This window comes from Micromonospora sp. DT46 (assembly GCF_049841735.1).
GTDB classification, from domain to species: domain Bacteria; phylum Actinomycetota; class Actinomycetes; order Mycobacteriales; family Micromonosporaceae; genus Micromonospora; species Micromonospora reichwaldensis.
Window position 1 is genome coordinate 169,860 of sequence record NZ_JBNCKW010000008.1, and the last position, 53,745, is coordinate 223,604.

Genomic DNA, 53,745 nt, shown 5'->3' on the forward strand with positions numbered 1-53,745 from the left:
GGCGCCAGCCCCGGGGCCCGGCAGAACGGGCAGCCGGCGGGCCGCTCGTAGCCGCCCTCGGGCCGGTCCTCCCCGGAGATGTAGGTCATCCGGTGCGGAGTCCAGAGCCGCTCCAGGCCGTCGGCCATGCCGCTGTCCATGTGCCGTTCCACCCCAGTCACGCCACCGATCCTACGTTCCCGGCGACGGTCGCTCCGGACGCCGTACGCCGGTCCGCGCCCGACCCCGACGCCCCCCTGGGGCCCGGATCGCGTTCAGGGGGACGGATAGGGGGTGAAGGTTCTTGACGAACTGATGAACATGAATGAAGAATCCATCCACACACATCATCCCTTGTCGATGGGAGCCCATCGTGAGAACCGCATTCCGCCGCTTTGGCCGGGCGCTCGCCGCCTGCGCGCTCGCCGCCTCCACCGCCCTCGTGGGCGTGGTGGCGACCAGCAGCCCCGCGCAGGCGGACGGCTGCTACACCTGGGGACGCACCCTGGCGCAGGGGGCGTCCGGCGAGGACGTCCGGCAGCTGCAGATCCGGCTCTCCGGCTACCCCGGCTACAACGCGGTGCTCGGCCTCGACGGGGCGTTCGGCCCGGCCACCCGGTCCGCCGTGATCCGCTTCCAGCAGGCGTACGGCCTGAGCGCCGACGGCGTCGCCGGCCCGCAGACCTTCAACACGCTCTACGCGTTGCAGGACGACGACTGCACCCCGGTCAACTTCACCTACGCGGAGCTGAACCGGTGCAACAGCACCTGGTCCGGTGGCGCGGTCGCCGCGAGCACCGCCCGGTTCAACGCGCTGGTGTCGATGTGGAAGCTCCAGGCCATGCGGAAGGCCCTCGGCAGCGTGTCGATCAACATCAGCAGCGGCTTCCGCAGCTACTCGTGCAACAGCGCGGTCGGCGGCGCCTCCAACAGCCGGCACCTCTACGGCGACGGCGTCGACCTGGTCGGGTCGCCCTCGTTCTGCCGGCTCGCCCAGCAGGCCCGCTACCACGGCTTCGGCAACATCCTCGGCCCCGGCTACCCGGGTCACAACGACCACACCCACGTCGGGGCGGTCGGCGGCTGGTCCGCGCCGAGCTGCGGGATCTGACACCTGACGACCCCGTGACGAAGGCCCCCCGCGCTGCGGGGGGCCTTCGGTGCGTCGCGGGTCAGGCGGCGGACGGGCCGACGTTGGTCCGGGAGCCGACCACGTCGAGCACGTGGGCCACGGCGTCGGCGACCGGCACCCCGTTGCGCTGCGAGCCGTCCCGGTAGCGGAACGAGACGGTGCCGGCGGCCACGTCGTCGTCGCCGGCGATCACCATGAACGGGACCTTCTGCTGCTGGGCGGTGCGGATCTTCTTCTGCATCCGGTCGTCGCCCGCGTCGACCTGGGCGCGGACGCCCTCGGCGCGCAGCGCGGCGACGAAGCCGTGCAGGTAGTCGGTGTGGTCCTCGCGGATCGGGATGCCGACCACCTGCACCGGGGCCAGCCACGCCGGGAACGCGCCCGCGTAGTGCTCGGTGAGCACCCCGAAGAAGCGCTCGATCGAGCCGAAGAGCGCCCGGTGGATCATCACCGGCCGCTGCCGGGTGCCGTCGGCGGCCTGGTACTCCAGGCCGAAGCGCTCCGGCAGGTTGAAGTCGACCTGGATGGTGGACATCTGCCAGGTCCGGCCGATGGCGTCCTTGGCCTGCACCGAGATCTTCGGGCCGTAGAAGGCCGCGCCACCCGGGTCGGGCACCAGGTCCAGCCCGGACTCCTCGGCGGCGGAGCGCAGGGCCTCGGTGGCCCGCTCCCAGTTCTCGTCGGTGCCGACCGACTTCTCCGGGTTGCGGGTGGACAGCTCCAGGTAGAAGTCGTCCAGGCCGTAGTCACGCAGCAGTTCGAGCACGAAGACGAGCAGCGACTTCAGCTCGCCCGCCATCTGCTCCTCGGTGCAGAAGATGTGCGCGTCGTCCTGGGTCATGCCGCGCACCCGGGTCAGGCCGTGCACCACGCCGGACTTCTCGTAGCGGTAGACCGTGCCGAACTCGAACATCCGCAGCGGCAGCTCGCGGTAGGACCGCCCCCGGGACCGGAAGATCAGGTCGTGCATCGGGCAGTTCATCGGCTTGAGGTAGTAGCTCGCGCCCTCGACCTCCATGGGCGGGAACATTCCGTCGGCATACCAGTCCAGGTGCCCGGAGACCTCGTACAGGTGGCCCTTGGTGATGTGCGGGGTGTTGACGAAGGCGTAGCCGGCCTGCTCGTGCTTGATGCGCGAGTAGTTCTCCATCTCCCGGCGGATGATGCCGCCCTTCGGGTGGAAGACCGCCAGGCCCGAACCCAGCTCGTCGGGGAAGCTGAACAGGTCCAGGTCCACGCCCAGCTTGCGGTGGTCGCGCCGCGCGGCCTCCTCCAGCAGCTTCAGGTACGCCTTCAGCTCGTCCCGGGTCGGCCAGGCGGTGCCGTAGACCCGCTGGAGCTGCGGGTTCTTCTCCGACCCGCGCCAGTACGCGGCGGCCGAGCGCATCAGCTTGAACGCGCCGATCAGCCGGGTGTTCGGCAGGTGCGGGCCCCGGCACAGGTCCGACCAGCAGACCTTGTCCTCCTTGGCGGCGAGGTTGTCGTAGATGGTCAGCTCGCCGCCGCCCACCTCCATCACCTCGGAGGTGTCCAGCCCTTCGCCCTTGACGTCGATGAGCTCCAGCTTGAACGGCTCGGCGGCCAGCTCGGCCTTCGCCTCGTCGAGGCTGCCGAAGCGCCGGCGGCGAAACCGCTGGCCGGACTTGACGATCTCCTGCATCCGCTTCTCGAGCTTGCCGAGGTCGTCCGGCTGGAACGGCTTGTCGACGGCGAAGTCGTAGTAGAAGCCGTTCTCGATGGGCGGGCCGATGCCGAGCTTGGCCTCCGGGAAGACGTCCTGCACGGCCTGGGCGAGCACGTGCGCGCAGGAATGCCGCAGCACGTCGAGCCCGTCGGGCGAGTCGAGGCTGACCGGCTCGACCTCGGTGTCGGCCTGCGGGGCCCAGTCCAGGTCGCGCAGCTGGCCCTGCGGGTCGCGGACCACCACGATCGCCTTCGGGCCGGACGCGGGCAGACCGGCCGCGGCCACCGCGTCGGCCGCCGTGGTCCCGGCGGCGACGACGACGGGGTCGGCCACGGCGGGGGTACGGGGTGCGGACACGGTGACTCCTCCAGCAGACGGCACGGATGACGCCGAACGTTCGGCTCCTGCGATGCTATCGGTCGCCCCCGCCGGCACGGTCGCCGACGCCACCGCCCCCGGGGTCCGTGGGACGGGCGCCGCCCCGCCGGTACCCCGGGACGGGCCGGGCGCGCCGGGTCCGGCCGGCGTCCTGGGTCCTGCGTTGAACCTTTGCGTCCCCGCATCCGAACTACCGGATGTGGCCGGAACCGGTGCCGGCCCGTGGAGACGGATGGGACCGACGATGGCGACGATGCACGGTGTGCGGCCCGAGCCCCGGCCCCGGCGCCGGGCCGCGACGGTGGCCGTCCTGGCGGCGGCCGGGGTGCTGACCTGGCCCGCCCCGGCGTACGCGGCCGACGTGACGACCAGCCCGACGCAGGCGCAACAGGGCGGTTCGGTGAAGCTGGAGTTCGTGGTGCCCGACGAACTGCCGGGCGCCCGCGCCGAGCGGATCGAGATCCGGCTGCCGGCCGACGCCCCGATCGCCGAGGTCTATCCGATGTCGGTGCCCGGCTGGGCGCCCCGGATCACCTCCCGCAGGCTCGACCAGCCGGTCGCCGGCATCCACTCGTCCCGGGTCGACGAGGTGACCAGCGCGGTGACCTGGGTCCGGATGCCCGGCACGGCTCCCGGCCCGGCCCGACTCACCCTGTCCATGGGGCCGTTGCCGCAGACCGACCGGCTCACCTTCGAGGTGCTGCGCACGTACGCCGACGGCACGGTGGTGCGCTGGGCCGGGCCGACCGGGGCTCGCCGGGCGCCGGCGCTCACCCTGCTGCCGGCGGCCCCCGGCGCGGCGGCCGGGCACGGCGGGCACGGCGCCGCCCCGGCGGCCGGCGGGGCCGGCGACGTCCCGGTCGCGGGGGCCCGGGCGGCCGAAGGGCCGGCGGCCGGCGACGCCCCGGGCGAGGGCGGGAACGCGGACGGGATGCTGGCCGCCGGGCTGCTCGCCGGCCTCGGCGGGGGCGCGGCGATCGGCTGGCTGGTCAGCCGCTGGCGTCGCCGCGAGCCGGCCGAGCCGGTCGACCTGTCGGCGCTGCGGGAGGACCCGACGAACCGAACCGAACCGGACGGGCCCGGACCGGCCGCCGCCGGGGCGGAGTCGCCGGGCAGGCCGGTCGCCGCCCGCTGAGCACGGCGCGCGGGACGGGCCAGGCGCGGCGGGACGGGCCAGGCGCAGCGGGACGGGCCAGGCGCAGCGGGACGGGGCCAGGCGCAGCGGGACGGGCGTCAGGCCGTGGACCGGGGCGGCGGTCAGCCGGCCCAGTCCGGCAGGGGCTCGCGGGCGGCCAGCCAGTCGGTCGGCACCCCGCCCGGCGTGCCGACGCCGGTGTGCGCGGCCACCACCGCCCCGACGATGGCGGCGGTGGTGTCGACGTCCCCGCCGGCCTCGACGCACGCGCGGACCGCCGCCGGGTAGTCGTCCAGGTGCACGGCGGCCACCCAACAGGTGAAGGCGACGGTGTCCTGGGCGGTGACCCGGGAGCCGTTGCCGAGCACGTCGGCGGCCTCGGCGACCGGGCGGTCGAGCAGGCCGGCGGCCCGGCGTACGCCCCGGTGCACCTCCGTGGCCGGGTCCAGCGCGGCGGTGACGCCGGCCAGCAGCCGCTCAGGGGCGGGCCGGTGGCCGTCGAGGCGGGCGCGGGCGGCCAGCGACGCGGCCACCGCCACCGCCACCGCGCCGGCAACGCCCTCCGGGTGCGCGTGGGTCACCTCCGCCGACGCCCGGGCCTGCGCCGCCGCCCGCGCGGTGGAGTCGGCGTACCACGCGCCCAGCGGGCCGACCCGCATCGCCGCGCCGTTGCCGCAGGAGCCCTGGCCGTCGAAGGCCGAGGCGGCCGCCACCGGCCACGGCGTACCGGTGCGGATCAGCCGCAGGATGGTCACCGCGCCCGGCCCGTACCCCCGGTAGGGCTCGCAGCGCTCGGCGAAGGCGGCGGCGAGCGCGTCCCGGTCGATCCGCCCGGTCTCGGCGAGGGCGGCGACCACCGAGCAGGCCATCTCGGTGTCGTCGGTCCACTGCCACGGCGGCGGGGGCAGCTTCCCGGCGGCCAGGTCGGCCGGGTGCCGGCCGGGAACGAAGAACTGTGAGCCGAGCGCGTCGCCGACCGACAGGCCGGCGAGCGAGTCCCGGGCGAGCGCGAGACGAGTGTCGGGAAAGAGCGTGAAGGACATCGTTGTACCAGCTTGCCCTGTTGCCTCATGCGCCGCAAACGCGATCGACTTGCCACCGCGGGTACGGTCTTGCTGTGGCCACCGTGCTCCTGGTCGAAGACGATCACGTCGTACGCGGCGCGATGCTGCGATCCCTCGCCGACCGGGGGCACGCCGTGCACGCCGTCGGCACGGCACTGGACGCGCTGCGCCGGGTGGCGGCCGAGACCCCCGACCTCGTGGTGCTCGACCTCGGGCTGCCCGACCTCGACGGCTCGGACGCGCTGCGGATGCTGCGCGGCATCACCGACGTGCCGATCATCATCGCCACCGCCCGCGACGACGAGCAGTCCGTGGTGCGGCTGCTGCGCGCCGGGGCCGACGACTACATGGTCAAGCCGTTCACCGGCGCGCACCTCGACGCGCGGATCACCACCGTGCTGCGCCGGGCCGGGCGGGCCAGCCGGACGGTGCAGCCGGCCGTGCACAGCGTCGGCGGGCTACGGGTGGACGTCGGCGAACGCAGCGCCCACCTCGACGGCGAGCCGCTGGCGCTGACCCGCAAGGAATTCGACCTGCTGGCCTATCTCGCCGCGCGGCCGGGCCGGGTAGTGTCCCGCCGGGAACTTCTGGAGGAGGTATGGCGGCAGCCATCGGTCGGCGAGGACCAGACCATCGACGTTCACCTGTACTGGCTGCGCCGCAAAATGGGCGAGTCCGCGGCGAAGCCGCGCTACCTGCGCACCGTGCGGGGGGTCGGCTTCCGGCTGGTGGCGCCGGACTGAGGCCGTCGCTGGCCCTGCTCACGGCCGGCATGTGCGCCCTGGTGGCGCTCGCGTTCCTCGTCCCGCTCGCCCTCGGTCTCGCCGACCGGGCGCGCGAGGAGGCCATCGCGGACGCCGCCCGGCGCAGCGCGCTGGTGACCGGCGCGCTCGCCGTCAGCACCGACCCCGCCGTGGTGCAGCGCGTCGTGGCGGCCAGCGGCGACGACCCGGCCACCCGGCCGGTCGTGCACGGGCTCGGGGTGGACGAGTCGGCGGGCCGGGCCGACGCCGGGAGCCTCGAGCGCGCGCGGGCCGAGCGGCGTTCCGTGGTCGTCGATGTCGAGGGCGGCGTGCTCCGGCTGGACCCGGTCGTGCTCGGCGACACGACGGCCGTGGTCGAGGTCTTCGTGCCCGAGTCGGAGCTGACCGGCAACAGTCGGTGGCTGCTGCTGCTCGGGGTGGCCGCCGCCCTGGTGGGCGCGGCGGTGCTGGTGGTGGACCGGGTCGCCGCCCGCGCGGTCGACTCGGCCCGGGGCCTGGTCCGCGCGGCGCTCGCGATCGGCGACGGCGACCAGGGCGTACGCGTCGACCCGAGCGGCCCACGTGAGCTGGCCGAGGCCGGGCACGCCTTCAACCGGATGGCCGACCGGCTCGACGCCGCCCGCACCGACGAGCGGGAGCTGGTCGCCGACCTGTCACACCGACTGCGCACCCCGCTGACGGTGCTGCGGCTCGACGCGGAGGCGCTGGAGTCCGACGACACCAGCGTGGGCTCGTTCAGCGAGGCGGAACTGGACCGGCGGCGCGGCATCCGCCGGATCCGGCAGGCGATCGTCACCCTCGAGGGCGAGATCGACGTGCTGATCAAGACCACCCGCAAGGCGGTCGCACACGAGGCCGGGCCGGCGATGTGCGACGTCAGCGAGGTGGTGCGGGACCGGATGGTGTTCTGGGCCGCCCTGGCCGGCGACCAGAACCGGCCGCACCGGGTCAGCGGCGCCCAGCTGCGCATCCCGGCCCCGGTTCCCCGGGCCGAGCTGGCCGCCGCGCTGGACGCGGTGATCGGCAACGTCTTCCGGTACACCCCGCAGGGCACCGCGTTCGAGGTGGCGGTCTCGCGCCGCGACGGGTACGTGGCCATCCGGATCGACGACGCCGGGCCGGGGATCGCCAACCCGGACCGGGCGCTGCGCCGGGGCACCAGCGACCAGGGCTCGACCGGGCTGGGGCTGGACATCGCCAAGCGGGTGGCGTTGCAGGCGAACGGCTCGGTCAGCATCGACCGGGCCCGGCTGGGCGGGGCGAGCGTGGTGATGCTGCTCGCCGACCCGGAGGCGACGCCCCGGCAGGTCAGCCGGTTCGGCCTGGTCGGCCGGATGGCCCGGGAGCAGAAGACCGGCAGCCGCCGCTGGCCCCGCCAGCGGCCCACCGACGACTGAGCCGTAGCCCGGCCGGGCGGCCCCGGTCCGGCGGCCGGTTGTGGGGCGGCGCAAGTCTTCCTTAGATCGCGGTTAACCGTGGTGCCGGAGCGGGCCGGCGCTGACAGGATCGAATCCGAACCCATCAGTTCCACCGGTCAATGCCTCGGGGCACCCCACCGGCCGGTGGAGCCGGGCGCGCGGCGGGAGACTCGGTCCCCCCACACCTCCTCCCGCCGCGCGCCGCCCCCTCTCCGCGTTCAGCCGGTGGCGGCGGCCAGGTGGGCGTCGATCTCGGCGGTGATCCGCCGCTTGCCGGCCGGGTCCAGGAACGAGGCGGTCACCGCGTCGCGGGCCAGCGCCGCCAGCCCCTCCGGGCCCACGTCGAGCAGCCGGGCCGCGACGGCGTACTCCTCGTCGAGGGTGGTGCCGAACATCGGCGGGTCGTCGGAGTTGATGGTGACCAGCAGGCCGGCCTCGACCAACTGCCGCAGCGGGTGCTCCTCGATGCTGGCGACCGCGCGGGTACGCACGTTGGACGTCGGGCAGACCTCCATGCCGATGCGGTGCTCGGCGAGATAGGCCAGCAGCTCCGGGTCCCGCGCGGCGGAGATGCCGTGCCCGATCCGCTCCGCGCCGAGGTCGCGCAGCGCGTCCCAGACCGTCTGCGGGCCGGTGGTCTCGCCGGCGTGCGGCACCGAGCGCAGCCCGGCCGCCCGGGCCCGGTCGAAGTACGGCTTGAACTGCGGCCGGGGCACCCCGATCTCGGGGCCGCCGAGGCCGAAGCTGATCAGCCCGTCCGGGCGCTCCTCCAGCGAGATGCGCAGCGTCTCCTCGGCTGCCGCCAGGCCGGCCTCGCCGGGGATGTCGAAGCACCAGCGCAGCTCGATGCCGAAGTCCGCCTCGGCCCGCTTGCGGGCGTCCTCGATCGCCTCGCAGAAGGCGGGCGCGGGGATCCCCCGGTGCACGTGCGAGTAGGGCGTGACGGTCAGCTCGGCGTAGCGGACCTGCTGGCGGGCCAGCTCGCGGGCGACCTCGTGGGTGAGCAGCCAGACGTCCTCGGGGTCGCGGATGAGGTCCACGACGCTCAGGTAGACCTCGATGAAGTGCGCGAAGTCGCGGAAGGCGAAGTAGTCGGCGAGCGCGGCCGGGTCGGCGGGCACGGGGCTGCGGCCCTCGTGGCGGGCGGCCAGCTCGGCGACGATCCGGGGCGAGGCGGAGCCGACGTGGTGCACGTGCAGCTCCACCTTGGGCAGTCCGGCGATGAAGGTTTGCAGGTCGATCACTGGTTCTCCTCTGCGCGGGCGCCGGTGCGGGCGACGAAGAAGACGCGGCGGAACGGGAAGTGCACCTGAGCGTGCCGCACGGGGTACGCCTCGGCGAGTCGGACGCCCAGCTCGGCCCGGAAGTCGGCCCAGCCGACGGCGTCCAGGGCCGCGCGGACCGGCCGGAGCGCGGTCCCCTCCAGCCAGCTCAGCACGGGGTGGTCCGCGTCGACGCGGGCCGGCAGCAGGTGCACGTAGGTAGTCTCCCAGGCGTCCACCGCGCAGCCGGCAGCGGTCAGCAGCTCGGCGTAGCCGACGGCGCTGTCGTCGGCCGGGGGCCGGCGCAGCAGCGGGGCGACGTCGGCACGCCACGCCGGCCGGTCGGCGACCTCGCGCAGCGCCCGGTGCGAGGGCGCGTCGAAGTTGCCCGGCACCTGCACGGCCAGCCAGGCGCCGACGGGCAGTTCCCGGGCCCAGCGGGTGAGCAGCTCCCGGTGGCCGGGCACCCACTGGAGCACGGCGTTGCTGACCACGACGTCCACGTCGGGTTCCGGGTGCCAGTGCCGGACGTCGCCGACGGCGAAGGAGACTCCGGCGGTGGCGGCAGCGGTGGCGGCGGCCTCCGCGATCATCTCCGGTGAGGAGTCGAGGCCGGCGACCCGGCTGTCCGGCCACCGCGCGGCGAGGGTGGCGGTCAGGTTGCCCGGGCCGCAGCCGAGGTCGACCACCGCGCGCGGGCGCTCGGCGGGGACCCGGGCGAGCAGGTCGTGGAAGGGCCGGGAGCGCTCGTCGCCGTAGCGCAGGTACGTCGTCGGATCCCACATCGCTGCCTCCCAAACCGTACGTCCGTCTTGTTAACCGTACGGCCCGCCGCGCGACCGGACAAGCCCATCACTAGGCTCAGTCCCATGGAGCAGCGCACCTTCCCCCGGCTGGGGCGGCGCGTCGGGGTGATCGGGCTGGGCGCCTGGCAGCTCGGCGCGGACTGGGGCACGGTCAGCGAGGCCGACGCCACCGCCGTGCTGACCGCCGCCGTCGAGTCGGGGGTCACCTTCCTCGACACGGCCGACGTCTACGGCGACGGGCGCAGCGAGCAGCTCATCGGGCGGTTCCTGCGCAGCCGGCCCGACGCCGGGCTGACCGTGGCCACGAAGATGGGCCGCCGCGTCGCGCAGACGCCCGAGGCGTACACCCTGGCGCACTTCCGCGAGTGGACCGACCGGTCCCGGCGCAACCTCGGCACGGACACCCTCGACCTGGTGCAGCTGCACTGCCCGCCCACCGCCGTCTTCGCCGACGACGCCGTCTTCGACGCGCTGGACACCCTGGTCGCCGAGGAACGCGTCGCCGGCTACGGGGTGAGCGTGGAGACCTGCGAGCAGGCGCTGACCGCCATCGCCCGGCCGGGGGTGGCCAGCGTCCAGATCATCCTCAACGCGCTGCGGCACAAGCCCCTCGACCGGGTGCTCCCGGCCGCTGCCGCCGCCGGGGTCGGCGTCGTCGCCCGCGTCCCGCTGGCCAGCGGGCTGCTCTCCGGCCGGTACGACGAACACACCACCTTCGCCGCCGACGACCACCGCACCTACAACCGGCACGGCGAGGCGTTCGACGTGGGCGAGACCTTCTCCGGTGTCGACTTCGCGCTGGGCCTGGCCGCCGTGCGCCGGCTGGCGCCGCTGGTCGGCGACGGGCGCACGATGGCCCAGTTCGCGCTGCGCTGGGTCGTCGACCAGCCCGGCGTCACCGTGGTCATCCCCGGCGCCCGCGACGCCACCCAGGCCCGGGGCAACGCCGCCGTGGCCGGCCAGGCCCCGCTCTCCGGACGGGAGCTGGCGGCGGTGGCGGAGGTCTACGACGAACTGGTCCGTCCGCGGGTGCACGACCGGTGGTGAGCCGGGCGGCCCGGACAGGGATCGACGGAGGGAAATCGCGATGAAGGGCTGGCTGCCGCTCACCCTCGGCCTGCTCGCCGTGGTCGGCGGTGCGGTGTGGACGGTGCAGGGCCTCGGCTACGTCGAGGGCAGCGTGATGACCGACCAGCGGATCTGGGCCGTGCTGGGGCCCGTCGTCGTCCTGGCCGGGCTGGTCGCGCTCTGGTTCGGGCTGCACGCCCGCAAACGACGCTGAGGCCGTCCGCCGCTCGCCGCCGTCTCGGCTCCCCCTCCCGGTGGGCGGCCAGGTTGGCGAGCGACAGGCCGGGCGCGGACAGCTCGCGTACCGGCCGCGGTGGCGGGCCCCGTGAACGCGGAAAGCCCCGCATCCCGGGCGGGATACGGGGCTTCGCTGTGCTCCGGGCGCCGGATCACAGCATTGGCCGGCGGCTGCCGACCGGCACTGCTCAGATGGGGCGGACCTGCTCGGCCTGCGGACCCTTCTGACCCTGGGCGATCTCGAACTCCACCCGCTGGTTCTCCTCCAGCGTGCGGTAGCCGCTGGTCTGGATGGCCGAGAAGTGGACGAACACGTCAGCACCCCCGCCGTCGACGGTGATGAAGCCGAAGCCCTTGTCTGCGTTGAACCACTTCACGGTTCCCTGCGCCATGTGTATCTCCTTCTAAAACTGGCGGCCGAGCACGCCGTGCGGCCGATTGGCCGTTTTCGAGCAGCGGTGCCTGAGGCGGCCCCCACGAAGGAGACTTCGCTCAACCCACGCCATCTCTCAACAGCGTGGAACAGCAAACCACGTAGCGAAAACTCTGCACAGAGTACCGGACGAAATTCTTCGACATGTGACCTGACGGGTGCCGAAGATCCGCTGGGTGGGCCCTTGCACCCGCGCGAAAAGACCCCCGCACCAGCGCGCCGGTACGGGGGTCCTTTTCGTCGTCGTCGGGTCAGTCCGGCCAGCTTCCGGTGAACCGGCGTACGCCCACCGCGCCACCCCGGTCGACGGCGGCCCGGACGACCGCGAAGATCGCTCCCTGCAACGCCGCCGCCGCCAGGATCTCGCCCCAGCCGCGGTCCTCGTCGGTGGCGCTGGGCGCCTCGCCGTCGCCCGCCGTCATCTTCCACACCTGCCGGAAGATCGCGCCAGCGACCGTACCGGCGGCGATGCCCATCAATACGCCGACCGGCTTGTACGCGGCCTTTCCGATACCCCTGCTCACCGCTGCCTCCCCCGTACGATCACCAACACGATCAAGGCCGCCACCGCGCCCGCCGCGAGGGCGACGAACGGCGTCGGGTTACGCCGTACGACGGCACCCTTCTCCTGCGCCTGCTCCCGGGCGAGCTGCGCCTTCTGCGCCGCCTGCCCGCGCACCCGGGCCACGGTCTGCGCCGTCTGGTCCCGCATCCGCTCCTTCGCCTGGTCGGCGGAGGACCTCAGCCGCGCCTTGACGTCGGCCTTGGCCGCCAACGCCTCCATCGTCTCCCCCAGCTCGACCCGGGTCCGCCGGATCTCCTCCCGCAGCGCCTCGGTGTCGCCGGTGCCCCGGCCGTTGCCCGTCGTCATGCCCGTCCCCTGTCCTTCACGGCGGCGGCGACCGTGTCCACGTCCGCCCGGACGCTACGGACCGCGGCCTGCGGCACCGGCGGGACCGCCTGGCTGACCTGCTTCTTGCCCACCAGGGCCAGGACCCCGGCCATCGCGAAGAGCACCACCGCGACGATCAGGGCCGCCGCCCAGGCCGGAAGCACCAGGTCGAGCAGCAGGATCGCGGTGGCGACCAGGGCACCCAGGCCGTAGAGCGCCAGCGCCCCGCCGCCGCCGAAGAGACCGATGCCGATACCGGCGTGCTTGCCCTTCTGGGTCAGCTCCGCCCGGGCCAGGGCCAGTTCGTCCCGGACCAGGCGGGAGACCTGCTCCGTGGCCCGCTGCACCAGCTCGGCGGTGGACGGCTCGCTCCCGGTACGGGATGTGCGGGCGTTCGCCACGTCAGCCATGCTGTCCTCCTTTCATCATCACCGCGCTGTATGCCCGGAGTCGCCGCCCGTCAATCCTTCGCTCGGCAGCCGTTGAGCCCGGACCGCCGCGTCCCCGAGCCGCCGCCCGGCGCGGAAGAAGGTGCAGAAGCGTCGCGCAGCAGGTCCCCGCCAAACGCCCGGTCAAACTTCCCGAGCCAGCGCACTCCGCCCGGCCGCCCCACGAGGCACAACCCCGCCCACACCTCCAACGCCCCGGCCCCCCACAGGTCACGACCCACCCACCCTGGCCCCGTGCCCCGCCCTACCCCGTGGCCCCCGCCCCGCCCACCGCTGGGGTCGATCATGCAGTTGTGGTGGGCTTTATCCGAACGATGCCCCTTTTGCGGGGGACCACAACTGCATGATCGACGCCGCGCCTTGGGGCGGGGCGCGTGCGCCTTGCTTTGGGGCAGGGCGCGTGCGCCCTGGGGTGGGTGGGACCGGATGCGGGTGCGGGTGCGGGTGCGGGAGGGTGGGTGGTCAGCGGCGGGCTTCGGCGGGCTCGTCGGGGCCGACGAAGGCCTCGCTGCGGGCGTCGCCGTCGTCGCTGCCGCCGAAGACCCGCGCGTCGTCGGGTACCTCGGCGTCGTTGAGCCGGCGCACCGGCCGGCGGGGGCGTACCCACTGCCACGCCAGGTTGCTCTCCGCGTCCCCGATCTCGGTACGCATCCGGGGCATGGCGGTCGGCCGGTGGTCCCGGATCCAGGCGACCAGGTGCTCGCGGACCAGGCAGCGCAGGTCCCAGAGGCTGCCGGCGTCGGCGGCGCTCACGAGGGCACGCACCTTGATCGTCCCGCCGGTCGCGTCGGTCACCTGGAGTACGCAGACCCGGCCGTCCCACAGCTCGGTGCCCTCGACGAGGCGGCGCAGCTCCTCCCGCATGGCCTGCACCGGCACCGCCCAGTCGACGTCGAACTCGGCGGTGCCCAGCACCGCCGCCTCGGTGCGGGTCCAGTTCTGGAACGGCTTGCTGGTGAAGTACGAGGTGGGCAGGATCAGCCGCCGGTCGTCCCAGATCTGCACGACCACGTAGCTGAGCGTCAGCTCCTCGATGCGGCCCCACTCCCCCTCGACCACCACGACGTCGTCGAGGCGGACCGCGTCGCTGAAGGCGAGCTGGAGCCCGGCGAAGACGTTGCCCAGCAGGCTCTGCGCGGCCAGCGCGGCGACCACACCGACCACACCGGCGCTGGTCAGCACGCCGGCGCCGATGCCGCGTACGGCCGGGAAGGTCATCAGCATCACGCCCACCGCCAGCACGACGATCACCGCGATCGTCAACCGGCGCAGCATGACCACCTGGGTCCGCACCCGCCGCGCGTGCCGGTTGTCCGGCACGTCCACCCGGAACCGGGCCAGTGCGGTGTCCTCCGCCACGACGAGCAGCGAGGCGACCAGCCAGGCGACGCTGGCGATCACGCCGAGCACCAGCAGGTGCAGCAGCACCTGGCGCCACTGGTCGCCGACCGCGTAGCCGGTGCTGAACCGCACGGCGAACTGGACGGCGACGACGGTGGCGGCGACCTGGATGGACCGGTGCGCGTGGTCGGTGAGCTCGGTCAGCAGCAGCGAGCGCCGACCGACCCGCCGGATCACGCGGTGCGCGACCTCGACCGCGAACAAGGCGATCGCCGCCGCGGCGAGCGCGGCGACGATCGTCCCGAGGTAGCTCTGCACAGGTTCCTTCCTCCTCCTGACGCCGGGCACGTGCTTCGGGCAAAGGCCCAATAGTGCCCGGCGACGCCGGAATCGACCAGGTTCAGACCTTGCGATACCGGGACTGCAGGAAGCAGAAGACGCCGAAGGCGGCGATGCCGAGCGCCACCAGGGTGAGCAGGATCTGGCCGTACGCCTGGTCGCGCAGCGTGCGCAGTGCCGCGTCCAGACCGCGGGCCTTCTCGGGGTCGTAGTTGACGGCGGCCAGGATGATCAGCAGGCCGGAGATGCCGTACGCGACGCCCTTGGCGATGTAGCCGGCCATGCCCAGCCGGCGGGTGAGCTGGCGCGTCCTGGCATTCATCTCACCGGTCTTGAGGTGCTTCTCGAAACGCTTGATCAGCCCGTAGATCACCAGGCCGACGCCGATCGCGGCGAGGCCGAGCCCGGCCAGGCCGACCAGCCAGCGGCCACCGGAGGACTCCATGAGCTTGCCGGTCAGCGCCTCCTGCTGGTCGGCGCTGTTGGAGCCGGCGTCCTTGAAGACCTTGAAGGCCGTCCAGGCGAAGTAGAGGTAGACGACGGTGCGTCCCGCCGAGGCGATCCGCTCCCAGACGCGCTCCTTGCCGCGCTCGGCGCGGTGCCCGACGGCCGCCTCCAGCGCCTGCCAGATCGCCATGGCGAGCAGGCCGACCGCGATGGCGATGACGAGGAACTTGCCCATCGGCTGCTGGGCGAGGGTGCGCAGCGCGCCGGACTGGTCGCCGTCGTCGCCGGCCTTGCCGAACGCGATCTGCAACGCCAGCCAGGCGAACAGGAGGTGCACGATGCCGTAGCCGATGAAACCGACTCTGGCCAACAACTCGAGCCACCTGCTGTTCGCCGTACGGGAGGCGGTGGCTTCGGCATTCCGGGTGAGTGACATGGCGCCTCAATCACCGAATACGAAGATTTCCAAACGTCGGCCACCGCCGCCCCGGTCGGGTCAGTTGCCCGGGTTCCTCGACACCCGGATCTTGACCTCCTGGTCGGTGACGCTGTCGAGCGTCACCGCGAAGCCGCCGACCTCGGTGGCCTGCTGGCCGGTCGTCAGCGACAGCTGCTCGCCGGCGACCTCGACGGTGACCTGGTCGCCCTGCGCGCCGATCAGCTTCGCCTCCACCCCGAGGATGGTGGCGCTGGCGTCCACGCCCCGGTCGAAGGTGACGGTGCAGGCGTCCAGACCGCAGTCGGTGCTGGCGCCCTCGGAGCTGCAGCCGGCGAGCACGGCGGCGCCGAGCGCCAGGCCGGCCAACAGGCCGGCGGCCCGGCGGGTGGGGGTCAGCGGGAAGGCAACACGTCGGTTCGTCACCCCGCCAAGGGTACGAGACGCGGACCACTCCGGCAGGGCGTGATCATCCGCGCAGGTGGGGCGCCCGGGGCGGGGCGTTAGGGTCCCGGGCATGCCGTTCGACATCGCCCGCACCCGGGCCGCCTACCCCGCCCTCGCCGAGGGCTTCGTCCATCTCGACGGCGCCGGGGGCACCCAGACCGCCGCCGGAGTCGTCGACGCGGTCGCCGCCGCCATGCGCGCGGCGGTGGGCAACCGCAGCGCCGCCTTCGCGCCCGGCCGGCGCTCGCTGGAGATGGTGGCCGCCGCCCGCTCGGCCGTGGCCGACCTGCTCGGCGCCGAACCCGACGGAGTGGTGCTGGGGCCGAGCGCCACGGCGCTGACGTACACCCTGGCCCGGACCCTGGGTGCCGGCTGGCGGCCCGGCGACGAGGTCGTGGTCTCCCGGCTCGACCACGACGCGAACGTTCGACCCTGGGTGCAGGCGGCCGAGGCGGCCGGCGCGACGGTGCGCTGGGCCGAGTTCGACCGGGACACCGCGGAGCTGCCGGCGGCCCGCTACGCGGAACTGGTCGGCGAGCGGACCCGGCTGGTCGCGGTGACCGCGGGAAGCAACGCGACCGGCACCGTCCCGGACGTGGCGGCGATCGCCGCGACCGCGCACGCCGCCGGCGCGCTGGTCTGCGTCGACGGGGTGCACTCGGTGCCGCACGGGCCCACCGACGTCGCCGCGCTGGGCGCCGACTTCCTGGTCACCAGCGCCTACAAGTGGTCGGGGCCGCACCTGGCCGCGATGGTGGCCGCCCCGGCGACGTGGGAGCGGCTGCGCCCGGCGAAGCTGCTGCCCTCCTCCGACGCGGTGCCGGACCGCTTCGAGTACGGCACCCCGAGCTTCCCCCTGCTGGCCGGCGTGGCCGCCGCCGTGGACCACCTGGCCGGGCTGGACCCGGCGGCCACCGGGAGCCGCCGCGAGCGGCTGGTCGCCGGGCTGAGCGCCGCGCGGGCGTACGAGGAGTCGCTGCTGGACCGGCTGCTCGCCGGGCTGGCCGCGCTGCCCGGCGTCACGGTGCTCGGCTCCCCCGCCCGGCGCTGCCCGACGGTGTCCTTCCGGCTGGCCGGGCTCTCCCCGCAGCGGACCCAGGAGGAGCTGGGCGCGGCCGGCTTCTGCCTCTCCGCCGGCGACTACTACGCGTACGAGTACTTCCAGGCGATGGGGCTGCGCGACAGCGGCGGGGCGGTGCGCGCCAGCCTCTACCACTACAACACCGCCGACGAGGTGGACGGGTTGCTGGGGGAACTGGACCGGCTCGCCGGTCGCGGGGGCAGAATGGCCGGGTGAGCACCCTGGTCGAGGACAATCCCGCCAAGCACCGGTTCGAGATCCTGGTCGACGACGCGCTGGCCGGGTTCACCGCGTACCTGCCGCGCGGCGAGGTGCTGGTCTTCACCCACACTGAGGTCGACCCGAGGTTCCAGAACATGGGCGTCGGCGCGGCCCTGGTCCGGGGCACCCTCGACCAGCTCCGCGAGCGCGGCACGACGGTGGTGCCGCGCTGCCCGTTCATGGCGGCCTTCATCGGCCGCCATGCCGAGTACGCCGACCTGGTCACCCCCGAGCCGTAGCCCGGGGGCACCGGTCGGGGGTGCGGGGGCGGTCAGCGGCCCGTCAGCAGCGCGACGGCGGCGTGGGCGGCGGCCCGGGTGGCGCCGTGGGTGGCGACGTGGACCGCGCCGGTGACCAGCTCGGGCACGCCCAGCTCGACCACGACCGCGTCCGGGCGGGCGGCCAGCGCACGGCTCACCGAAGCCCGCATCCAGTCGTGCCGGTGCAGGTCGCGCACCACCAGCACCACGCACCGGCCGGCCGCCCCGGCGGTCGGGTCGGCGGGCACGTCGGCCTCGGCGTAGCGGACGGTGGTGGTGCCGGCGAGCAGGTCGGCCAGCGGGGCGGCGAGCCCCCACGGGGTCTCCGGACCGATCGCGATGTTGCGTGGCGGCTCGAACTCGACCACGTGGGCGGGGCCGGTCAGCGGCAGCGCGCCGACGCCGGTGGGCGCGGTGGTGACCCGCAGCGCCCGGCGGGCGGCGGCCAGCCCGACGGCCGAACCGGCGGCGCTCGGGCGGGACCGGGACGGCCGCTCGGCCCGGGCGGCCACCGTCCAGGCGGCGAGCTGTCCGACCCGCTTGGCCGCCTCGGCGAGGCGTTCCTCGGGCAGGTCGCCGGCGACGACCGCGGCGACGATGGCGTCCCGCAGCAGTCGGGCCGTCCCCTCGTCGGCGCGCTCCCCGCCGATGCAGATCGCGTCGGCGCCGGCGGCGAGGGCGCGCACGGCCGTGGCCGCGAAGCCGTACCGGTCGGCGACCGCCCGCATCTCCACCGCGTCGGTGACCACGACGCCGGAGAAGCCCAGCTCGTCGCGGAGCAGCCCGCCCAGGATCCGGTTGCTGAGGGTGGCGGGCAGCTCCGGGTCCAGCGCCGGCACCAGCAGGTGGCCGGTCATCACGGCCTGCACCCCGGCGGCCACGGCGGCCCGGAACGGGGCCAGCTCCACGGCGTCGAGGCGGGCCCGGTCGGCGCCGATCCGGGGCAGATCGTGGTGCGAGTCGACCTGGGTGTCGCCGTGTCCCGGGAAGTGCTTGGCGCAGGCGGCTACCCCGCCCGACTGGAGGCCGCGCACCCAGGCGGCGGTGTGCCGGGCGACCAGCGTCGGCTCGGCGCCGAAGGCGCGTACGCCGATGACCGGGTTGGCCGGGTTGGAGTTGACGTCGGCGTCGGGGGCGTAGTCGAGGGTGATCCCCAGCGCGGCGAGGTCGGCGCCCAGGTCGCGGGCGACCTCCTCGGTCAGCGCCGGGTCGTCCACCGCGCCGAGGGCGAAGTTGCCGGGCCGGGAGCTGCCCCGGGCGGACTCGATCCGGGTGACGTCGCCGGCCTCCTCGTCGATGGCGACGACGACGTCGGGGCGCTCGGCGCGCAGGGTGGCGGTGAGGGCGGCCACCTGCTCGGGGTCGACCACGTTGCGGGCGAAGAGCACCACGGAGCCGAGGCCCTCGCCGAGCCAGCGGCAGATCCAGGGTGGCGGCGTGGTGCCGACGAAGCCCGGCTGGAGGACGGCGGCGGCCAGGGCCGTCAGGCTCCCGTCGCGCCCGCTCACGCCGGCCCGCCGGTGTGGTGGCTGATGTGTCGCTCGCTCATGCGGTCGTCGTACCCCCGTCTTCTCCGCGCCCGGCGGCCCGCCACCGGCGGCGGTGCTGACATGGTCACACCGCGCGAGTAAATAGTCAATAAACCTTACAGTTGCCGTCGGGCGCGGAGCTGGGGACAGTTCGGGGATGGATCCCCTGCTGCTGGCCGACGCGACGAGCTCGGCCGACATCCCCGGCGTACGCCTGCTCGGCCTGGTCGTCGGCGGCCTGTTGCTGCTCGCCGCGATCCGCGCGATGTTCCGGCGCTGAGGCGCCGCCCGGCGCCGGCACCACGGTTCGACGGCGGCCGTCGGGGTACCGCCTGCCTCGTTGGACCGGTACGACACGGCGAGGGGGAACGATGAGGATCGGCTACTTTCTGTCCACCGAGGAGTACACGCCGGCCGAGCTGCTGGAGCAGGCGCGCGGCGCGGAGCGGGCCGGCTTCGAGGCGCTCTGGATCTCCGACCACTACCACCCGTGGACGGACGCGCAGGGGCAGAGCCCCTTCGTCTGGTCGGTGATCGGCGCGCTCAGCCAGGTCTGCCAGCTCCCGGTCACCACCGCCGTGACCTGCCCGACCGTGCGCATCCACCCGGCCGTCCTGGCGCAGGCGGCGGCCACCAGCGCGGTCCTGCACTCCGGGCGGTTCGTGCTCGGGGTGGGCAGCGGCGAGGCGCTCAACGAGCACATCCTCGGCGACGCCTGGCCGCAGGCCGACGTCCGGCTGGAGATGCTGGAGGAGGCCGTCGAGGTGATGCGCGAGCTGTGGCGGGGCGGCTTCGTCAACCACCACGGCAAGCACTACACCGTCGAGCACGCCCGGATCTACACGCTGCCGGACACTCCCCCGCCGGTCTACGTCTCGGGCTTCGGCCCCAAGGCCGTCGACCTCGCCGCCCGCATCGGCGACGGCTTCGTCAACACCTCGCCCGACGCCGAACTCGTCCGGCGGTTCCGGGAGAACGGCGGCGGCGACAAGCCGTGCCAGGCCGGCTTCAAGGCGGCGTACGCGCAGACCGAGGAAGAGGGCGTGCGGATCGCGTACGAGCGCTGGCCGAACGCCGGGGTGCCCGGTGAGCTGTCCCAGGTGCTGCCGTCGCCGCGGCACTTCGAGCAGGCCGGCCAGCTGGTCCGGCCGGAGGCGATGAAGGAGGCCTTCGTCTGCGGGCGGGACACCGACGCGCACCTGGCGAAGATCGACCAGTACGCCAAGGCCGGCTTCGACGAGGTCTACGTGGCCAACACCGGCCCGAACTGGCAGGGCCTGCTCGACCTCTACCAGCGCGAGGTGTTCCCCCGCGTACGCTGACCGCCCCGCTCGCCGGGGCGCCCGGAGGACGGCCGGGCGCCCGCGGCGGGCGCGTTCGGCGGGCCGCCTCTGCGGCGGCGACACGGCGGCGACGGGATCACGTCAGCCGCCGGTTTCGCCGCTGATCGCCGGGGGTACCTCCGGCCCTCGATGAAACTGTCCACGCACTCCACGACACTGCGCCGCGCGGCCAAGAGCCTCTTCGGCTGGACCGCACTGCGGCCCCACCAGTTGGCCGCCATGCGGGCGGTCATGAAGCGCCGTGACGCCCTGGTGGTGCTGCCCACCGGCGCCGGCAAGTCGGCGATCTACCAGATCCCGGCCAGCCTGATCCCCGGCCCGACCGTGGTGATCTCCCCGCTGCTCGCCCTCCAGCAGGACCAGATCGCGGCGCTCAACGAGCGGCAGCGGCCGGAGCTGCGTGCGGTGCGGATCAGCTCGAACGAGTCGGCCGCCCAGCAGGCGCAGGCGATCACCGAGATCCGCGAGGGGCGGGCCGAGTTCCTCTTCATCACCCCGGAGCAGCTCGCCAACCCGGACCGGATGGCCGAGGTGAAGTCGCTGAAGCCGGCGCTGGTGGCGATCGACGAGGCGCACTGCATCTCCGCCTGGGGGCACGACTTCCGCCCCGACTACCTGGCGCTGGGCCACCTCATCGACGGCATCGGCCGACCCCCGGTGGTGGCGCTGACCGCCACCGCCTCCCCGCCCGTACGCGACGACATCATCGCCCGGCTGCGGCTGACCGAGCCCGAGGTGGTGGTCTCCGGGCTGGACCGGCCGAACCTGTTCCTCGAGGTGGCGCACTGCCCCACCGAGGACTACCGGTGGCGGCGGCTGCTCGCCCTGCTGAGCGACGACACCCGGCCCGGCATCATCTACGTGCCCACCCGGCGCTCCGCCGAGGAGCTGGCGGCCCGGCTCACCGACGCCGGTTACCCGGCCCAGTACTACCACGGCGGAATGGCGGCCGGGCCACGCGCCGAACTGCACGAGGCGTTCCTCGCCGACCAGGTGCCGATCATGGTCGCCACCTCGGCCTTCGGCATGGGCATCGACAAGCCGAACATCGCCTGGGTCGTCCACATGGCACTGCCGGACTCGCCGGACAGCTACTTCCAGGAGATCGGGCGGGCCGGCCGCGACGGCGCCCCGGCCCGGGTGCTGCTGTTGTGGCAGGGCGAGGACGTCGGGCTGCAACGCTTCTTCAGCGGCGGCCTGCCGAACGCCGACGAGCTGCGCGACCTGTCCGCGCTGCTGCGCAAGAAGGCACGGAACAAGAAGGAGCTGCGCGAGCTCACCGGGCTCGGCCCGCGCAAGCTCGGCCAGTACCTCGCCCTGCTGGAGCAGGTCGGCGCGGCCGAGCCGAGGGCGAAGCAGCGCATCGGCGTCCCCCGCTACTCCCCCGCGCCCGTGGACGCCGCCGCGGCGGCCCTGGCGGAGGCCGAGCGGCAGCAGACCGTGACCCGGTCGCGTACCGACATGATGCGGGCCTTCGCCGAGACCACCGCCTGCCGGGGGCAGACGCTGCTGGCCTACTTCGGTGAGCAGATGACCGAGGTCTGCGGGCACTGCGACAACTGCCACGCCGGCACCAGCACCCCCGACGACGGCGCGGTCGGGCCCTTCCCCGTGCACAGCCAGGTCCGGCACCCGGAGTGGGGGCACGGCCTGGTGCTGAGCTACGAGGAGGACCGGATGACGGTTCTCTTCGACGAGGTGGGGTACAAGACGCTGTCCGTCAGCGTGGTGTCCGAACAGGGCCTGCTGACCCTCGACTAGCCTGAGCCGGGCACCGCTGGCCGGGGCCGTGGACGACGAGCGACATCAGTGCGGAAAGGGGCTTTGCCGTGATCGAGCAGCCGGCGTACACCGGATTCGGTTTCTCCGACGAGGAGTGGGGGCTGTTGGTCGGCCTGCCGCAGTCGGTGCTGACCGCGGCGAGCGCCGCCGAGTCCGACGGCACCCGACGCACCATGGCCGAGAACGCGGCCGGGCTGGAGACCATCGCCGCCGGCCGGGAGTCGGCCAGCCCGCTGGTCGCGGCCGTGGCCGGCGAGATCGTCACCCGGGTGGGCGACCCGGAGGCCGGCGAGGAGATGCCGGTCATCGCGCCGTCCGACCCGCGCGCCTACCTGGAGGACGTGCTGGGCCGGGCCAGGGAGGCGGCGGTGCTGCTGGCCGCCCGGACGGACGAGGGCGAGGCCGGCGCCTACAAGCACTGGCTGGTGGAGATCGCCGAGCAGGTGGTGGGCGCGGCCTCCAGCGGCGGCATCCTGGGCCTCGGCGGTGACGTTGTCAGCGACTCCGAGCGGCGCTTCCGCGACCGGCTCTCCCAGGTGCTCAACGACTGACGCGCAGACGACGACGGCGGCACCGGACGAGGTCCGGTGCCGCCGTCGCGTACCCCCGAGGTGGTGGCGGTCAGGCCACGCGGCGGCGGAACAGCACGGCGGTCAGGGGCACCGAGACGGCCAGGACGCCGAGGCACCAGGCCACCGCCAGGGCCGGGGCGGTGCCCGTCGGGGTGCCCAGCAGCAGGGCGCGCAGCGTCTCGATGACGGGCGTGACGGGCTGGTGGTCGGCGAAGCCGCGGATCCAGCCCGGCATCGTCTCCACCGGCACGAAGGCGCTGCTCGGGTACGGCAGGAACATCGCCAGGAAGGTGAAGCCGCTGGCGGCCTCCGGGGTGCGGGCCAGCAGGCCGAACGCGGCCGACAGCCAGGACACGGCGAGCAGGAAGAGCAGCAGCACCCCGAACGCGGCCAGCCAGCGCAGCGGGTCCACAGCCGGGCGGAAGCCGATGGCGACGGCGAGGGCCAGCACCAGCACGGTGGAGACGGTGTTGCGGGCGATGCTGGCGGCGACGTGCCCACCGAGGATCGCGGTGGCGCTGACGTCCATCGTGCGGAACCGCTCGATGATCCCGTTGGTCAGGTCGGTGGTCACGCTGACGGCGGTGGTCGCCGCGCCGAAGCTGGCGCAGAGCAGCAGGACGCCGGGCACGACGTAGGTGACGTAGCGGGTGCCGGTGTCGATCGCGCCCCCGAACAGGTAGACGAAGAGCAGCATCAGCAGCACCGGCAGCAGCAGCGAGGTCAGCAGCGCGTCGACGTTGCGCCGGGACAGCCGTACGCAGCGCGCCATCATGACGAGGGCCTCGCCGGCACGGGTCGGTCGCAGGGTCAGCTCAGACACCGGCCGCCTCCCGTCGGGCGGGCACCGGGTCGCCGGTGAGGGTGAGGAAGACGTCGTCCAGGGTCGCCTCGCGGACGGCGAACCGGGCGAGCCCCTGCCGGTCGGGATCGACCTCGTCGAGCAGCTGGCGGATCTCCGGCGCGCCGCCGTCGGTGGCGACCGCCAGCTCCAGCCGGGCCGGGTCGCGGTGCGTCACGCGCCCGCCGAGGCGGTGCGTCGCCTCGGCGAAGCTCCGCGCGTCACGCAGCGTCAGCTCCAGCCGGTGGGCGCCGAACCGGCGCTTGAGGTCGCCCGCGCTGCCCTCGGCGGCCAGCCGGCCACCGTGCAGCACGGCGATCCGGTCGGCGAGGCGGTCGGCCTCCTCCAGGTACTGCGTGGTGAGCAGCACGGTCACCCCGGCGCCGGCCAGCTCGGCGACCACCTCCCACAGCCCCTGCCGGCTGCGCGGGTCGAGGCCGGTGGTCGGCTCGTCGAGGAAGATCACGGACGGCTGGCCGACCAGGCTGGCCGCGAGGTCGAGCCGGCGGCGCATCCCGCCGGAGTAGGTCACCACCCGCCGGCCGCCGGCGGCGACCAGGTCGAAGCGCTCCAACAGGTCCGTGGCGCGCCGCCGGGCGGCGGCCGGGGCCAGCCCGGCCAGCCGGGCCATCATGTGCAGGTTCTCCGCGCCCGTCTGCTGGTCGTCGAGCGCCGCGTGCTGGCCGGCGAGGCTGATCGCCCGCCGGACCCGGCTCCGGTCGCGGACCACGTCGTGGCCGTCCACGCGGGCCACGCCCCCGTCCGGCGTGGTGAGCGTGGCCAGGATCCGGACGGTCGTGGTCTTGCCCGCCCCGTTCGGGCCGAGCAGGGCGTGCACGCTGCCCCGGGCGACCCGCATGCTCAGGCCGTCGAGCACCGCCACCCCGCCGTACGACCTGCGTAGGTCGACGGTCTCCACCGCCGCGTCTGTCACTCCCATCGCCCCTCACTCTCCGCTTTCTGCGTACGTCATACGCTGTTCTGCGTGCACCATACGCAGAAGCTAGGATGACGGTCAACACCGCGTACCGGGAGGTGAGGATGAGCGACGCCGACGTCGAGCTGCCGGAGAGCATCGAGCTCGCCTGGGGCCTGCGGGAACGACCCGGCAAGGGACCCCGGCGCAGCCTCACGATGCGGCAGGTGGTGGCCGCCGGCATCCGGGTGGCCGAGGCCGACGGGCTGCCGGCGGTGTCGATGAGCCGGGTCGCCGGCGAGCTGGGCGTGGCGACCATGTCGCTCTACCGCTACGTCTCCGCCAAGGTCGACCTGCTGGAGCTCATGGCCGACACCGCGTACGGGGACCCGCCCGCGCCACGCGCCCCGGGCGAGGGCTGGCGGCCGGCACTCGCCCGCTGGGCGCTGGCCAACATGACGGCCATCCACCGCCACCCGTGGATCCGGCAGGTCCCGATCAGCGGCCCGCCGCTGGGCCCCAACCAGGTGCGCTGGATGGAGCAGGGGCTGGCCGCCCTGCACGGCACCGGCCTGCACGGCATCGAGCGGCTCTCGACGATCATGCTGGTCAGCGGGTACGCCCGGAACTGGGCCACCCTCACCGCCGACCTCGACGAGGCCGCGGCGCGCGAACAGCTCGACCCCGACGACGCCGGGATGCGGTACTGGCAGCAGCTCGCCCTGCTGACCCGGCACGGCGCCTACCCGTCGATCCGGGAGCTGCTGGCGGAGAGCGCCGAGGGACAGCAGGACGAGGTGTTCGACACGGAGTGGCAGTTCGGCCTCGACCGGATCCTCGACGGCGTCGAGGTGCTGATCCAGGGCCGGACGGCCACGGCCTGACCCGGCCCCGTCGACCGGGGGCGGGGCGGGCGCCGGGCCGGAAGCGCGCTGGGCTGGGCGGGAGCCGGGGCCGGGAAACGCGCTGGGCGGGGCGGGCGCCCACGATGGACAATGGGCACCGGACCGGCGCGAGGACGGGGGAGCGGATGCTTCGGCCGACCGTCGTCGACACCGAGCAGGTGCCGGCGGCCGAACGCTTCGACATGTGGCTCGACCTCGTGGCGCGTACGGCCTCGCCGCTGCGGATCCGCACCGAGCACGCGCACGACTTCACCGCCCGGGCGGAGATCGTCGAGCTCGGCCCGATCCAGGTGGTCAACTACCGATACCCGTCGCTGGAGGGCGTCCGGACGCCGAGGCTGGGGCGCGAGTCGGCCCCGGAGATCTACACGCTGGCGCTCACCGTCGACGGGGACGGCGCCGCCAGCCAGGCCGGCCGGAGCAGCGTGCTGGGGCCGGATGAGTTCATCTTCTACGACGGGTCGCGGCCGCACGGGGTGCGGCACCTCGGCGACGACGACGGCCGCGAACCGGCCCGGTCCGTCGTGGCGCTCATCCCGCACGCCGCGCTGCCACTGTCACCGGACCGGCTGGCGCCGCTGCTCGGTGGCCGGATGTCGGGCACCGAGGGGATCGGCGCGCTGCTCGCCCAGTTCCTCCTCCAGATCGCCCACCATCCCGAGCAGTACCACGCCGCCGACGCCACCCGCCTCGGCGCCGTCGGGCTCGACCTGGCGTCCACCATGCTCGGTCGGCACCTGGTGGCCGAGGACGTGGTGCCGGCCGAGGTCCGCAGGCGCGCCCTCGTCACCCAGATGCGGGCGTACATCCAGCGGCACCTCGGGGACGCGACGCTGAGCCCGCAGGTGGTGGCGGACGCGCACCACGTCTCGCTGCGTACCCTGCACCGGCTCTTCGCGGCCGAGGAGTCGACGGTCGCGTCGTACATCCGGGAGCTGCGGCTGGCGCGGTGCCGGCACGACCTCGCCGACCCGGGCCTGCGCGGCCAGCCGATCCAGGCGATCGGGGCCCGCTGGGGCTTCCCCGACAAGGCGCACTTCAGCCGGATCTTCCGCAAGGCGCACGGCGTCGGGCCGCAGGCCTGGCGGGCCGGCCAGGCGGAGTGAGCGCGGCACGGAGAGTCAACCCGGCGGCGTCCACGGTCAACCCGGTCCGGGCAGACTGACGTCGAGGTGACCGATCCCTGCCTGCCCCGGCGCCGGCCGGGATCGGACCGCCGACGGGGGCCGTGGCGAGCCGCCCGCCGCCACGGGGGAGGCGGGCGGTCGCCCGGTGACCGGACCGGCCCCGGCGCCCCCGCTCAGGAGTGGCGCCGGGGCCGCCTCAGGCGTCCTCCAGCAGTTCGAGCACGATCCGCTCGGCCTTCTCGCGGGGCGTCGCGGGATCGACCGGGGCCACCACGCCGTCGTGGAAGAGGTCGACCACGCGCGGGTCGACGTAGGACGTGCGGGCCACAGTGGCGGTGTTGCCGAGCAGCTCGGCGACGTCACGCATCACCGCCGCGACCGCCCGTTTGCCGGCGGTCGCCGAGCGCGGCGGGCCCACCGTCGCCAGTTCGGTCGCCGCCCGCACCGTGGCGTGCCAGGTGCGGAAGTCCTTCGCCGTCATCTCCCCGCCGCTGGCGTCCCGCAGGTACTCGTTGACCTCGTCGCTGCGCACGTCGCGCCAGTCCCCGCCGTCCCGGTAGCCGAACAGGCGGTCGGCCGACCGGCGCTGGCGGCGCAGGTTGACCAGCACCCGGCACAGCTCCGGGTCCTCGATGCGACGCACCTGCTCGACGCCGCCCTTGGCGGGGAACTCGAACACCACGCAGCCGCCCCGGGACCGGGCGTGCTCGGGGCGCAGGGTCGACACCCCGAACGTCGGGTCGTCGCCGGCCGCGTACTGGTCGCTGCCGACCCGGAACGTGCCCATGTCCAGCAGCCGGGTCACCGTCGCCAGCACCCGGTCGCGGTGCAGTCCCCGGCCGGACAGGTCCCGCCCGACCCGCTCGCGCAGCACCGGCAGCCGGCGGGCCACCTCCAGCACGTGGTCGAACTTCGCCTCGTCGCGCCTCTCCCGCCACGTCGGGTGGTAGAGGTACTGCTTGCGCCCGGCCGCGTCGATGCCGATGGCCTGGATGTGCCCGTTCGGGTACGGACAGATCCACACGTCGCGCCAGGCGGGCGGGATCACCAGCTCACGCAGCCGGCCCAACCGGTCGGGGTCGCGGACCGGCTGCCCGGACGGGTCCAGGAAGAGCCAGCCCCGGCCGCGCCGGCGTCGCCCGTACCCCGGCCTGCCCGGATCACTACGCCGCAACCGCACGGGAGACCCGCACCGCCCGTTCCACCTCGTCCACGGCGGTCACCACCTCGTCGACCCCGATGGCCGCCAGCGTCGGATGGCTCCCCACCCCCTCCCACCTTGGCGAGCCCTGTCCACCCGCCCACAGCGCCCGGTGCCGGGGCCGGCCCGGCGGCGGCCCCCACCGCGCCGGGGAGACCGGGCCGAAGAGCACCACCGACGGCGTGCGGTAGGCGGTCGCCAGGTGCGCCACGCCCGTGTCCCCGCTGACCACCAGGCGGGCGTACGCCACCAGCGCGGCCAGCCGGCCCAGGTCCGTCCGGCCGGCCAGCACCGCGTCGGCGGACAACCCCGCGGCCTCCGCGATCCGCTGCGCGGTGGCCCGCTCGTCGGGGCTGCCGGTGAGCACCACCCGGTGCCCCCGGGCGGCCAGTTCCCGGGCCAGCGCGGCGAAGCGTCCAGGCGGCCAGCGCTTCGCCGGGATCTTGGAGCCCGGGTGCAGCACGGTCATGCCGGTCGGGGCGCCGCCGCGGGCCGGGCGCCGCAGGTCCAGGTCGGTGCGGTCGGCGGAGATGCCGTACCAGTCGAGGAGCCGGCACCAGCGGTCGACCTCGTGTTCGTCGTCGCGCCATTCGGGGCCGTCGTGGTGGCCGGCCTCCGGGCTGGTGTAGGCGAGCAGCCGACCGGGACGGGTGCCGGCGAGCATCCGGTGCGACTCGGGCCCCCGGCCGTGCAGGTTCACGGCGACGCGCGGCGTCCCCAGGGCCGGGTCGGGGCGACCGAGCCCGTCCGTGGGCACCAGCCGGTCGACGCCGCCGACCAGGTCGACCAGCGGCGCCAGCCAGCCGGGTGCCGCGAGGACGAGGTCCCGGCCGGGGTGGGCGGCACGCAGGGCGCGCAGGGCCGGGACGGCGGTGGCGAGGTCACCGACGCCGAGGGCACGCAGGGCGAGGATCACGGGTAGGAGGTCTCCTGGTCGGCGCAGACGACCATCTCGCGGACCGCGCAGCCGGCGGGTTGGGACAGCGCGAACATGACGGCGGCGGCGGTGTCGGCGGGGTCGTTCAGGACGGCGTCGGGACCGGGCTTGTACGCGGCGTCGCGCTCGTCGAAGAAGGCGGTGCGCATGCCGCCGGGGATGAGCAGCGTGACGCCGACCCTGCCGGCGAGTTCGGCGGCGAGGGCCCGGGTGAAGCCGACGACCCCGAACTTCGCGGCGCAGTACGCGGTCGCGTCGGCCACGGCCTTCACCCCGAGCGTGGAGGCGACGGTGACGATGCTCCCCCGGGAGGTCTCCAGGAAGGGCAGGGCAGCCCGTACGACGGCCGCCGTGGCGAACAGGTCCACGGCCACGATCCGCTCCCAGGTCTCGCCGGGGGTGTCCGCCAGCTTCCCGGGCACGTCCATCCCCGCCGCGGTGACCACCGCGTCCAGCCCGCCCGAGCGCTCGGCGAGCTGCCGGGTGGCGGCCTCCGCGGCGCGGGTGTCGGCCAGGTCGCACTCCACCCACGGCACCCCGTCGGCGGGCGCCTGCCGGTCCAGCACCAGCGGACGGCCGCCGGCCCGGGCCACGGCCGCGACCACGGCGGCGCCCAGGCCGCTCGATCCGCCCGTGACGAGCACGGTGCGCCCCGCGCCGGGCGACCCGGCGCTCATCGGGTGCCCTCCGCCGTCGTCGGTCCCGCGAGGCCGGCCCGCGCCCGTTCGGGCTCGCCGCCGGGTCTCGCCGGCGCGCCACCGGGAGCGGGACCGGCCGGCGGCACGGTGTCGGTGAGCGGCGGCCCGACGAGCGGCACGGCGGTGCCGGTGGAACGGGCGGCGGCGATCAGCCCGGTCGTGGAGCGGCCGTCCAGGTACGGCACCACCACGGCGTTGCCGCCCCAGCGGCGCAGGACCTCCGCCTCGGGCAGGGCGGGCTCGCCGCCGTCACCGGCGTAGTCGCCACCCTTCACCCAGACGTCCGGCCGCAGCCACGACAGCGCCGCGTGCGGGGTGGCCTCGTCGAAGATCATGACCGCGTCGACGCAGCTCAGCGCCGCGAGCAGCCGGGCCCGGTCGCCCTGCGGGATCACCGGCCGGTCCGGGCCCTTCAGCCCCGACACGCTCGCGTCGGAGTTGAGGCAGACCACCAGGCAGTCGCCGAGCTGCCGGGCGGCCTGCAACGTCGCCACGTGCCCGGCGTGCAGCAGGTCGAAGCAGCCGCCGGTGGCCACCACCGTCCCGCCGGACGCGCGTACCGCCGACACCACGCCGGCGGCCGCGGCCACGCCGACGCGCTCGCCGCCGGGGCCGGAGACCGCCGGCGGCAGCGGACGCGCCGCCCGCGGCAGCGCCGTCGCCACTCCCCCGCCGGCCACGTACGCCGACGCCTCGGCGACCGCCTCCTGCACCGCCTCGGAGACCAGCGCCCCCTGCGCCAGGGCGAGGCTGGCGGTGGCCGCGAACCGGTCACCGGCCCCGCAGGTGTCCCCCTCGGCGACGGCCGGGGCGGGCACCACCATCGGCGTCGCGCCGGCGTGGCAGAGCAGCGCCCCGTCCCCGCCCAGGGTCACCGCGACCGCGCCGGCGCGCCAGCGCTGGCGCAGCCCCTGGGCGCCCCGCGCCGCCGTCGCCAGCCGGGTCGCTCCCGGCGCGACCGTGACCAGCTCCCGCACCTCGGACTCGTTGGGGGTCACCAGGTGCACCCCCGGAACCGCCGCCGGTCCCCGCGGATGCGGGTCCCAGAGCACCGGCGCCCGGGTGGCGGCCAGCGCCGCCCGCAGCGCGGGCTGCCGGGCGACGCCCCGGCCGTAGTCGCTGACCAGCACGGCGGAGGCCCGGGCGATCACCCGCAGCGCCGCCTCGGACGGCTCGCCGGGCGTACCGGCCGCGCCGCCCCGGTCGTGGCGCAGCAGCACCCGGCCCCGGGCGCGCAGCCGGACCTTCTCCGGCGTGCCGCCGCGCAGCCCGAGGGGATACACCTGCACGCTGGCGTCGGTGAGCAACGAGGCGAGCCGGGCACCCCCCGCGTCGTCCGCCAACGCGGTCACCAGCACCACCTCGGCGCCCTGCGCGGCGGCGAAGACCGCGGCCAGCCCGGCGCCACCGGGCCGGTCGACGTGCGCGGTCTCGTCCAGCACCGGCACGGGCGAGTCCGGGCAGAGCCGGTTCACCACCCCCTCGACGTCCCGGTCCAGCAGGGTGTCACCGACCACCACCACGGGTCCCCTCACGCTGCCCTCCTCATCACGCCTGGACCTGCTGACCTGCACCGCCGTCGAGCACCACCTCGACCCCGGTCCGTACGGGCGCGGCGGGCGCCACCGGCAGCGCCCGCTCGACGTACTCGCAGAGGAGGTGGCTGGTCACGAGGTGGAGTTCCTGCACGACCTGACTGTCGGCCGAGCCGACGGCGAGCACGTCGTGGCACAGCTCCGCCAGGGGGTTGGGGGCGGGGCCGGTCAGGGCCCAGCAGGTGAGTCCGCTGTCGCGGCCGGCCCGGGCGGCGGCCAGCAGGTTGGCGCTGGTACCGCTGGTCGACAGCAGCAGCAGGACGTCGCCGGCGCGGCCGTGGGCGCGTACCTGGCGGGCGAAGACCTCGTCGTAGCCGTAGTCGTTGCCGATGGCGGTCATCGCGGAGGTCTCCGCGTGCAACGCGATGGCGGACAGGGGCTGGCGGTCGTCGCGGAGCTTCCCGACGAGTTCGGCGGTGAGGTGCTGGGCCTCGGCGGCGCTGCCGCCGTTGCCGGCCACCAGCAGCCGGCCGCCGTCGACCAGCCGACGCGCGAGGGCCTCCCCCCACCGGACCAGCAGCGTCTCGTGCCGCCGGAAGGGCACCAGCGCCGCCGCCAGGTTCGTCAGGTGCGCGTCCAGCGGCGTGGGTGCCGCCATCAGGCCACCACCCGGGCCGGCCGGTGGACCGCCACGTCGCCGTAGACCTCCACCAGCCGCTCCGCCGTGGCCGCCCAGGAGTACCGCCGCCGGGCCCGTTCCCGCGCCGCCGTCGCGTACGCGAAGCGGCGGATCCGGTCGTCGAGCAGCCCCTGGATCGCGGCGCCCAGCGCACGCGGGTCCCGGGCCGGCACCAGGTCGCCGGTGACGCCCTCGACCACGGTGTCCTTGATCCCGCCGACGGCGGTGCCCACCACGGGCACGCCGCACGCCATCGCCTCCAGCGGGGTGAGCCCGAACGGCTCGTACCAGGGGGCGGCCACCAGGACGTCCGCCGAGCGGTACCAGCGGCCCATCTCCTCGCGGGGCACCGCGCCGACCAGTCGCACCCGGTCGGCGACCCCGCAGCTGACCGCGAGGGCGCGCAGCCGGCGGGCGTACGGGTCGGTCTCCAGCAGGCCGGCGGGCGGGCCGCCGACGACCACGCACTCGGCCCCGGGCACGTACGCCATCGCCCGCACCACGGTCTGGAAGCCCTTACGCTCGACCAGCCGGCCGACGGTCAGGATCCGCGGCCGGCCGTCCTCCCGCTCGGCGGTCGGCCCCAGCGGGGCGAACGTGCCCAGGTTGACCCCGGACGGCACGACCGTCATCCGGGACCGTGGCACGCCCATCCGGACCAGCTCGCCGACCTCGTCGCGGCACTGGGCGATGACCCGGTCGACGGCCCGGCCCAGCTCCCGCTCGTAGCCGATCCGGCGGGCCGGGCTGGTGTCCTGCACGCCCTGGTGCCGCCGCTTGACCACCCCCAGGGCGTGGTACGTCTGCACGACCGGAACGCCGGTCTGCCGGCTGGCGGCCAGCGCGGCGAGGCCGCTCATCCAGAAGTGCGCGTGGATCACCTCGGGCATCCACTCGCCGCCCCGCCACCGGTCGACCAGCCAGCGGCTGAACTCCCGCATGTGCGGCAGCAGGGCGTCCTTGGCGACCGGCTCGGCCGGCCCCGCCGGGACGTGCACCACGTCGTAGCCGTCGGCGCTGCGTACGGTCACCGGCAGGTCCACGGCGTCGCGGCGGGTGTAGACCCGGACGTCGTGTCCGGCGGCCGCGAGGGCGGCGGAGAGCTCGGCGACATGCGTGTTCTGACCGCCGGCGTCCTCGCCGCCCAGGATGGCGAGCGGGCTGGCGTGCTCCGAGATCATCGCGATGCGCATACTTCCTCCTCCAGCAGCCGGTCCCAGTCGGCGAGGAAACGGTCGAGGCCGTAGCGGTCCCGGGCGGCGGCGCGGGCCCGCTCCCCCGCCCGGCGTGCCTCCGCCGGCTCGTCGACGAACCGGCGGGCGGCGTCGAGCAGGGTGTCGAGCCGGGTGGACAGCGCGCCCGCCCCCGGTGGCACCGCCATCGCCGCCTCCGTGGCGGCCAGCGCGACCACCGGCATCCCGATGGACATCGCCTCGATCAGGCTCAGCCCCAGGGAGGTCCAGCGGCACAGGTGCAGGTACGCCCGCCGCCGCCCCAGCTCGGCGTGCATCCGGTGCTGGGGCAGGTCGTCGTGGCTGGTGAGCCGGTCGGCGGGCAGGCCCAGGTGCTCGGCCAGCCCGGCCACCTTCATGCCGAAGACGTCCAGCGGGGCGATCTCGGCGAAGCGGGGCAGCAGGTCGGTGCCCGTGACCCGCCACCGGCGTACCGGCTCGTTGATCACCACCGCGAGCCGGTCGAGCTCGCCCGTGTACTCCGCGGCGGGAGGGACGATGCCGTGGTCGACCACGGTGGTGCGGGTGGCCCCGGTGTCCCAGAACAGCTCGTTGAACCCGGTGACGTGGGCGACGAGCAGGTCGTCGCGGTCGGCCATGGGGTGCCGGCTGTTGGGCACGTCGCCGTCCTTGGGCGTGTTGTGCTCGACGTAGACGGCGGGTACGTCGCGGCCGGGCCGCCGGCCGAGCCACCGCTCGGCGAGGTCGATCTCCTCGGGGCGTTGCAGGACGACCAGGTCGACGTCGGCGGTGCGCAACTGCTCGGGGGTCACCTCGACGGCCGTGTCGGGCCACGGGTAGGTGCGGGCGCGGCCGAGGCCGTAGGGGCCCCGGTCCGGGGTGACGGGCACCAGGTACCGGTGCTTGCCGTGCACGAACGACGTGGTCCAGGAGCCGTGCACGTGCCACAGGAGCAGGTTCATCCGCCGCTCCCGCCGATGGTGGCCAGCGTCGTCACGCCGGCGGACGAGCCGCCGGTGGGCGGCCCCGACCGGGCCGACGGGGTCACCCCGAGCAGCCGCAACGCGTCGACGACCTCCTCGGGGTCGACGCCGCTCAGGCAGGGGTGCCCGGGCACCGGGCAGCGCGCCGCCCGGGTGTCGCGGCAGGCGGCCTCCGCGTCGCCGAGGCGCACCGTGGGCACCCGCCACGGCCCCCACTGCCCGAACGGCACCGTGGGGGCGAACAGGCTGACCACCGGCACCCCGTGGGCGGCGGCGAGGTGGGCGGGGCCGGTGTTGCCGACCACGACCGCGCCGGCGCCGGCCACCGTCGCGGCCAGCCCGGCGAGGCCGGTCCGCCCGCCCAGGTCGACGGCGACGTCGCCGGCCACCCGCGCGGTCAGCTCCTGCTCGTCGGGGCCGCCGGTGACCACCACCCGGTGGCCGGCGGCCGTCAGGGCGCGGGCGATCCGCGCGGCCAGCTCCGGCGGGCAGCCCCGGGCCTGCGCCGCCGAGCCGGGGTGCAGCACCACGTAGCCGGGCGCGCCGACCTCCGGCGGCGGTGCCTGCGCCGGACGCAGGCGCAGGGCGGGTCCGTCGTGGTCGGCGAGGGCGAAGCCGGCGGCGGCGGCGAGGGAGAGCGCGCGTTCCGGTTCGGGTACGCCGGCCGGCACGCGGTGCCGTACGTCGAGCAGGCTGCCCGGGTAGTCGTCGCTGATGGCGCTCACGCGTCCGACCCCGGCCAGGCGCAGCAGCAGGGCCAGGGGCAGGGGCGACTGGTGGAAACTGGTGAAGACGACCGCCTCGTCGGCGTGCACGGCGGCGAGCCGGTCGGCGAGCTGACGCATGTCGACGGGGTCGACGGGGTCGGGGGCGGGGTCGATCCAGGGCAGCCGGTGTTCGACGATCTCGTCGACGCCGGGCAGGAGTTCCGCCGCGGCGCGGCCCCGGGGCCCGCACAGCAACACCACCCGCTCGGCGTCGGCGGCGACGGCACGGATGGCGGGCCCGGTCACCAGCACGTCCCCGGCCGAGTCGGCGCGTACCACCAGCACGGTCCCCGTCTGCCCCCTGCCGGCGCCCCGCGCGGTGTCGGTGTCGGTGTCGGCCTGCCGGTAGGTGGCGGGGTCGAGCGCCGCCTGGCGGCGCAGGATCTCCGCCACCGCCGCCGGGAGATCGGCGGCCACCTGCGGCGCGGCGGCCACCTCCTGCGGCCGGGTCACCGGCGTGGGCACCAGGATCCCCGACGCGCCCGCGGCCGACGCCGCGATCATGTCCCGGCCGATGTCCCCCACCAGCACGCACCGCGCCGGCACGGTGCCCAGCTCCCGCGCCGCGGCGTGCACCAGCCCCGGCGCCGGCTTGCGGCACCCGCATGCGTCGCCGTCGTCGTGCGGACACACCAGCCAGGCGTCGAACGGCCCCAGCAACCGCTCGACCCGGGCGTGCACCGCCTCCATCTGCGTCCCGGTGAACAAGCCACGGGCCAGGCCGGACTGGTTCGTCACCACCGCCAGCCGCAGGCCCGCCGCCCGCAACCGGTCCAGGGCGGCCCGCGCCCCCGGCACCGGCCGTACCTTCTCGGGGTCGCCGTTGTACGGCACGTCCTCGATCAGCGTTCCGTCGCGGTCCAGCAGCACCGCGTCGAACAGGACGGGCCCGGGTCCCGCCGCGCCAGCACCGGCAAAAACCCGGGCTGACCTGCGCTGATCCGGCTCCACCTGGTCCTGTCGCACAGCCGGCGGGTTCCCGGCGCCCCGGGGAGTAAACGTCGTCCCGGACGCGCCCCCCGCGTCGTACGCCGGCGGCGCCGACACGCCGGCTCGCAGGTGCCGTTACCCGTCGCCCGGGAGAAGCTAACCCATCGGCACCGTTAGCCCCGGCCAGACCGGGGGTATGGGAGCACAGTGGCGATTGTGGAGAAAGTGATCAAAGCTTCCCCGCAGCAGGTCTGGGCGGTGCTGGCGGACGGGTGGACGTACAGCGACTGGGTCGTGGGCACGGTGCACGTGCGCGACGTGGACGACGCCTGGCCCCGGGTGGGCAGCCAACTGCACCACAAGGCCGGGCCGTGGCCGTTCTCCCTGCACGACGTCTCCACGGTGCTGACCTGTGACCCGCCGCGCCGGTTGGTGATCCGCGCCGGCCTCTGGCCGGCCGGGGAGGCCATCGTGGTGTTCACCCTCGAAGCGGTCGGCGCGGACGCCACCCGGGTACGCATCGGCGAGGACTTCGCCGCCGGTCCGCTGCACTGGATACGCAACAAGATCAACGACCTGGTGTTGCACCAGCGCAACAAGGAGACCCTGACCCGGCTGGCCGACATCGCCATGCGGCAGAAGGCGGACGCATGACGCAGACCGTGGTGGTCACCGGGGCGAGCGCCGGCGTGGGACGGGCGGTCGCCCGCCGGTACGCCGAGCGCGGCGCCCGGCTCGCGCTGCTCGCCCGCGGCGAGGCCGGGCTGGCGGCCGCCGAGCGCGACTGCCGGGAGCTGGGCGCCTCGGAGGTGTGCACCTACCGGGTGGACGTGGCCGACGCCGGGGCGGTGCAGCAGGCCGCCGACGACGTGGTGCACCGGTTCGGCGGCATCGACGTGTGGGTGAACAACGCGATGGTCTCGGTCTTCGCCCCGGCGTGGGAGATCCCGGCCACCGAGTTCCGGCGGGTCACCGAGGTCAACTACCTCGGCACCGTGCACGGCACCCTCGCGGCGCTGCGGCACATGCGGGCACGCGGGCGGGGCGCGGTCGTGCAGGTCGGCTCCGCGCTGGCCTACCGCGGGATCCCGTTGCAGTCGGCGTACTGCGCGAGCAAGCACGCCGTCCAGGGCTTCAACGACTCGCTGCGGGCGGAACTGCTGCACGACTGCCCGGGCGTGAAGCTGTCGATGGTGCAACTGCCGGCGATCAACACCCCGCAGTTCTCCTGGGTACGCACCCGGCTGCCCCGGCACCCCCAGCCCGTACCGCCGATCTTCGCACCCGAGGTGGCCGCGAAGGCGATCGTCTGGGCGGCCGACCACGGGCCGCGCGAGCTGAACGTGGGCGGACCGACCTGGCGCGCCCGGCTCGGCGACGTCCTCGCCCCCGGCCTGCTCGACCGGAAGCTGGCACGCGACGGCTACGACAGCCAGCAGACCGACACCCCGATCGACCCGGTCGCCTGGCGGGACAACCTGGACCGTCCCGGGGACGACGAACGGGACCGGGGCGCGGAGGGCGTGTTCACCGACCGGGCCCGGGGCCGCTCGGCCGCCCTGTGGATCGGTACGCACAAGCCGGCCGTCTCCGGCGCCGCCCTGGCGGGCCTGGCGGTGGCCCTCACCGCGCTGGCCCGCCGCCTCCGCTGACACCCGGAACGGGCCCTCGTCGGGGCGGAAGACGGGGCGGTAGGGGTGGCCTTTTCGACCCGGATGTGGCAACTGGCTACGCTCTCAGGGAGCCCTGTCCGCCGACCGAGGATGTCCGACATGATCGAACCCGTGCAGTTGCCCGTGCCGTGGCGGGACGCACGCCTGACCGTCGTGGTTCCCACCTACAACGAGGCGGGCAACCTCCCGGTGCTGGTCGAGCGGCTGCTGGCCCTGCCGCTGCCGGGCCTGAAGATCCTGGTCGCCGACGACAACTCGCCGGACGGCACGGGTGAGGTGGCGGACAAGCTGGCCATCGAGCACCCCGACCGGGTCGAGGTCGTGCACCGGGCCGGCAAGGAGGGCCTCGGCCGGGCCTACGTGGACGGCATCGGGCGCGCCCTCGACGGCGGCGCGGAGTACGTGGCGCAGATGGACGCCGACCTGTCGCACCCGCCGGAGGCGCTGCCGGGCATGCTCGGCGCGCTGCTCTCCACCCAGGCCGGCGTGGTGATCGGCTCCCGGTACGTGCCGGGCGGCGAGCTGGACGAGAACTGGCCGTTCTACCGGCGGGCGCTCAGCGGCTGGGCCAACCTCTACGTGCACACGCTGCTGCGGGTCCGGATCCGCGACCTCACCGCCGGCTTCAAGATCTGGCGGGCGGACGCGCTGCGCGACATCGGCCTGGAGCGGGTGCAGTCCAACGGCTACAGCTTCCAGGTGGAGATGCACTACCTGGCCACGAAGCTGGGGCACACCATCCTGGAGGTCCCGATCCGCTTCGAGGAGCGGCGCGACGGCGCGTCCAAGATGACCACCGCGACCAAGGTCGAGAGCGCGCTGATGCCGTTCAAGCTGCGCAGCAAGCACCGCAACATCGAACGCTGACCCGACCCGATCCCGCCGTGCCACGCCGCCCCGCCCTGCCCTGGCCCCGGTCCGTTCAACGGACCAGGCCCGGGGCGGCAGGCGAGCGGCGGAGGGCGACGGACGGGCGCAGCGAGGGGCGAAGGCGAGCGACAGCAGCGACGAGCGGCAGACGGGCGGAGAGCGGAGGAGCGGAGAGCGGAGGGCGACCTTGAGTCCCGGCCGCCCGCCGCACGGGACGTCCGATCAGCCCACACACCGCGACCACGGAGCGCAACCCTCACCTTCCGTGACCGTCGGCTCCGCCTTCGGATCGCCGCTCGCCGCCCTTGCTCTGCAGCCACGGACGCACCACGTCGCTGAGCTGGGGCTGGCTCGCCGCCGGTGCAGCGGACTCGCCGCACGCCATCACTCAGAGCAACTGTTGCGTATATGGATGCAGAGCAAAGGGCGCGGCGAACGACCCACGCGGCCAGCGCTGACCTCACTGTCCGTCAGCAATCTCGTCAGACAATCCGCCGGCGGGTCCGGCTTGGCGAAGAGTCGGCCTGGTCACCCAGGCCGTAGTGCACGGCGCCCCGGCCCCACCAGATGCCGGCCGCGCACGGTGCCGGGCGCCCGGTGCCCGGAGCGCCCCGCGCGCGACGCAGGGGGCCGCAGGGCGCAGGGCGCGAGCTTGTCGTCTTCGCCGTGCTGGCGGTCAGCGGTAGACCGCGCGGTGCGCGGCGTCGATCCCGGCCGCGTACAGCGGGCCGGTGAGGGCGCGGTCGCGGGCCAGGGCGGCGCGGGCGGCGTTCGCGCCGGGCGCGCCGTGCACGCCGCCGCCCGGGTGCGCCGACGCGCTGGCCAGGAACAGCCGGTCCACCGGCGTGTCCGCGCGGCCCAGGCCGGGGATCGGGCGCAGGAACAGCTGCTGGTACGCGGCGGCGGTGCCGCCGCCGAGCGCGCCGCCGACCAGGCTCGGGTCGCCCGCCTCCAGGTCGGCCGGGCCGGCCACGTGCCGCCCCACGATCAGGCTGCGGAAGCCCGGCGCGGCCTCCTCCAGCACCTGCTCCATCCGCTCGACGTGCGCGGCGATCTCCTCGGCCCGCCACTTCTGGCGGAACGGCAGGTGGGTGTACGACCAGAGCGACTCGGTGCCCGGCGGCGAGTGGCTCGGGTCGGCCACCGACATCTGTCCCAGCAGCAGGAACGGGTCGCGCGGGATCTCCTTGCGGGCCAGCGCGGCGGCGTAGCTGGTGAGGCCGTCCAGGTCTGCCCCCAGGTGCACGGTGCCGGCGGTGGCGACCGCCCGGTTGGTCCACGGCACGGGGGCCGACAGCGCCCAGTCCACCTTGAGCGTCGAGCCGTCCCAGCGGAAATGCGCCAGGTCCTCCACCAGCCGGGGCGGCAGCGCCGCCGCGCCGACCAGGTCCAGGTATAGGGCGGGCGCGGGGACGTCGGCGAGCACCGCGCGGCGGGCCCGCCACAGGGCGCCGCCGGTGGTACGCACGCCCATCGCCCGGCCGCGGGCGGTCAGCACCCGGTCGACGTGTGCGCCGTAGAGGATCCGGCCGCCGCGTTCGGTCAGCCGGGCCACCAGCGCGTCGGTGATCTTCTGGGCGCCGCCGTCGGGCACCGGCCAGCCGACCTGCTGACCCAGCATGGCGAGCAGCCAGCCGTACACGCCCGAACCGGCCTCCTCGGGCGACAGGTCGGTGTGCAGGGCACAGCCGGCCAGCAGCACCGGGCCGCCCTCGCCCTCGAAGAGTTCGTCGCCGAGCTTGCGTACCGGCACCACCAGCCGCCGGGCCAGCCGCAGCGCCCCCGACACGCGCAGCCGGCGCAGCAGGCTCAGGCCCCCGCGCACCGGCGGGAACGGCCTGGTGATGCTCTCCAGCATCGGCTCGGCCACCTGGCGCCAGTCGTCGTACGCGTGCAGCCAGCGCTTGCCGTCGCCCGGCGCGAACGCCTCCAGCGAGGCCGCCGTGGCCTCCGGGTCGCGGTTGAGCACCGCCGCCCGCCCGTCGGGCAGCAGGTGGGCCAGCACGTCCGGGGAGTGCCGCCAGCGCAGACCGTAACGGTCGAGCCCCAGCCCGCGCAGCACCGGCGAAGCGTAGCCGAGGGGGTAGAAGGAGCTGTAGAGGTCGCTCAGGTAGCCGGGAGCCGTCACCTCGGCGGAACGCACCGCCCCGCCCGGGGTCTCCGTGGCCTCCAGCACCAGCACGTCCCAGCCGGCGTCGGCGAGCAGATTGGCGGCGACCAGGCCGTTGTGGCCTGCTCCCACGATGACGGCGTCCGCGCTCTCCGCGCCGGGCGAACTCATCCGATCCGCCTACCCGGCCAGCAACCGGGCGAAACGCGTTTGCCGCGCCGGGGCCGGGGCATGCACTGCCATGTACACGGTTGCGCAGCTCATAGGCGGAGTGTGGGGCGCGGGCGGCGAGGGTGGCGAGTTGGTCGTACACGATCCGGCCGACGGCTCCCCGGTCAGCTCGGCGCCGGTCGCGACGGCCGACGAGGTCGGCAAGGCGGTGGAGGCGACGCGCGGCGTCACGGCGGAGTGGGCGGCGACCGCCCCCGCGGAACGGGCGGCGGCCCTGCACCGGGCCGCGGACGCCGTGGCGGCGGTGGCCGACGACCTGGCCCGGGCCACGACGGCCGAGATGGGCAAACCCCTGTCGGACGCCCGGGGCGGCGTGGAAGCGGGGATCGGCACGCTGCGACAGTACGCGGAACTCGCCCCCGTGCGCGGCGGGCGGACCCTGCACGGCGCCACCCACGCCCTCGACTTCATGACGCCGCAGCCGCGCGGGGTGGTCGCCGCGATCACCCCGTGGAACGACCCGGTGGCGGTCTCCTGCGGGCTGCTCGGCGCGGCCCTGGTCACCGGCAACGTGGTGCTGCACAAGCCGAGCGAGCGCGCCCCGGCGACCGGCTGGCTGCTGGCGAAGGCGCTCGACTCCGCGCTGCCGCCCGGGGTGCTGTCGCTGCTGACCGGGGGCCCGGAGGTCGGCGCGGCGCTGGCCGCCCAGGAGGTGGACGTCGTCGCCCACGTCGGCTCCACCGCCACGGGGCGGGCCATCGCGGCCGCGGCGGCACGGACCGGGGCGAAGGTACTGCTGGAGAACGGCGGCAGCGATCCGCTCGTCGTGGACGGCGACGTCGACCCGGTGTGGGCGGCCGGGCAGGCGGCGATCGGCGCGTTCGCCAACGCGGGGCAGATCTGCGTCGCGGTGGAGCGGATCTACGTGCACCGGGACGTCGCGGAGGACTTCGCGCTGGCGCTGGCGGAGCGGGCCACGAAGCTGCGGACGGGCCCGGGCGGCGACCCGCGTACCGAACTGGGGCCGCTGGTGGACCGGCGGCACCGCGACCACGTGCACGGGCAGGTCACCGCGGCGGTGGCCCAGGGCGCGCGGATCCGCACCGGCGGCACGCTGCCCGACGGGCCGGGGGCGTTCTACCCGGCGACCGTGCTCACCGACTGCCGGCACGACATGACGGTGGTACGCGAGGAGACGTTCGGGCCGGTCGCCCCGATCGTGGCCGTCGACTCGTTCTCCGAGGCGCTGCGGTGCGCCGCCGACTCCCCGTACGGGCTGGCCGCGACGGTGCTGACCGGATCGATGAGTCACGCCCAGCGCGCCTGGCGGGAACTGCCCGTCGGCACCGTGAAGGTCAACGCGGTGTTCGGCGGGGCGCCGGGCGGTGCCGCGCACCCGCGCCGGGGCAGCGGGCACGGTTTCGGCTACGGGCCGGAACTGCTGGACGAGTTCACCGCGACGAAGGCGGTGCACATCGAGGCGCCCGGTGGCGGCCACTGGTGAGACACGCGCGGGGGCTGTCCGCGGACGGACAGCCCCCGCGTCGCGTACCCGAAAGGTGGCCTCAGCGGCCGCGGGCCTTGGCGGTCTGGCGGTTGTTCGCCTTCTCGATGGCCTTGACCAGTTCGGGCTTCGTCATGCTCGAACGGCCGGGCACGTCCAGTTTGCGGGCCACCTTCATCAGGTGGTCCTTGGTCGCGTTGGCGTCCACCCCGCCGGCCGTGGGCGCCCGGCGCTCCGGTCCGCCGCCGGCCGCCTGGCGGTCGCTCGGCCCCTTGCGGCCCTTGGGCTCCCAGTGGTCGCCGACCTTCTCGAACTCGTGCTTGACGGCGGCGAAGGCGGTGCGGTGCGCCCGCTCCCCCTCGCCGTACGTCTCCACGGCCGAGTCGTGCGTCTTCTCCCAGGTGCGCTGCGCCTTCTTGGGGGAGCGTCGCAGCGTGCTGGGCAGTACCTCGCGCCCGGGCATCTCGTCCTCCTCCGCGTCGATGGGTTCCCCTGACCGTTCCCCCGCGTCAGGTCGGCAAACCGGAGGTCGGGTTTGTCGATTTCCGGCCAGGGGTACCGGCGGGCCAGGCGAAGCCGGATGCACCGGGTCATCCGGCGGCCGGGGCGCAGGGAGCGGGCATGACGACGACGGAACCCGGCGCGGTGCTCGCCGGGGAGCGGCGACCGCGGATCCCCCGCCGGGTACGGCAGCTGAGCTGGCGCACCTGGCGCGGAGTGCTGGTGCGCAGCGTGCGCAACTTCGTCAAGGACAACTGCGCGGACTGGGCCGCCGCCCTGACCTACTACGGGGTGCTCGCGCTCTTCCCGTCCACGATCGTGGTGGTCGCCCTGGTCGGGCTGGTGTCCAACGGCGAGCAGACCGTCGACACCGTGCTGGACCTGGCCCGGGACATGGGTGCCGGCTCGGTGGTGGCGAACGAGGGCTTCGTCGGCGTCGTGCGGGGCGTGGTCGACCAGAACGACTCGGCCAGCGCGCTGCTGAGCTTCGGTCTGCTCGGTGCCCTCTGGTCGGCCTCCGGCTTCATCGGGGCGTTCACCCGGGCCTCCAACGCCGTCTACGGGGTCGAGGAGGGGCGGCCGATCTGGAAGCTGCGGCCGGTGCAGATCGGCCTGGCGGCGATCTCGCTGGTGCTGTTGGCGATCGTCGCCACCGGGCTGATCGTCAGCGGGCCGGTCACCGACGCGGTGGGCGACCTGATCAACGCCGGTGGACTGGCGCGTACGGCGTGGAGCGTCGCCAAGTGGCCCGTGCTCGCGATGATCATGATGGTGCTGCTGAGCCTGCTGTTCTGGATCGCGCCGAACGTCCGGCAGCCGCGGTTCCGCTGGCTCACCCCGGGCGGCGCGGTGGCCCTGGTCGCCTGGGCCCTCGCCTCCTTCGGCTTCGGCCTCTACGTCGCCAACTTCGGCTCGTACGACGCCACCTACGGCAGCCTCGGTGCCGTGATCGCGTTCCTGGTCTGGCTCTACCTGTCCAACTCGGCGCTGATGCTCGGCGTGCAGATCAACGCGGAACTCCAGCGCGGCCGGGTGCTCCAGGCTGGCGAGCCGGACCCCGACGAGCCGGTCCTGCCCCCGAAGACGCCGGCCACCACGTGACCCGTACGGGTTTACCGGCCGCGACGCCGGAGCGCCCGTTTACCGCCGGTGCCACCGGGTAGCGCAGAAGGCATGGAACGTGGCAGCAGCAAGCACGGACCGAGGGTCGACGAGCAGATGAGCCGGGAGGTCAGCGGCCTCGTGCAGGGGCCGGGGACCGGCGGCTCGCGGGTCGACGAGTCCCGTGTGCCGGAGCCGGCGGGTGAGGACCAGCCGGAGCCGACCACGGCCCCGGCCGGCGACCTGCGTACGGGCGCGCCCAAGGGGATGAGCTCCGAGGACGTCGAGCGACGCAGCCGGCTCGGCCGGTTCATCACGATGGCCGCCCTGCCCGGTGACCGGGAGACGCTGATCGCCAACGCGCGGGACAACGAGGCGCCGGCGGACATCGTCGCCGAACTGGAGCGGCTGCCCGAGGGCACCCGCTACCAGACGATCTCCGAGGTGTGGGCGGCGCTCGGCCACAAGAACGAGACGACCCGTTGGTGACCGGATCCCCGCACGATCCGGCCCGTCACCGGCGGACGAAGGAGGATGCCTTATGAGTGGCGTTACCGAACACGTGGACGTCTCCGTCCCGGTCCGCACCGCGTACGACCAGTGGACCCAGTTCGAGGATTTCCCCCACTTCATGGAGGGGGTCCAGGAGGTCCGGCAGCTGACGGACACGATGACCCACTGGACGGTGGAGATCGCCGGGGTGAAGCGGGAGTTCGACGCCGAGATCACCGAGCAGCTCCCGGACGAGCGGGTCGCGTGGCGCTCCACGGGCGGCACCCAGCAGGCCGGCGTGGTGACCTTCCACCGGCTGGACCAGGACAACACCCGGGTCACGCTCCAGCTCGAGTTCGAACCGCACGGCGTGGTCGAGCAGGCCGGCGACAAGCTCGGCGTCGTCGACCGGCGCGCGAAGGGCGACCTGGAGCGGTTCAAGCAGTTCATCGAGCGACGCGGTCAGGAGACCGGCGCCTGGCGCGGCAAGGTCGACCGCCCGCAGCCCTGATTCCCCGCCCCCGGGTGTGAACCTCCGATGGCCGCCGGCTCCCCCGGCGGCCATCGTCGTTTGCGGGGACCCGGCCGGGGTACCGCGATTGACATGACGGACGACGACAAGGTGTGGCGGGACGAGGAACGGACTTCGCTCCAGGAACTGGACCGGGCCGTCGCGCGGTCGACCCTGGACGGCCAGGCCGACGACGTGACGGGGAACGACGCCGGCGAGGAGGCGGCCTTCGGGCACGGCCCGGAGGCGGCGGACCGCGGCGGGCAGGCCGCCGGTGCGGGCCGCGAGCCGACCGACCCGGACCGCGCGTACCGGCCCTCGACGACCGGCCGGACCGGACCGGACACGATGTGAACCGCACGGCGCGGCGGGCGGGCCCACCCCGGGTCCGCCCGCCGCGCCGCTCGACGCGAAAGGTCCGGGCCGTCCGAGGTCACGGGTCCGCGCCGCTCGACGCGACGGTCCGCGCCGCTCAGCGGGGCGTCGGGGCCGGCCGGCGGGTGCCGGCCGCGTGCAGGGCGATCAGGCCCAGCGCGAGGACGACGAGCGCCGGCCCGAGCAGCTCGACCGAGGTGTTGCCGAGCAGCACCCCGATGCCGGCGGGCACCAGCGCGCCGCCCAGCCCGGCCGCGGCGATCTGGAGCCCGATGGTCCGGTCCGCGTGCGCCGCACCGACCCGCTCGGCGGTGGTGAGGGTGAGCAGCGGGAAGACCGGGGCGGCGGCGAAGCCGACGACGAACAGCCCGGCGACGGCGACCCAGGCCGGTGCCGGCAGCGCGATCAGGACCGCGCCGACCGCCATCCCGGCGAGGCTGCCCCGCAGCACCACCGCCGCGCCCAGCCGTTCGGCCACCACGCCCTGCACCACGCGCCCGACGAACAGGCTGCCCCAGTAGCCCGAGACGCAGACGCCGGCGACGGCCGCGCCGAGGCCGCGTCCCTCGGTCAGCAGCAGGAACGCCCAGAGCCCGGCCGCCACCTCGATGGCCACGTAGACGGCGAAGGCCGACGCGCCGAGCCAGACCGCCGGCAGGCGCAGCGTCTCGCGTACCCGGGTGACGGTCGGTGGGGCGACGGCCGCCTCCCCGGCGGGCTCGCGGGCCGGGGCGCGGTCCCGCCAGGCCCGCACGGTCAGCGCGAACGCGGCGGCCAGCGCGAGCTGGGCCCCCGCCACCAGGCCGTAGCCCCAGCGCCAGGAGAGCCCGGCGCTGAGCGCACCGGTCATGATCAACGGTCCGAGCGCCACGCCGAGGCCGAAGAACGCGTGCATCCAGTTCATGTGCCGGGGGCCGAAGGCGCCGGCGGCGTACGCGTTCAGGCCGGAGTCGATCGCGCCGGAGCCGAGGCCGAGCACCAGCGCGCAGCCCACCATCAGGGTGAGCCCGGGCGTCGACGCGTAGCCGGTGAGCGCGAGGCTGGCCAGCAGCGTGCTGCCGGCGAGCAGCCAGCCGACGCCGAGCCGGGCCAGCGTGAAGCCGGCCAGCACGCTGGAGGTCAGGTAGCCGGCGGTGCCGGCGGTGAGCACGAGGCCGACGGCCTCGGTGGGCACGCCGAAGTCGGCCCGGATCGAGGGCCAGCCCACGCCGATCAGGCCGTCGGGCAGGCCGAGGCTGACGAAGGCGAGGTAGGCCAGCAGGAGCAGCGAGGCGCGGGGCGGGGCGGTGGACACGGAGGACCATCCTGCCCTGAGTCGGCGGCGGCACCAGTCCGCCTCCCCCGGTGGGACGAAGATTACGGTCCGGACGGGCGGTAAAACGGACAGCTCATCCAGAATCGGCCGTTCGGCTGACGGCAAGCGCCGGGTCGCGCGCAAGACTTTCGGGATGCATCAGGGCTCCGGCATCCTCTCCACGCGTCAGCGCCGCCTGGCATGGCTCGGCTTCCTCCTCGCCGCGCTGCAGGCTCCCGTCTCCGCCAAGCTGGCATCGGACGACTCCTGGTTGTTCAGCCTCTGCGTCGCGCTGATGGTGGCGACCGTGATCATCGCCGACGACGCGGCCCGCCGCCGCCCGGCGGACGCCCGCTCCATGGAGTGACGCGGCAGCCGGCGCGACGGCATCCCGCCGCGCCGGCCGGATCATCCCGGCTTGACCGCGATCGCGCCGTCGACGGTGCGCAGGATCAGGCGCAGCACCTCGTGCCGGGAGGCACCGGTCTCGGCCAGGTAGGCCCAGCCGGCGTACAACTGGGACCAGATCAGGCTCTGCACCCACCCCGCCGGCAGCTCCGGGTCGATGGTGCCGTCGCGGTGCCCGCGTTCGACCATCGCGACGAAGTTCGGGTCGCACCCGCCGTCGATGGAACCGGCACCGGTCTCCGGCTCGGTGAAGATCAGCGAGAGCAGAGTGCCGAGGTCGAAGTACTCCTGGCAGAGCCGGCGCACGGCCGACGCACCGGTGCCCTCGGCGATCCGCGCCTGGGCGGTCGCCCGGTCCAGCCGGGCGCCGGCCTCGGCGCCGACCGCCCCGAACAGGTCGGCCCGCTCGGCGAAGTAGCGGTGCAACGTCGTACGCCCCACGTCGGCGGCGGTGGCGATGTCGCCGAGGGAGGCGGCGGGGTTGCGCCCCCACACCTCGATCGCCGCGTCGACGATGGCCTGGCGGGTCCGGGCGCGACTGCCGGACACCTGCTGGTCGGTCACGTCGGCGAGGATACCAACACGTCCTTTCGGAATACCGGTTGCCCTGAATGGAACACTGGTGTTCCATTCAGGGCATGACTCCTTCCGCCCCGGCGTTCTCCCGATTGCGCACGCTCACCTCGTTCCTCGTCCCGCACCGGCGGACAATGCTCCTCGGTCTCGTGCTGGGGCTCGCCGCCAACGCGGCCGGGCTCGCGACGCCGATGGTCACCAAGTGGGTCCTGGACACGCTCGGCGCCGGCGAGTCGATGGCCCGCCCGATCGGCGCCCTGCTGGCGCTCGTCGTCGTCGGCGCGGCCGTCTCGCTGTGGCAGTGGCGGCTGCTCGGAACGCTGGCCGAGCGCGTCGTGCTCGACGCGCGGGCCTCGATCGTCCGGCACTACTTCCAGGCCCGCGTCGGCGACCTGCAACGCCGCCCCACCGGCGAACTGGTCACCCGGGCCACCTCCGACACCCAGCTGCTACGCGAGGCGTCCGGCAGCATCGTCGGCCTGGTCAACGCCGGCATCGCCCTGGCCGGCACCCTCGTGCTGATGGGGGTGCTCGACCTGTTTCTGCTCGGCTGCACCGTGGCCGCCGTGCTGGTCGTCGCCGCGGTCATGGGCGCACTGATGCCCCGCATCGGGCAGGCGCAGGCCGCGGCGCAGGAGTCGACGGGCGCGCTGGGCGGCGTCCTGGAGGGGGCGCTGCGCGCGATCCGCACGGTCAAGGCCAGCCGGGCGGAAGCCCGGTTGACCGAGCGGATCGTCGCCGACGCCCGACAGGCGGCGACGCACAGCGTACGGGCCGCGCGGGTGACGGCGTCGGTCTGGACGATCGCCTGGACGGGGATCCAGCTCGCGGTGATCGCGATCCTGGGCATCGGCGCCTGGCGGGCCCAGCACGGCCTGCTGGAGATCTCCAGCCTGATCGCCTTCCTGCTGTACACGTTCCAGCTGATGGGGCCGATCACCGAGCTGACCCAGAACACCACGGCGTTGCAGGCGGGGATCGCGGCGGCGGGACGGATCCGCGAGGTCGAGACCATCGCGACCGAGCCGGCGGGACCGGCGCCCGCCCCGGCGGAACGCGCGCCGACGCCCGACGCGGAGCAGCCGGTGCTCGTGTTCCGCGGGGTCACCGCCCGGTACGGCCCGGAGGCGCTCCCGGCGGTGCGGGACATCGACCTGGCCGTCCCCCGGCGTGGGCACACCGCGATCGTGGGGCCCTCGGGAGCCGGCAAGACCACGCTCTTCGCGCTGATCCTGCGCTTCCTCGAGCCCGAGCGGGGGCAACTGCTGCTCGACGGCCGACCGTACGCGGCCCACGGGCACGACCAGGTGCGGGCCCGGCTGGCGTACGTCGAGCAGGAGACGCCGGTGGTGCCCGGCACCATCCGCGACAACCTGCGGTTCACCCATCCGGACGCCACGGAGGAGGAGATCCGGGCCGTGCTGCGCGCCGTCCGGCTCGACGACAAGATCGACTCACTGCCGGACGGACTGGACACGTCGCTGTCGTCGACGGAGGTGTCCGGCGGGGAGCGCCAGCGCATCGCCCTGGCCCGGGCCATGCTGCGCACCCCCGACGTGCTGCTGCTCGACGAGGCGACCGCGCAGGTCGACGGGCTGACCGAGGCGGCGTTGCAGGAGTGCGTCCGGCAGCGCGCGGCGGTCGGCGCCGTGCTGACCATCGCACACCGGCTCTCCACGGTGCTCGACGCCGACCGGATCGTGGTGCTGGAGCACGGCCGGATCCGCGCCCAGGGCACCCACGCCGAGCTGCTGGCCGGCGACGACCTCTACCGCCGCCTGGTCGAGGCGCTGCGCATCGCGGCCGAGGAGCACCCGGTCGCGGCGCGCTAGCTGTCCCTGGGCCCTACAGCCAGCCCACCCACCGACGCGGCGGCCCGCCCGTCGCGCGCGGCGGGGGCGCACGCGGCTAGCCTCCGCCGTCGGGGCGCGCCTCGTGGCCGGGTCGGCCCCGGCTGCGCCGCCGCTCCTTCATCTCCGCCTCGTAGAGGTGCCGGCGACCGCCGACCAGCTCCTCCCGGGCGGCCCGGTCCAGGTCGCGGAAGAGGGCGTAGTAGTTGTCGTCGAAGTCCTCGACGATCTGGAACGTCCACCGTCCGGCGATCACGTTGCGGCCCAGCAGGTCGGTGTCGATCCGGTCGGCGATCCGGTCGTGCCCGGCGGCGCGGAACATCTCCACGGCGTCGTCGAGCATCAGGTCGGCGTGCCCCACCAGCTGGTGCAGCGAGTAGAGGTGACCGCGGACCCGCTCGACGCACTCCAGCGCCTCGCTCAGCTTGCCGAGCGCCGCCACCGTCTCGTCGCTGACCCCGGCGGGCCTGCGGTGCCGTTCGTCCGGCCCGTCCTCGTGTCGTCCCATCCGTTCCTCCAGGTTTGCGCTGTGCCCGTCCGGGCGGTCTCCTCCTGCCCCACCCGCGTCGGATCAACCCCCCGCGCCGCCCGCTGACCGTTCGGGGGAGGGTCAAAAACCCGCCGACCGGCCGAGGTCGACCCTGGTCACGGCCGGATAGCCTCGGTCACCATGCGTGTGCCGTTCACCCGGGTCGAGGCCCGTTCCGCCGCCAGTTCGGCGCGAGCCACCCTCGCTCTCCTGTCCACCTCGGTCGGCGCCGAAGGACTGGCCGCCGCCGCCGCGCGTCCGGGCCTGCTCGCCCTGGTCGACCAGCACGCCGCGGCGGTGCGGGAGAGCCTGGACGGCGACCGCCGGCCGCTGAGCGCCGCCGCGCTCGCCGGCTACGCGGAGGGCGTCCGCGCCGCCGCGCTGGAGCACGGCTGGCAGCCGCCGGCGGCCCCGGTGGACTGGTCCGCACCGGACTGGCTGCTCACCCGGCTGCTCGCGGTCTGCGCGCTGACCCGCTCGCTCGGGGCCCCGGCGACCGCTCCGCTCCCGCTGGTCTGAAGCCCGGGCGGGCCCCGGACCCCGGCCGGACACGCCGGAGGGGCGCCCGCACGTCCGCGGACACCCCTCCCCGTCTCGCTCACCGCCAGGTCAGCGGCGGAACTGCTGGGTCTCGTCGCTGGCGCTCCCCGACTGGTACGTGCCGCGCCCGCCGGCCGTCGCGGACTCCTGCCCGCGGGGCATGACCTCGGTGCGCTCGGCCGCCGTCCGGTCCGCCATCTGCCGGCCGACGTCGGTCTGACCGGCCTCCCGGGCCCGGCGGTGCTCCTGCACCGCCCGCGACTCCTCGGCCATCCGGTTCAGCCAGCCTTCCCAGCGGTTCTGCATCGGCCGCACCAGGCCACCGCCGACACCGATGATCAGGATGCCGGCCACGGTGGCGAGCACCGCGATCAGCACCGGTGTGGTCACCGTGGTGGCGATGCCCACCTGGTTCAGCGCGGCGATCACACCCAGCGCGAGGATGAAGACCGCCACCAGGTCCGCCAGGACCTTGCCGTACGCGAGCCCGCCCAGCGCCCCGGTGACCAGATCCCGGACGGCGTTGGCGATCGCGGCGGCCACGACGATGATGATGATCGCCACGAAGGCGCGTGGCAGCCAGGCGACCACGCCGCTGATCAGGTCACTGATCGCGTTGGGTCCCCACACCCCGAAGGCGAACTGCAGGGTGAACAGCAGCACGGCGTAGTACGCCAGTCTCGCCAGGATGTCACTGGCGTCGTACTTGGTGCGTTCCAGCGCACGCTTGATGCCGCCCCGTTCCACCGCCCTGTCGAACCCGACCCGTTCCAGCGCCGTGTCCACGATCTTGAGCACGGCTCTGGCGATGAGCCATCCGACCACGAGGATCGCGATGAACGCGATGGCCCGCGGTATGAAGAGCAGCACCGACCTCCACATGTCGGCCACGGCGTTGCCGATGTCGACCTGCCTGACCGCGAGGCTTTCCGGCATGATGTCCCTCCTGTCGCATGGACTGCGCCGCGCGCTTACCCCGCCACCGACGCGGCACGCCGTCGGAGTCCCCGGGTTTTTCCCGACATGTCACCGCAGAATGGCCCTGACCTGCCCGAACGTCCGGCCCCGGCGACGCGCGGGGCATGATCGGAAACTGCCGACGGACCCTCCGGCTAGGCTGCGCTCATGCCAGGAACGGTCGGACGGGTCCCGAACCCACCAGCCCCGGTCTCGGGAACGCCCTCCGCGTCGGGCATGGCGGCCGCCGTCCCGCGCCACGACTGGGGTGGCACCCCGCTCGGTGCGTGGCGGACGTGGGACCCGGCGGTCCGGGCCGCCACCGAACTGCTCCTCGCCTCGCCCGTGCCGATGGCCCTCACCCTGGGCGACGAGCACCTGCTCGTCTACAACGACGCGTACGCGGAGCTGATCGGCGACCGGCACCCCGACGCGGTGGGCCGGCCGGCGGCCCAGGTGTTCGCCGAGTCCTGGCCGCTGCCCGGCGTCGGGGACGCCATCGCGCACACCTACCGCTCCGGGGAGCCGTTCCTGGAGAAGGAGACCACGCTCCCGCTGCACCGCCGTCCCGGCCTGGTCGAGCAGTCGGTCTTCACCCGGGGCTACTCCCCCGTGCGCAACAGCGCCGGGCGGATCGTCGGCGTGCTGACCGTGGCCGCGGAGACCACCCAGGTCACCCAGCAGTTGCAGAGCCTCAGCGACTTCGCCGCGGCGCTCGCCGGCACCCTCACCCTGGACGACGTGGCCCGGGTCGCGCTGCGCTACGCGATCACCGTGTTCGACGCCGACCGGGTCTCGTTCGCCGTCGACGAGGGCGGCGGCGGCTGGCGGATGGTCCGGCGCATCCGTGGCGAGCTGATGGACGAGGCCGACGAGCGACTCCCCCCGCTGTGGCGGCGCGTCCCGCCGGACTGGCTGGGGCCGGTGGTGACCTCCGCCCGCAGCGGCGTGCCGTACTTCGTCGACGACGGCCAGCCGCTGCGGGACATCTCGGTGGACCGGCACGACCAGAAGGTCCGCTCGCTCGCGGCGGTGCCGCTGCGGGCCTCGGTGGTGCGCGGCGGGCTGACGGTCGGCTACCAGGTCCCGCACGTCTGGTCGGCCGCCCGGCGCGCGCTGCTGGCCGCGTCGGCCGAGCTGGTCGGCCAGGCCGCCGAGCGGGCCCGCCGGTTCGAGACCCAGCACGGCACGGCCCAGCTGCTGCAACGCAGCATGCTGCCGGAGCACCTGCCCGACCTGCCCCGGATGCGGATCGCCGCCCGCTACGACCCGGGCGTCGACGGCAACGCCGCCGGTGGGGACTTCTACGACGCCTTCCTGCTGCCCGACGGCGGCCTGGGGATCGTGCTCGGCGACGTCGCCGGCCACGACGTGCAGGCCGCGGCCCGGATGGGTCAGGTCCGCGCGGCGCTGCGGGCGCTGGCGCTGACCGACCCCCGCCCCGACGCCGTGCTGGCCGGGCTCGACCGGTTGGTGACCAGCCTGGGCGCCGAGGGCGACACGCACGAGCTGTTCGTGACGGTGGTCTTCGGGGTCGTCGACGTCGACCGGCAGCGGCTCACCCTGGCCAGCGCCGGTCACCCCGCGCCGCTGATCCGCCGGTGCGCCCCGGACGGCGACCCGGTCGCCGAGTACCTCGACGTGCCCGCGGGCGCCCCGCTGGGCCTGGGCTGCCGGCCGCGCACCGTCACGGTGCCCTTCGCCCCCGGCGACACGCTACTGCTGTTCAGCGACGGTGTGGTGGAGCGGCGCTGGCAGGACCTGACGACCGGCCTGGACGCCCTGGCCGTCGCCGTGGCCGGCGCGGGCAGCGGCGACCCCCGCGCGTTGTGCGCGGTGGCCACCGCGGCGGTGCCCGGCGCCACCGAGGACGACGTCGCGGTGCTGGCGGTGGAGCACGCGCTGCGGCCGTCCCGGTCGACGAGCATGGAGGTGCCGGCCGAGCCGACCGCGCCGAGCCGGGTACGGCACTGGATGACCGCCCAGCTCACGGAGTGGCAGGTGCCCGAGTCGATCATCGGCGCGGCGGTGCTCTGCACCAGCGAGCTGACCACCAACGCCCTGCTGCACGCCGGCACGGCCGCCCGGGTGGAGATCGACCTCAGCCCGGAGCGGCTGCTGGTGTCGGTCGCCGACTCGGGCACCCGGGGCACGGTGACCCGCGCGCAGACCGACACGCTCAGCAGTCGGGGCCGGGGACTGGGGCTGATCGAGGAGCTGAGCGACGCGTGGGGGACGGACCCGACCGTACGCGGCTCGACGGTCTGGTTCGAGATCCTCATCCCGCCCGCGTGAGCGGGGGCGTCAGCCCGGCCCGACGGGGTAGGAGGACCGTATGCCCACCGACAAGCCCACCGGTGTCCTCTTCGACGTGGACGGCACCCTGGTCGACACCACCTACCTGCACACCGTGAGCTGGTGGGAGGCGCTGCGCCAGACCGACCGGCCCGTACCCATGGCGACGATCCACCGCGCCATCGGGATGGGCTCGGACAAGCTGCTCGACCACCTGCTCGGCCCGGAGCGCGACCGGAGCGCGGACCAGAAGCTGCGCGCCGCCCATGACACCCTCTTCGCCGAGTACTGGGAGCGGCTGGTCCCGCTGCCCCGCGCCGCCGGCCTGCTGCGCGCCTGCGCGGAGCGGGGACTTCGGGTGGTGCTGGCGACCTCCGCCGCCGAGCACGAGGTGACCGCGCTGCGCCGGGCGCTGGCCGCCGACGACGTGATCCACACGATCACCAGCTCGGCGGACGCGCGGGAGAGCAAGCCGGCGCCGGACATCCTGGTCGCCGCGCTGGAGCAGTCCGGGCTCGCCGCCGAACGCGTGGTCTTCGTCGGTGACTCGGTGTGGGACGTCGCCGCCGCCGGCGAGCTGGACATCCCCTGCGTCGGTCTGACCTGCGGCGGCACCGGCCGGGGCGAGCTGGCCGGGGCCGGTGCGGTGGCCGTCTACGAGGATCCCGCCGCGCTGCTCGCCGCCCTCGACGACTCGCCGGTCACCCGGGCGGGGTGACCGCCGCCGGCTCCGTCGC

Annotated in this window: 55 protein-coding genes and 2 pseudogenes (1 of these 57 cut by a window edge); 27 read left to right on the top strand and 30 right to left on the bottom strand. The window is 74.8% G+C overall.

Annotation, left to right across the window (positions count from 1 at the left end; genetic code table 11):
* Nucleotides 1–128 carry the start of an HIT family protein gene (locus tag ACLQ20_RS22990; protein WP_192581600.1) on the bottom strand. Its footprint begins 385 nt before the window's first position, so the window shows 128 of its 513 coding nt (coding positions 1–128); the start codon lies at nt 126–128; the stop codon falls past the left edge of the window.
* 224 nt (nt 129–352) lie between these two features.
* Between ACLQ20_RS22990 and ACLQ20_RS22995 the strand changes: the two genes are divergently transcribed.
* Entirely contained in the window at nt 353–1,090 is a 738-nt protein-coding gene (locus ACLQ20_RS22995; RefSeq protein WP_225852513.1) for a D-Ala-D-Ala carboxypeptidase family metallohydrolase, read from the top strand.
* 61 nt (nt 1,091–1,151) lie between these two features.
* On the opposite strand, the gene thrS is transcribed toward ACLQ20_RS22995, so the two are convergent.
* Nucleotides 1,152–3,152 carry a threonine--tRNA ligase gene (thrS, locus tag ACLQ20_RS23000; RefSeq protein ID WP_151457403.1) on the bottom strand — a complete coding sequence of 667 codons (2,001 nt, stop codon included), beginning with the start codon at nt 3,150–3,152 and terminating at the stop codon, nt 1,152–1,154.
* A gap of 265 nt (nt 3,153–3,417) precedes the next feature.
* On the opposite strand from thrS, the gene ACLQ20_RS23005 reads away from it, so the two are divergent.
* A complete protein-coding gene (locus ACLQ20_RS23005) occupies nt 3,418–4,308 on the top strand; it encodes a DUF1775 domain-containing protein (protein ID WP_425857664.1) in 891 nt (296 codons plus the stop codon).
* Between the two features lie 122 nt (nt 4,309–4,430).
* On the opposite strand, the gene ACLQ20_RS23010 is transcribed toward ACLQ20_RS23005, so the two are convergent.
* Nucleotides 4,431–5,351: an ADP-ribosylglycohydrolase family protein gene (locus ACLQ20_RS23010; RefSeq protein ID WP_132240809.1), complete on the bottom strand. Its 921-nt coding sequence runs from the start codon at nt 5,349–5,351 to the stop codon at nt 4,431–4,433.
* Nucleotides 5,352–5,425: 74 nt separating this feature from the next.
* On the opposite strand from ACLQ20_RS23010, the gene ACLQ20_RS23015 reads away from it, so the two are divergent.
* Both ACLQ20_RS23015 and ACLQ20_RS23020 read left to right on the top strand, forming a co-directional pair.
* Entirely contained in the window at nt 5,426–6,115 is a 690-nt protein-coding gene (locus tag ACLQ20_RS23015) for a response regulator transcription factor (RefSeq protein WP_089001050.1), read from the top strand.
* Nucleotides 6,116–6,144: 29 nt separating this feature from the next.
* Nucleotides 6,145–7,533, top strand: a complete 1,389-nt coding sequence (locus tag ACLQ20_RS23020) for a HAMP domain-containing sensor histidine kinase (RefSeq protein ID WP_425857665.1) — start codon at nt 6,145–6,147, stop codon at nt 7,531–7,533.
* Nucleotides 7,534–7,772: 239 nt separating this feature from the next.
* Here ACLQ20_RS23020 and ACLQ20_RS23025 read toward each other — a convergent pair whose 3' ends face one another.
* Both ACLQ20_RS23025 and ACLQ20_RS23030 read right to left on the bottom strand, forming a co-directional pair.
* A complete protein-coding gene (locus ACLQ20_RS23025; RefSeq protein WP_327027673.1) occupies nt 7,773–8,798 on the bottom strand; it encodes an adenosine deaminase in 1,026 nt (341 codons plus the stop codon).
* Nucleotides 8,795–9,601: a trans-aconitate 2-methyltransferase gene (locus tag ACLQ20_RS23030; RefSeq protein ID WP_358122309.1), complete on the bottom strand. Its 807-nt coding sequence runs from the start codon at nt 9,599–9,601 to the stop codon at nt 8,795–8,797. Before ACLQ20_RS23030 ends, ACLQ20_RS23025 begins: the two co-directional genes overlap by 4 nt.
* A gap of 84 nt (nt 9,602–9,685) precedes the next feature.
* Here ACLQ20_RS23030 and ACLQ20_RS23035 point away from each other — a divergent pair, with 84 nt between their 5' ends.
* Both ACLQ20_RS23035 and ACLQ20_RS23040 read left to right on the top strand, forming a co-directional pair.
* Nucleotides 9,686–10,669, top strand: coding sequence for an aldo/keto reductase (locus ACLQ20_RS23035; protein WP_425857666.1), 984 nt, complete (start codon nt 9,686–9,688; stop codon nt 10,667–10,669).
* 40 nt (nt 10,670–10,709) lie between these two features.
* Nucleotides 10,710–10,904, top strand: a complete 195-nt coding sequence (locus ACLQ20_RS23040; protein WP_151456903.1) for a hypothetical protein — start codon at nt 10,710–10,712, stop codon at nt 10,902–10,904.
* Nucleotides 10,905–11,115: 211 nt separating this feature from the next.
* Here ACLQ20_RS23040 and ACLQ20_RS23045 read toward each other — a convergent pair whose 3' ends face one another.
* From ACLQ20_RS23045 to ACLQ20_RS23075, 7 genes are all read right to left on the bottom strand, one after another.
* Nucleotides 11,116–11,319, bottom strand: coding sequence for a cold-shock protein (locus tag ACLQ20_RS23045; protein WP_007075740.1), 204 nt, complete (start codon nt 11,317–11,319; stop codon nt 11,116–11,118).
* A gap of 292 nt (nt 11,320–11,611) precedes the next feature.
* Nucleotides 11,612–11,884 carry a DUF4235 domain-containing protein gene (locus ACLQ20_RS23050; protein WP_121395419.1) on the bottom strand — a complete coding sequence of 91 codons (273 nt, stop codon included), beginning with the start codon at nt 11,882–11,884 and terminating at the stop codon, nt 11,612–11,614.
* Nucleotides 11,881–12,231 carry a DUF3618 domain-containing protein gene (locus ACLQ20_RS23055; protein ID WP_151456904.1) on the bottom strand — a complete coding sequence of 117 codons (351 nt, stop codon included), beginning with the start codon at nt 12,229–12,231 and terminating at the stop codon, nt 11,881–11,883. The genes ACLQ20_RS23050 and ACLQ20_RS23055 overlap by 4 nt, the downstream gene beginning before the upstream one ends.
* Nucleotides 12,228–12,662 (bottom strand): phage holin family protein, encoded by a 435-nt coding sequence (locus tag ACLQ20_RS23060; RefSeq protein WP_151456905.1) that lies wholly within the window; start codon nt 12,660–12,662, stop codon nt 12,228–12,230. Before ACLQ20_RS23060 ends, ACLQ20_RS23055 begins: the two co-directional genes overlap by 4 nt.
* 501 nt (nt 12,663–13,163) lie before the next feature.
* Nucleotides 13,164–14,360, bottom strand: a complete 1,197-nt coding sequence (locus ACLQ20_RS23065; RefSeq protein WP_358122304.1) for a mechanosensitive ion channel family protein — start codon at nt 14,358–14,360, stop codon at nt 13,164–13,166.
* Nucleotides 14,361–14,442: 82 nt separating this feature from the next.
* Nucleotides 14,443–15,264, bottom strand: coding sequence for a DUF1206 domain-containing protein (locus ACLQ20_RS23070; RefSeq protein WP_151456104.1), 822 nt, complete (start codon nt 15,262–15,264; stop codon nt 14,443–14,445).
* A 60-nt stretch (nt 15,265–15,324) separates the two neighbouring features.
* Nucleotides 15,325–15,690, bottom strand: a complete 366-nt coding sequence (locus ACLQ20_RS23075; RefSeq protein ID WP_311414303.1) for a hypothetical protein — start codon at nt 15,688–15,690, stop codon at nt 15,325–15,327.
* A 91-nt stretch (nt 15,691–15,781) separates the two neighbouring features.
* Between ACLQ20_RS23075 and ACLQ20_RS23080 the strand changes: the two genes are divergently transcribed.
* Together ACLQ20_RS23080 and ACLQ20_RS23085 are read left to right on the top strand one after the other, a co-directional pair.
* Entirely contained in the window at nt 15,782–17,008 is a 1,227-nt protein-coding gene (locus ACLQ20_RS23080) for a cysteine desulfurase-like protein (RefSeq protein WP_425857667.1), read from the top strand.
* Nucleotides 17,005–17,292: a GNAT family N-acetyltransferase gene (locus ACLQ20_RS23085; RefSeq protein WP_151456107.1), complete on the top strand. Its 288-nt coding sequence runs from the start codon at nt 17,005–17,007 to the stop codon at nt 17,290–17,292. Before ACLQ20_RS23080 ends, ACLQ20_RS23085 begins: the two co-directional genes overlap by 4 nt.
* Nucleotides 17,293–17,324: 32 nt before the next feature.
* Here the strand turns inward: ACLQ20_RS23085 and ACLQ20_RS23090 are convergent, their stop codons facing one another.
* Nucleotides 17,325–18,821, bottom strand: a complete 1,497-nt coding sequence (locus ACLQ20_RS23090; RefSeq protein WP_425857668.1) for a glycoside hydrolase family 3 protein — start codon at nt 18,819–18,821, stop codon at nt 17,325–17,327.
* Between the two features lie 178 nt (nt 18,822–18,999).
* On the opposite strand from ACLQ20_RS23090, the gene ACLQ20_RS23095 reads away from it, so the two are divergent.
* The 4 genes from ACLQ20_RS23095 (at nt 19,000) to ACLQ20_RS23110 (ending at nt 22,518) form a co-directional block, all read left to right on the top strand.
* Nucleotides 19,000–19,122, top strand: coding sequence for a hypothetical protein (locus ACLQ20_RS23095; RefSeq protein ID WP_425857669.1), 123 nt, complete (start codon nt 19,000–19,002; stop codon nt 19,120–19,122).
* A gap of 91 nt (nt 19,123–19,213) precedes the next feature.
* Nucleotides 19,214–20,164: a TIGR03557 family F420-dependent LLM class oxidoreductase gene (locus ACLQ20_RS23100; protein ID WP_425857670.1), complete on the top strand. Its 951-nt coding sequence runs from the start codon at nt 19,214–19,216 to the stop codon at nt 20,162–20,164.
* A gap of 150 nt (nt 20,165–20,314) precedes the next feature.
* Entirely contained in the window at nt 20,315–21,946 is a 1,632-nt protein-coding gene (locus ACLQ20_RS23105) for a RecQ family ATP-dependent DNA helicase (RefSeq protein WP_151456110.1), read from the top strand.
* A 68-nt stretch (nt 21,947–22,014) separates the two neighbouring features.
* Entirely contained in the window at nt 22,015–22,518 is a 504-nt protein-coding gene (locus tag ACLQ20_RS23110; protein ID WP_132236000.1) for a hypothetical protein, read from the top strand.
* A gap of 70 nt (nt 22,519–22,588) precedes the next feature.
* Here ACLQ20_RS23110 and ACLQ20_RS23115 read toward each other — a convergent pair whose 3' ends face one another.
* Both ACLQ20_RS23115 and ACLQ20_RS23120 read right to left on the bottom strand, forming a co-directional pair.
* The gene (locus ACLQ20_RS23115; protein WP_225852357.1) at nt 22,589–23,362 is read right to left on the bottom strand and encodes an ABC transporter permease; all 774 of its coding nucleotides are present in this window, start codon (nt 23,360–23,362) and stop codon (nt 22,589–22,591) included.
* A complete protein-coding gene (locus ACLQ20_RS23120; protein WP_358122296.1) occupies nt 23,355–24,320 on the bottom strand; it encodes an ATP-binding cassette domain-containing protein in 966 nt (321 codons plus the stop codon). Before ACLQ20_RS23120 ends, ACLQ20_RS23115 begins: the two co-directional genes overlap by 8 nt.
* Nucleotides 24,321–24,388: 68 nt before the next feature.
* Here ACLQ20_RS23120 and ACLQ20_RS23125 point away from each other — a divergent pair, with 68 nt between their 5' ends.
* Nucleotides 24,389–25,180, top strand: coding sequence for a TetR/AcrR family transcriptional regulator (locus tag ACLQ20_RS23125; protein ID WP_425857671.1), 792 nt, complete (start codon nt 24,389–24,391; stop codon nt 25,178–25,180).
* A 146-nt stretch (nt 25,181–25,326) separates the two neighbouring features.
* Nucleotides 25,327–26,307 (top strand): helix-turn-helix domain-containing protein, encoded by a 981-nt coding sequence (locus ACLQ20_RS23130; protein WP_151456112.1) that lies wholly within the window; start codon nt 25,327–25,329, stop codon nt 26,305–26,307.
* A gap of 217 nt (nt 26,308–26,524) precedes the next feature.
* Here the strand turns inward: ACLQ20_RS23130 and ACLQ20_RS23135 are convergent, their stop codons facing one another.
* The 9 genes and pseudogenes from ACLQ20_RS23135 to ACLQ20_RS23175 form a co-directional block, all read right to left on the bottom strand.
* A complete protein-coding gene (locus tag ACLQ20_RS23135; RefSeq protein ID WP_151456113.1) occupies nt 26,525–27,508 on the bottom strand; it encodes a DNA topoisomerase IB in 984 nt (327 codons plus the stop codon).
* Nucleotides 27,492–28,445: a glycosyltransferase family 9 protein gene (locus tag ACLQ20_RS23140; protein WP_425857672.1), complete on the bottom strand. Its 954-nt coding sequence runs from the start codon at nt 28,443–28,445 to the stop codon at nt 27,492–27,494. Before ACLQ20_RS23140 ends, ACLQ20_RS23135 begins: the two co-directional genes overlap by 17 nt.
* Entirely contained in the window at nt 28,442–29,143 is a 702-nt protein-coding gene (locus ACLQ20_RS23145; RefSeq protein WP_151457246.1) for an SDR family oxidoreductase, read from the bottom strand. The genes ACLQ20_RS23140 and ACLQ20_RS23145 overlap by 4 nt, the downstream gene beginning before the upstream one ends.
* A complete protein-coding gene (locus ACLQ20_RS23150) occupies nt 29,140–30,699 on the bottom strand; it encodes a PfkB family carbohydrate kinase (RefSeq protein WP_425857673.1) in 1,560 nt (519 codons plus the stop codon). The genes ACLQ20_RS23145 and ACLQ20_RS23150 overlap by 4 nt, the downstream gene beginning before the upstream one ends.
* A 13-nt stretch (nt 30,700–30,712) precedes the next feature.
* Nucleotides 30,713–31,360, bottom strand: coding sequence for a D-sedoheptulose-7-phosphate isomerase (locus ACLQ20_RS23155; RefSeq protein ID WP_425857773.1), 648 nt, complete (start codon nt 31,358–31,360; stop codon nt 30,713–30,715).
* Nucleotides 31,357–32,571 carry a glycosyltransferase gene (locus ACLQ20_RS23160; protein WP_151457248.1) on the bottom strand — a complete coding sequence of 405 codons (1,215 nt, stop codon included), beginning with the start codon at nt 32,569–32,571 and terminating at the stop codon, nt 31,357–31,359. The genes ACLQ20_RS23155 and ACLQ20_RS23160 overlap by 4 nt, the downstream gene beginning before the upstream one ends.
* Nucleotides 32,556–33,533, bottom strand: coding sequence for a glycosyltransferase (locus tag ACLQ20_RS23165; protein WP_425857674.1), 978 nt, complete (start codon nt 33,531–33,533; stop codon nt 32,556–32,558). The genes ACLQ20_RS23160 and ACLQ20_RS23165 overlap by 16 nt, the downstream gene beginning before the upstream one ends.
* Nucleotides 33,530–34,612, bottom strand: a pseudogene (locus ACLQ20_RS23170) (glycosyltransferase family 9 protein); the annotation flags it as partial. The pseudogene ACLQ20_RS23170 and the gene ACLQ20_RS23165, both read right to left, overlap by 4 nt.
* A 50-nt stretch (nt 34,613–34,662) precedes the next feature.
* Nucleotides 34,663–35,191: pseudogene (locus tag ACLQ20_RS23175) on the bottom strand (D-glycero-alpha-D-manno-heptose-1,7-bisphosphate 7-phosphatase); the annotation flags it as partial.
* Between the two features lie 276 nt (nt 35,192–35,467).
* Between ACLQ20_RS23175 and ACLQ20_RS23180 the strand changes: the two are divergent.
* From ACLQ20_RS23180 to ACLQ20_RS23190, 3 genes are all read left to right on the top strand, one after another.
* The gene (locus ACLQ20_RS23180) at nt 35,468–35,905 is read left to right on the top strand and encodes an SRPBCC family protein (RefSeq protein ID WP_358122282.1); all 438 of its coding nucleotides are present in this window, start codon (nt 35,468–35,470) and stop codon (nt 35,903–35,905) included.
* Entirely contained in the window at nt 35,902–36,903 is a 1,002-nt protein-coding gene (locus ACLQ20_RS23185) for an SDR family oxidoreductase (RefSeq protein ID WP_151457680.1), read from the top strand. Before ACLQ20_RS23180 ends, ACLQ20_RS23185 begins: the two co-directional genes overlap by 4 nt.
* Before the next feature lie 120 nt (nt 36,904–37,023).
* A complete protein-coding gene (locus ACLQ20_RS23190) occupies nt 37,024–37,791 on the top strand; it encodes a polyprenol monophosphomannose synthase (RefSeq protein WP_327027637.1) in 768 nt (255 codons plus the stop codon).
* Nucleotides 37,792–38,470: 679 nt separating this feature from the next.
* Here the strand turns inward: ACLQ20_RS23190 and ACLQ20_RS23195 are convergent.
* Complete coding sequence (locus ACLQ20_RS23195) at nt 38,471–40,075, bottom strand: NAD(P)/FAD-dependent oxidoreductase (RefSeq protein ID WP_327027635.1); 1,605 nt, start codon at nt 40,073–40,075, stop codon at nt 38,471–38,473.
* Between the two features lie 70 nt (nt 40,076–40,145).
* On the opposite strand from ACLQ20_RS23195, the gene ACLQ20_RS23200 reads away from it, so the two are divergent.
* Nucleotides 40,146–41,579 carry an aldehyde dehydrogenase family protein gene (locus ACLQ20_RS23200; RefSeq protein WP_425857675.1) on the top strand — a complete coding sequence of 478 codons (1,434 nt, stop codon included), beginning with the start codon at nt 40,146–40,148 and terminating at the stop codon, nt 41,577–41,579.
* 61 nt (nt 41,580–41,640) lie between these two features.
* Here ACLQ20_RS23200 and ACLQ20_RS23205 read toward each other — a convergent pair whose 3' ends face one another.
* A complete protein-coding gene (locus ACLQ20_RS23205) occupies nt 41,641–42,042 on the bottom strand; it encodes a ChaB family protein (protein WP_091095813.1) in 402 nt (133 codons plus the stop codon).
* 158 nt (nt 42,043–42,200) lie between these two features.
* Between ACLQ20_RS23205 and ACLQ20_RS23210 the strand changes: the two genes are divergently transcribed.
* The 4 genes from ACLQ20_RS23210 (at nt 42,201) to ACLQ20_RS23225 (ending at nt 44,538) form a co-directional block, all read left to right on the top strand.
* Nucleotides 42,201–43,181 (top strand): YihY/virulence factor BrkB family protein, encoded by a 981-nt coding sequence (locus tag ACLQ20_RS23210; RefSeq protein WP_151455773.1) that lies wholly within the window; start codon nt 42,201–42,203, stop codon nt 43,179–43,181.
* 72 nt (nt 43,182–43,253) lie between these two features.
* Nucleotides 43,254–43,670 (top strand): DUF2795 domain-containing protein, encoded by a 417-nt coding sequence (locus tag ACLQ20_RS23215; protein WP_151455772.1) that lies wholly within the window; start codon nt 43,254–43,256, stop codon nt 43,668–43,670.
* A 52-nt stretch (nt 43,671–43,722) separates the two neighbouring features.
* Nucleotides 43,723–44,184, top strand: a complete 462-nt coding sequence (locus tag ACLQ20_RS23220; protein WP_327027630.1) for an SRPBCC family protein — start codon at nt 43,723–43,725, stop codon at nt 44,182–44,184.
* A 93-nt stretch (nt 44,185–44,277) separates the two neighbouring features.
* Nucleotides 44,278–44,538: a hypothetical protein gene (locus ACLQ20_RS23225; protein ID WP_151455770.1), complete on the top strand. Its 261-nt coding sequence runs from the start codon at nt 44,278–44,280 to the stop codon at nt 44,536–44,538.
* 118 nt (nt 44,539–44,656) lie between these two features.
* Here the strand turns inward: ACLQ20_RS23225 and ACLQ20_RS23230 are convergent, their stop codons facing one another.
* Nucleotides 44,657–45,853 carry an MFS transporter gene (locus ACLQ20_RS23230; RefSeq protein WP_151455769.1) on the bottom strand — a complete coding sequence of 399 codons (1,197 nt, stop codon included), beginning with the start codon at nt 45,851–45,853 and terminating at the stop codon, nt 44,657–44,659.
* 154 nt (nt 45,854–46,007) lie between these two features.
* Here ACLQ20_RS23230 and ACLQ20_RS23235 point away from each other — a divergent pair, with 154 nt between their 5' ends.
* Nucleotides 46,008–46,220, top strand: coding sequence for a hypothetical protein (locus tag ACLQ20_RS23235; protein WP_132235960.1), 213 nt, complete (start codon nt 46,008–46,010; stop codon nt 46,218–46,220).
* Nucleotides 46,221–46,261: 41 nt separating this feature from the next.
* Here the strand turns inward: ACLQ20_RS23235 and ACLQ20_RS23240 are convergent, their stop codons facing one another.
* Nucleotides 46,262–46,825, bottom strand: coding sequence for a TetR/AcrR family transcriptional regulator (locus tag ACLQ20_RS23240; RefSeq protein ID WP_151455768.1), 564 nt, complete (start codon nt 46,823–46,825; stop codon nt 46,262–46,264).
* A 74-nt stretch (nt 46,826–46,899) separates the two neighbouring features.
* Between ACLQ20_RS23240 and ACLQ20_RS23245 the strand changes: the two genes are divergently transcribed.
* Entirely contained in the window at nt 46,900–48,669 is a 1,770-nt protein-coding gene (locus ACLQ20_RS23245; protein ID WP_425857676.1) for an ABC transporter ATP-binding protein, read from the top strand.
* Between the two features lie 76 nt (nt 48,670–48,745).
* Here the strand turns inward: ACLQ20_RS23245 and ACLQ20_RS23250 are convergent, their stop codons facing one another.
* Nucleotides 48,746–49,195 carry a hypothetical protein gene (locus ACLQ20_RS23250; RefSeq protein WP_151455767.1) on the bottom strand — a complete coding sequence of 150 codons (450 nt, stop codon included), beginning with the start codon at nt 49,193–49,195 and terminating at the stop codon, nt 48,746–48,748.
* Nucleotides 49,196–49,357: 162 nt separating this feature from the next.
* Here ACLQ20_RS23250 and ACLQ20_RS23255 point away from each other — a divergent pair, with 162 nt between their 5' ends.
* The gene (locus ACLQ20_RS23255) at nt 49,358–49,735 is read left to right on the top strand and encodes a DUF6401 family natural product biosynthesis protein (RefSeq protein ID WP_151455766.1); all 378 of its coding nucleotides are present in this window, start codon (nt 49,358–49,360) and stop codon (nt 49,733–49,735) included.
* 90 nt (nt 49,736–49,825) lie between these two features.
* On the opposite strand, the gene ACLQ20_RS23260 is transcribed toward ACLQ20_RS23255, so the two are convergent.
* Nucleotides 49,826–50,692 (bottom strand): mechanosensitive ion channel family protein, encoded by an 867-nt coding sequence (locus tag ACLQ20_RS23260; RefSeq protein ID WP_425857677.1) that lies wholly within the window; start codon nt 50,690–50,692, stop codon nt 49,826–49,828.
* 189 nt (nt 50,693–50,881) lie between these two features.
* Between ACLQ20_RS23260 and ACLQ20_RS23265 the strand changes: the two genes are divergently transcribed.
* On the top strand, nt 50,882–53,008 hold the full coding sequence (locus ACLQ20_RS23265; RefSeq protein WP_425857678.1) for a SpoIIE family protein phosphatase: 2,127 nt from the start codon (nt 50,882–50,884) through the stop codon (nt 53,006–53,008).
* 40 nt (nt 53,009–53,048) lie between these two features.
* On the top strand, nt 53,049–53,726 hold the full coding sequence (locus tag ACLQ20_RS23270; protein ID WP_425857679.1) for an HAD family hydrolase: 678 nt from the start codon (nt 53,049–53,051) through the stop codon (nt 53,724–53,726).
* The last annotated feature ends 19 nt before the right edge of the window (nt 53,727–53,745 follow it).

Coding starts and splice junctions, on each gene's coding strand:
- ACLQ20_RS23005 (WP_425857664.1), top strand. CDS start 3,418: ATGGCGACGATGCACGGTGTGCGGCCCGAGCCCCGGCCCCGGCGCCGG.
- ACLQ20_RS23010 (WP_132240809.1), bottom strand. CDS start 5,351: ATGTCCTTCACGCTCTTTCCCGACACTCGTCTCGCGCTCGCCCGGGAC.
- ACLQ20_RS23020 (WP_425857665.1), top strand. CDS start 6,145: ATGTGCGCCCTGGTGGCGCTCGCGTTCCTCGTCCCGCTCGCCCTCGGT.
- ACLQ20_RS23030 (WP_358122309.1), bottom strand. CDS start 9,601: ATGTGGGATCCGACGACGTACCTGCGCTACGGCGACGAGCGCTCCCGG.
- ACLQ20_RS23035 (WP_425857666.1), top strand. CDS start 9,686: ATGGAGCAGCGCACCTTCCCCCGGCTGGGGCGGCGCGTCGGGGTGATC.
- ACLQ20_RS23040 (WP_151456903.1), top strand. CDS start 10,710: ATGAAGGGCTGGCTGCCGCTCACCCTCGGCCTGCTCGCCGTGGTCGGC.
- ACLQ20_RS23045 (WP_007075740.1), bottom strand. CDS start 11,319: ATGGCGCAGGGAACCGTGAAGTGGTTCAACGCAGACAAGGGCTTCGGC.
- ACLQ20_RS23055 (WP_151456904.1), bottom strand. CDS start 12,231: ATGACGACGGGCAACGGCCGGGGCACCGGCGACACCGAGGCGCTGCGG.
- ACLQ20_RS23060 (WP_151456905.1), bottom strand. CDS start 12,662: ATGGCTGACGTGGCGAACGCCCGCACATCCCGTACCGGGAGCGAGCCG.
- ACLQ20_RS23070 (WP_151456104.1), bottom strand. CDS start 15,264: ATGTCACTCACCCGGAATGCCGAAGCCACCGCCTCCCGTACGGCGAAC.
- ACLQ20_RS23080 (WP_425857667.1), top strand. CDS start 15,782: ATGCCGTTCGACATCGCCCGCACCCGGGCCGCCTACCCCGCCCTCGCC.
- ACLQ20_RS23095 (WP_425857669.1), top strand. CDS start 19,000: ATGGATCCCCTGCTGCTGGCCGACGCGACGAGCTCGGCCGACATCCCC.
- ACLQ20_RS23100 (WP_425857670.1), top strand. CDS start 19,214: ATGAGGATCGGCTACTTTCTGTCCACCGAGGAGTACACGCCGGCCGAG.
- ACLQ20_RS23105 (WP_151456110.1), top strand. CDS start 20,315: ATGAAACTGTCCACGCACTCCACGACACTGCGCCGCGCGGCCAAGAGC.
- ACLQ20_RS23120 (WP_358122296.1), bottom strand. CDS start 24,320: ATGGGAGTGACAGACGCGGCGGTGGAGACCGTCGACCTACGCAGGTCG.
- ACLQ20_RS23125 (WP_425857671.1), top strand. CDS start 24,389: ATGACGGTCAACACCGCGTACCGGGAGGTGAGGATGAGCGACGCCGAC.
- ACLQ20_RS23130 (WP_151456112.1), top strand. CDS start 25,327: ATGCTTCGGCCGACCGTCGTCGACACCGAGCAGGTGCCGGCGGCCGAA.
- ACLQ20_RS23145 (WP_151457246.1), bottom strand. CDS start 29,143: ATGAGCGCCGGGTCGCCCGGCGCGGGGCGCACCGTGCTCGTCACGGGC.
- ACLQ20_RS23160 (WP_151457248.1), bottom strand. CDS start 32,571: ATGCGCATCGCGATGATCTCGGAGCACGCCAGCCCGCTCGCCATCCTG.
- ACLQ20_RS23165 (WP_425857674.1), bottom strand. CDS start 33,533: ATGAACCTGCTCCTGTGGCACGTGCACGGCTCCTGGACCACGTCGTTC.
- ACLQ20_RS23185 (WP_151457680.1), top strand. CDS start 35,902: ATGACGCAGACCGTGGTGGTCACCGGGGCGAGCGCCGGCGTGGGACGG.
- ACLQ20_RS23190 (WP_327027637.1), top strand. CDS start 37,024: ATGATCGAACCCGTGCAGTTGCCCGTGCCGTGGCGGGACGCACGCCTG.
- ACLQ20_RS23195 (WP_327027635.1), bottom strand. CDS start 40,075: ATGAGTTCGCCCGGCGCGGAGAGCGCGGACGCCGTCATCGTGGGAGCA.
- ACLQ20_RS23200 (WP_425857675.1), top strand. CDS start 40,146: ATGTACACGGTTGCGCAGCTCATAGGCGGAGTGTGGGGCGCGGGCGGC.
- ACLQ20_RS23205 (WP_091095813.1), bottom strand. CDS start 42,042: ATGCCCGGGCGCGAGGTACTGCCCAGCACGCTGCGACGCTCCCCCAAG.
- ACLQ20_RS23210 (WP_151455773.1), top strand. CDS start 42,201: ATGACGACGACGGAACCCGGCGCGGTGCTCGCCGGGGAGCGGCGACCG.
- ACLQ20_RS23215 (WP_151455772.1), top strand. CDS start 43,254: ATGGAACGTGGCAGCAGCAAGCACGGACCGAGGGTCGACGAGCAGATG.
- ACLQ20_RS23220 (WP_327027630.1), top strand. CDS start 43,723: ATGAGTGGCGTTACCGAACACGTGGACGTCTCCGTCCCGGTCCGCACC.
- ACLQ20_RS23225 (WP_151455770.1), top strand. CDS start 44,278: ATGACGGACGACGACAAGGTGTGGCGGGACGAGGAACGGACTTCGCTC.
- ACLQ20_RS23235 (WP_132235960.1), top strand. CDS start 46,008: ATGCATCAGGGCTCCGGCATCCTCTCCACGCGTCAGCGCCGCCTGGCA.
- ACLQ20_RS23245 (WP_425857676.1), top strand. CDS start 46,900: ATGACTCCTTCCGCCCCGGCGTTCTCCCGATTGCGCACGCTCACCTCG.
- ACLQ20_RS23250 (WP_151455767.1), bottom strand. CDS start 49,195: ATGGGACGACACGAGGACGGGCCGGACGAACGGCACCGCAGGCCCGCC.
- ACLQ20_RS23255 (WP_151455766.1), top strand. CDS start 49,358: ATGCGTGTGCCGTTCACCCGGGTCGAGGCCCGTTCCGCCGCCAGTTCG.
- ACLQ20_RS23260 (WP_425857677.1), bottom strand. CDS start 50,692: ATGCCGGAAAGCCTCGCGGTCAGGCAGGTCGACATCGGCAACGCCGTG.
- ACLQ20_RS23265 (WP_425857678.1), top strand. CDS start 50,882: ATGCCAGGAACGGTCGGACGGGTCCCGAACCCACCAGCCCCGGTCTCG.
- ACLQ20_RS23270 (WP_425857679.1), top strand. CDS start 53,049: ATGCCCACCGACAAGCCCACCGGTGTCCTCTTCGACGTGGACGGCACC.